Origin of the sequence: Paenibacillus sp. FA6 (assembly GCF_051550225.1) — a bacterium.
In the GTDB taxonomy this organism is placed as follows: domain Bacteria; phylum Bacillota; class Bacilli; order Paenibacillales; family Paenibacillaceae; genus Paenibacillus_AQ.
The window spans coordinates 807,398-865,068 of sequence record NZ_CP188820.1 but is presented as its reverse complement, the minus strand read 5'-3'; the positions used below and the strand labels follow the sequence as shown (position 1 = coordinate 865,068).

Below are 57,671 nucleotides of genomic sequence, written 5' to 3'. Positions count from 1 at the left end.
GCAATATCAGCCGATGCCAAATAAGACTCTCGAGCAATAAAACCAAATATTTTATCAAGAAATTCTAACGATTCCGGACTTCCATAACGAATATTCAGCTTAATCATCAGTTCTGCCAGCCCCATAGTACCGAGACCTACACGACGCTCGTTCTTCTGGTTCTTCTCATTCTCTTCGAAGTGATATGGTGTCTTGTTAATGACATTATCCAAGAAACGCACCGAATAACGAGTTGTTGTTGCTAGCTCGTCCCAATCCACATCATGCTTCTGCGCATCGTAGAACTTCGATAAATTAATCGCCGATAAATTACATACACCCCAAGCCGGTAATCCTTGCTCACCACAAGGGTTCGTACAAATAATCGGATTAAAGTACCAGCTGTTAGACATGTCATTATAACGTTCCATGAATACTATACCAGGTTCAGCAGATTTCCATGCCGCTTCCGTAATCGTATTCCAGATTTCACGTGCTTTCACCGTACGATAAGGGATCACTTTGCGTCCAGCTTGCTTCCACTTATCTAAATCGCCATCCCACACTTCATCATAATCAGGCATCGTTGTGTCTGGAAACACTAATTCCCAATCTAGATCTTCTTTCACGGCCTTCATGAACCCATTGCTTACACATACTGACAGGTTAGCATTCGTAACTTGACCCATCGTCTGCTTCACAGTTATGAAATCTAGTACATCAGGGTGCCAATCGTTCATCATCAACATGAGCGCTCCACGTCGGCTACCGCCTTGTTCAATTAGACCCGTTGTATAACTGAATAGACCTCCCCATGATACAGCACCACTTGATGAACCATTCACTCCTTTGACGATCGATCTATGCGGTCGAAGGGATGATAAGTTAATACCTACGCCACCACCGCGTGCCATGATCTCTGTCATCTCCGAAAGTGTATTCATAATACCGCCACGGCTATCTTTAGGTGAAGGAATAACATAACAGTTAAATAAGGTGAGTTCTTCACTTGCACCAGCACCTGCCGCAATCCGTCCCCCAGGAACAAGCTTCCAATCATCCAAAAGATAACGGAACTTCCCTTGCCATTCGGCTTGAAGCTCTGGCGTTTCCTCAACAGAGGACATCGCCTTCGCCAAGCGATCCCACATCTCTTCAGGTGTCTTCTCAATATTCAATGTAAGCTTCTCAACTTGAGACTCTACAAGTTCGCCACTACGCGTCTTCACCGTTACCGATCTACCCTCGCGCTTAACAATTTCGCCTACTTCCTTCGCAGGGAATTTAGGATCATCCTTCGTCAGGACCAGAACCACATCCCCTACCTTAGCGTTATTACTATCCGCATCTTTCCACGCGTATCTATCTAGAAATATCTTCTCACTTAAGCCTTCTAATCGGCTTGTATGCTGTAATTCGCTCAAAAAAACGACCTCCCATTAATGGTATTCATGTTTTGAAATCCAAGATCCCAGATCTACATTCCACAATATATTGTGTTTATAATATTATACTACACTACATATTGTAATTCTATGCCGAATTAGTGAAATTTAAGCCAAGAAAGCTCTTCCTTATTGGACATTCTTCATTTTCCTCCTATAATCTCTTTCTTTCATATTATATTTTTGAAAAACTTCTGGAATACACTCAAATCTATATAGCAAAAAAATCTATAGTTATGAACTCCACTACTTCAGTGCATACTACACCTTACAGTGAATTCCATTCATTCTAAAGGGAGGGTAATCATGGATACGCCAACCACTCATCCTCACATCATTACAACACAAGATCTACCCGTTCCACTAGTTATTGATAATCGTTGGCTTGAAGATTTAGAGAATCGCGTTGATAAAGGCGGTCCCTGGGGAGACTGGCGATTATTCCAATTGGCCGTGCAGGGTGAAGAATCCCGCTTGGTTACCAGTTTTGATGAATTACAATGTCTCAAATATCTACAGGGTCTAATCCCCCTTCCCCATCAAATAGATACAGCACGTAAAGTATTATTCAACATGTCTGGGAGAGCTATTTTGGCAGATGAAGTAGGACTGGGTAAGACGATTGAGGCTGGACTCATTCTAAAAGAATATATCATTCGCGGTCTGGTCTCAAAAGTACTTATTCTCGTACCAGCATCATTGGTTCTACAGTGGGTCCGTGAGTTGAATAGTAAATTTGGCATTCAAGCCGTCGCTCAGAAGAAAGCCTACTCTTGGAATTCAGATATCGTCGTAGCCTCTATGGATACAGCGAAGAGAGATCCTCACAAGGACATTCTATTAGATCAAGAATATGACATGCTCATTATTGATGAAGCACATAAACTCAAGAATAAGAAAACATCGAACTACCAATTCATTCAGAAACTCAGAAAGAAATATTGCCTGCTACTCACAGCAACTCCTGTTCAGAACGACCTTGGTGAGTTATTCAATCTGATCACACTGCTGAAGCCTGGTCAACTTGGTAAACAGGGTGAGTTCTCCACGAACTATGTAGTCGATAAGCGCATCGCTAAGAATGAAGGGCTATTGAAGGACGAACTTTCCAAGGTCATGATTCGTAATCGCCGGGGCGAGGGTCCTACTATTTTCACCAAAAGAACAGTTCGTAATGTCAATCTTCAACTATCTCCTGACGAACAAGCTTTATATGACGGTGTGACTTCTTATGTGAAAGATCAGTATGATGCAGCCGGAAGTAACCTCAGCAGTATGCTGTCCTTAGTGACCCTTCAACGCGAAGTATGCAGTAGCCGTGATGCTGTATTCGTTACGTTAGTAAATCTAACTAAGAAAATGCCAGAGGATTCCCCTCTTCGCACCAAAATATGGGATCTTGTCTATATGATCAAAGAAATTAAGTCCAACACCAAGGCCGAGAAAACGATGGAACTTATTCGCGATATGAATGAAAAGGTGATCGTATTTACAGAATACCGTGCAACTCAAGAGTATTTATTGCAGTATTTTCGTGCACATGGACTGAATTGCGTTCCTTATCGTGGAGGTATGAATCGTGGTAAGAAGGATTGGATGATGGATCTATTTCGTGGTCGAGCACAAGTGATGATTGCTACGGAAGCAGGTGGCGAAGGAATCAATCTACAATTTTGCCATCATATGATTAACTTCGATCTACCTTGGAACCCGATGCGTGTGGAGCAACGAATTGGTAGAATCCATCGATTAGGTCAACAGAATGATGTGAAGATATACAATTTATCTACAACGGGAACGATTGAAGAACATATTTTAAATTTGCTACATGAAAAGATTAATATGTTCGAGACCGTCATTGGTGGACTCGATGTCATACTAGAGCGTTTTGAGAAAAAGGAATCTTTAGAGAAGAGTCTCTATAAAATTGTATTGGAATCCCAATCTGATGAGGAATTAAGACAAAAGGTCAGTACACTTGGTCAAACTTTAGATGAAGTAAAGCGGCAAGTTGAAGATGAAGGCATCAGTAGTATAAGTGACTTAAGAGAGGAAGAAGCATGACATGAGTATGTCTTCTGATCAAGTACAACAACATATGATGATTTATTTAGAGGCCACCGACTGTCAAATCATCGAGAAATCTCCCTATCATATCACGGTGAAGCTATCGCCCCAAGCAGATAAACAACTAACGAATCGTCCCTATTACTGGGGATTTGTTGAGCGTACAGGAGTAGATCCCGAGACTTTGTGCTACACCTTTGTCTTTGATCCCGAACGTTATACTGTTCCCGATGTTAAGCCTGCTCCTGTAATGAATAGTGAGGGGATTCCGCAAGACAGTATACTATCACGCTATTTCGATGTAACACCTACAATGCCTCGCATGGGACCCGGTCGAATTCTACGTGAAGATGTGAACTATGGAAGTCAACGACTTCAACAAATATGGGATGCCGCTAGACGAGAGGGCTCCTCTGTCTATTTATTTGAAGAACCAGGAATCTTGCAGCGACGCGCTCTGTTTTCTGCCGCCTATGAACCTTGGTTAGCGGTCTGCTTCAAAGTAGAGATGACTTGTGATGTGAAGAAAGAACAACTACATTTCATGGGTATCTCTTTGTTAAGTGGCGTCATAACAGAGGATTTCCGTCAACAATTAGTAGGTCGAAGCTTAAGCCCTAGAATTCCAGAGAATGTTCATATTAACCCTGCGGAACTGTCTTTAGGCAAGGCTGCCGAACAGTTACAATCCAATCTAATTTCTTCACTCGGTCAGCTCGATTACCAATGGGCAGATCAGGCACAGGAACGTTTGAAGGATGAGCTCGTAATTATTGATGGTTATTATGAACATATGATGAATGACCCCGATGAAGAGAAGAACAACCACATTCGTGAGCAATACGATGCAAGACGTAGTGAAATGGCATGGCAATATGAGCCCAAAGTGAAGTTGTCCGCCATAACATGCGGTCTATTTCACCTAAGACCTATGCAATAGGGATAGTATGACTTCCATCGCTAAAAGAGGGCAAAATAAGACCCTCTATTTTCATTGACGTCATGACAGTTTGCAACACCCTTTTTAAAGCATGTCCTTTACACTGTAATAAGTTCCCATTAGTGCGTATTCAAAATGTCGACTTTTTGGACAACCTCTATTAGTGAAAGGTGGATTGTATGAACTCCTTGCCTTCAGTATCCAAGTTAATGATCGTCCTGCTCAGTATGCATTTGTTGATATCTACCACTCAGCCATCGACTTCTGTATCTGTTGCCAGTGCTACTGCAATATCTAAAGAGTCCTTTGTCGTGAAAAAGACTACAGTGCAATCTCCCAATGAGCCTTCGGATTGGGCTGTCACAACAGGTCAGAGTTCAATTCCTGCTCCTTCCGTCTTAAAGACTCTTACCGAGACTGTTGTCGAGCAACTTTCAGAACAAGCATCATTCGCTTCTTGGAAGAATTCCGAACTTGGGTACTTCCCGCTAGGACCTGGTACACATAGCTGGCTCGTTACCGTATCCATGAATCAACAAGAACTCGGCTATCTCATCTTCACAGCAGAAGACAGTGATACCCAAGCCTATATACTCAGCGAATACGGACGCAGTCCCTCGGTACCTTACGATCTAACTTCCCTGCATCAGACCTTGATGCAGTCAGACATCATTTCCTCATCATCTAAGTATGCGTACCCAACTAACATAGAGCCTCTCTATGCACCATTACTCCCTTTATGGAAAATATCATTTGGGAACTATGAGACCTTATACCTTAACGCACTAACCATGGACGTCCTTCCTTGGGACGAATCGCACTTAAAGAAGCTCAACCTACAAACTTCTATGCTAGATACCGCACACTTTACTGAACAAGATTACTCTTTTACATCCGCAGCTGCGGTAGCTCGACAAGGGGAAAGAGACCCACTAGCAAATCTCATGTGGATCACAACCCCACGTCTATCGCTGCTATCTGACGACGATATAGTCAACTATATCAATAATGATAACAACTTAATCTTCACGGCACCCTATCATAATGATGATGTGGGCGGACCCTTTGCAGTATCAGGTTTTCAGAAATGGACCTCTAGTAAAGCTACTCCGCAACAGACTATTTATGTAGGTACCGGTCTGAGCGGACAGCGATATCTTCCCTTATCTCTCTTACGCAGCAAAGGGGAATTCCGCGCTTTCCCTGAGTTGACAGAATGATCCTGTTATGTGGATGAAAAGGTTCAATCAAAAAATAAAAGTCAAATATAAAAGATCCTAAAACAAATAATTTAGAATAGTGTGGGTGTCAGGTGCATCCGCACTATTTATTTTATCAGTACCTTGCAATGGATAGTACCATGTGATATATTTTTTTCAGCAAGTACTTCACATGAATCGGTACTATACATTAATTAGTAGTGAGGGAGAAGTTGTTGGATGAATATTCAATTCAAAAAAGGTGTTTTGAATCTATGTGTTCTTGTCCTTCTCGACAAGCAAGATCGCTACGGATACGAACTTGTACAAAAGATTTCCAATCAGATTGCCATTTCGGAAGGTTCGGTTTATCCCCTCCTTCGCCGTTTGACAAAGGAGGGTTATTTCACGACCTATTTGCAGGAATCAACGGAAGGTCCTCCACGGAAATATTACAAGTTGACAGAGACAGGTCGCCAGTATCTTCATGAACAGTTGGCGGAATGGCGGAATTTCACGGATGGCGTGAATACATTGATCGAGGAAAGTTTACGGAATGAATGAAATTTAATTTTCCAACAGATAGTTGAAGCATTGTAATCCAATCAAGAATAGATCAGAAAATTTATTTGGAAGGAATGTTTACATGAATAAGGAAAAATTTCTAAAGGAACTAAAATCAACTCTAACACGACTTCCTATCAACGACCGGCAGGAAATATTACAGGACTATGAAGAGTATTTCACAAATGGACTGTTAGATGGGAAATCCGAAGAGCAAATTGCAACCTCCCTTGGTTCTCCAAAAAATATAGGCAAAGAGTTGTCCGCAACATACCATCTTGAAAAAGCGAAAACTACTGTAACAACGGGTAATATTATGCGTGCAATGTGGGCTCTTATTGGTTTAGGGTTCTTCAACCTTATTATTGTCCTTGGACCATTCATTGCAATACTCGCTGTAATTATTGCTGGCTGGGTGGCAGGCATTGGATTTATAGCAGCACCTCTCCTCGTTTTGCTAAATATTATTATTTACCCAAGTACATTTGAGTATTTCGATTTATTCAGTTCAGTAGCCTTGTGTGGACTCGGTTTCTTCATCGCAATTGGTATGCTATTCGCTACGAAGTCTTTGATGAACGGTTTTGTTTGCTATATGAAATTCAACATGAAACTTGTGAAAGGAGGTTTAAAACATGCTGAACATTAAAAAGCTATCGATTATTGCTTTACTCCTTTTACTAGTCGGTGTTGTCGGAAGTGTTTTGACCTATAATTTAACACAAAAATCCGAATGGGTTACGGAAGAAATCACAATTAAAGATGAGAATTTCACGAACATTAAGATATCAATCAATGATGCTCGGGTTGAACTGATTCCCACAAATGAAGCGGATGCGTTTATCGAAATTTCAGGACGTGGTAGTAGAAATAAGGTTTCGGCTACCGTTCAGGACTCCATTTTATCAATTGTCTATAAAGAAGCGAGTCCTAAACTTTATAATTTCGACATTGTTCCGAAATCAGAAACATTGAAAGTGTATGTACCGAAAAAACTGTATGACACCGTCCAGATTCAGAGCAGCAATGGTTCGATTTCAGCAGAAGATATGGAGGCAAGCGAAGTAAATGTTAAAGCGAATGACGGACGGATTGAATTAAGAGATATTTACGCTGATTCGATTATTATTGAATCCGATAACGGTCGAATAAAAGCGGAAAATATGATTGGCTCTACCATCAAAGCTAAAGCAAATGATGGGCGTATTGAGTTTAAACGCATTCAGGCAGATTTAGTCTCCGCCGTTGCTGATAACGGAAAGATCGGGCTGGAAGAGATCAAAGGCAAGCTCTCAGCAAATGCGAATGACGGGCAGATCGAATTGTTGACAGACTCACTTGATTACCCGATTGACTTCACTACAAATAATGGTCGCATTGATATTTTGACTGCTAGCGAGCCTACAAATGCGACGATTCATGCACAGGCTGATAACGGAAGCATTAAGATTTTCGGCGAAGAAAGATCTAACGTTACAATTGGATCGGGAGAAGTTAAAATCAATTTATCTTCGAAGGATGGAAAAATAACTGTGGAAAACCGATGATTGTCCGTACCACTAAAAGTAACAAAGGTTAATTCTCTTCCCCGTCAGTATCTTGCCATGATGCCTCGGATATGGGATGTCTATTCCGTCTCCACAGAGTCAGACCGATCGGTATCATACCGAACCATTTCGTGGACCAAGGCTCTTTCACAGCTCTACGACGCTCTTCGCGTGGTGTTTCCATGTATGTAACTACTTGTTCTGTAATATATTTCACCAATTTCAGTTCATCCCCCATAACTACTCATCCCCCTTGCTTATTGTTTACATTTAGAGTACTTATGACTAGGTTGTGCAATTAGCAGAGATTTTAAACCAAAAACCGCGTCCTCTCCGAAGTATCGGATAGAACGCGGTTCTTAATTATTACTTACCTAGCAAAATTTTTGCATAAGGTGAATCGATTGGCAACATGATGACTGGTTCGTTCTTAAGCGTCGTCACATAGCTCTCTAAGGTCCGGTAGAAGCTGTAGAATTGTGGATCCTTACCGTATGCCAAGTTATAGATCCTTGCCGCTTCTCCTTCGCCCTCCGCAATAATCTTCTTGGCATCAGCTTGCGCTTGGGCAAGAAGCTCCGTTGACGTACGATCTGCTTTAGACGTTATTTTGCGGGATTGTTCATCACCTTCGGATAAATAACGAGCTGCTATCGATTGACGGTCAGAAATCATTCGATTATATACGCTTTGTTTATTCTCCTCTGGTAAATCGGTACGTTTGATGCGTACATCAATAATCTCAATACCATAATCATCTCTCGTTAATGCTTCAATAACGTCTTTCGTTATCTCATCATTAATGTTACCGCGTTCTGTATTCTCACTAATAATATTCTCATAGTTTACTTCTGATAGCTTACGACGAACAGAGTTGTAGACAGCTTCATCTATTCGCTGAACACCACCGCTAACCGATTGAACAGTTCTTAGAAACTTCGAAGCGTTATTAATACGCCATACCGTGTAATTATCGACGACAATCGGCTTCTGATCCTTCGTTAATATAGTCGTTGGTGAGCTATCATAGGTCATCTGATATTTAGGAAGAGTTGAAAGATTCTCAATAAACGGTATTTTAAACTTTAGACCTGGTTCTGGAACCGCCCTTACTGCTTCACCGAATCTAAGAACGACTTTATACTCTCCCTCCTTGACAACATACATAGATCCCGATGCCAAAATAAGAATAAGTACGACCGATATAAGAGCTACCCAATTGTTCTTCTTCATTGTGCAGCACCTCCTTCTGGAGCAGTTGTAGCAGGTGGTTTGGTCGAAGTAGCTGAACTATTCGAACCACTTCGCATTAGCTCATTTAATGGTAAGTAATTCACTGTATCACTATTGGCATTCGTAATAAAGATTTGAGCATTAGGAAGAATTTTCTCTAAAGTTTCTAGGATCAAGCGGCTTTCAGTAACGTTTGGATTATTCTTATACTCCGTATAAATCGCATTAAATTGAGCCACGTCACCTTCTGCATTTAATATCCGTGACTTCTTCTCACCTTCGGCGTTCTCAAGAAGTGCTTGAGCTTCGCCTCGTGCTTTCGGAATGAGATCGTTCTCATATTTAGCTGCATTATTAATTTTTGTATTCTTCTCTTCGCGCGCATTCGTTACTTCACGAAATGCTTCTGTAACTTGGCCGCTTGGGGGTTCAATATCCTGGAATTTAATATCGATAATTTGGATACCTGTATTGTATTTGGTCTGTAGTTCTAGTAACTTCTCTCTAACTTTATCTTGAATAACCGTCTTACCATCTGTAATTGCATAATCTAATTTCTCTGAACCAATGACAGCACGGATCGAAGAACTTGCCGCATTACGAAGAAATTGCTCTGGATTATCGATATTGAATAAATAATCGCGAATATTACTTATTTTCCATTGAACGACAGCGTCCGCTGATACGATATTCTCGTCTCCCGTAATCATCATCGCTTCTTCTTCAACTTCAACAGATGTAGTCCCCTCTACACGGTAACCGATGTGGATCCGTTGTGTCAGTTCCGCAGGAACCGTTATGACCTGTTGAATCGGATAAGGCCATTTGAAATGTAATCCTGCCGAAGACTCATGCGAATACTTACCGAATGTAAGGATGGCAGCACGCTCTTGCTCTTGCACTGTATAGTACGAAGATGATCCTACAAACAAAATAATGATTGCTGAAGCAATACCGATAACTAATTTCTTTACTGTTCCCGGCTTAAAATCTGGCATCTTTGGACCACCATTACCGTGGTTCTGATCTTGATTACTGAAACTCAATAACATCTCTCCCCTTCTGAACAAATGATTCGCTATAGGGTAGTACGTAAGAACTAGACAATGGTTGCTTCTTTTTCAAAAAAGAATATCTCTATGAATTTTTCCCACATATTTGCACATTCTAACATTCAGTTACTTTGACGAAAATGGAGGGTACATATGACGGATCATCAAGCCAAACTCTGTCGTATTTAACCTAAATATCCACCATTAAATAAGGGAGGTACTGCGAAACAATGATCACTCTATCCAGGAAAAGTTGTCTAGTAGCTATTATTGTAGCTATCGTTTTACTTTGTAGTACATTACTCAACCCAAGCCGCATCATCGCTGCCCCTGAAGATCCAGCACAATCTGCCTTCAACAAAGAAATGATTCTAATTGATGCTGGTCATGGGGGAATCGACGGTGGAACATCTTTTCAGAATATTGTGGAGAAGGATATTAACCTTATTATCGCCAAAAAAGTATTCATGCTCCTGCGAAGTAAGGGCTATGACGCTGTGTTGAATCGTTCTGGAGATTACGCCCTCAGCGACGACAATCATTGGTTGAACAACTCTTCGCGTCACCTTCGTGATTTAGCCCAGCGTAAGGAGTTAAGTCGCTCCATTCCGACACAGATTGTAGTTAGCCTACATGTGAATTGGGGAAAGAGAGCCAATTCACGTGGCCCGCTCGTGTTGCATCAGAATGAAGGACGTAGCTTCCTTCTTGCCAATATCATTCAACAACATCTAAATCCTCTATATGCCACACACCAACAACCTGTATATGGTAAACCGTATTATATTCTCAACTATGTTCTAGACCCAGCCGTTATTGTAGAAATGGGTTTCCTAAGTAATGCTGAGGACCGGGCCATGCTTTGTAATCCACGTAAACAATTAGCCATAGCAGAGGCTATTGTAGCTGGTATCATTAGTTATTTGACGGTAGCATAGGGGCAGGATGCCAGCCCCATACTTCTCTCACAAGATCACTTATTCCAACGAATTCCACATTATCCTTCATATGTGGAATTTGTGCTTTAAGCGATTGGGCAGTTTTATCCCCTTTTGTACTGACGTGACCAATAGTGACACAATACTGATGGTCCTTGGCCCATAATTCTACCGCTTGTAATTGCCTATTAATATGACTGCTCGTGTGAACATCATCTAAGAAAATATGATTAGCTACAGGAGGCATGCCCATTTGGTTCGCAAGCTTACCAACGATCGAACGATAATTGGTACTGCTATCAATGTAGACCAATCCTCTTTCTAGACAGACCTGCATCACCACAGACATAATTCTTTCATCGCCTGTTATTAGGGAGCCCATATGATTGTTCATTCCAATCGCATATGGAATATCATCAATCGCATCTTCTACCCGCTTACGAATCTCTGTATCACTAAGTTCTGATGTTATAGCTCCAGGTCCAAGCCAGCTCGCTTTCCCATGCTTAGGCTCCATAGGTATATGAACAATGACATCATAGCCATTCTTATGGGCTAACTCAGCATCCCGATGACTTGTTGGCAGGAACGGCATAATGGCCACTGTTATTTTGACAGGCAATGTAAACATTTCTTCTGTTCCATTCTGTCCATTACCGAAATCATCAATGATCACTGCAACCTTTGGCTTGGCTTGAGAGGTTTCAGTACGCACTTCCGCTGCTTCCGCATTTCCAATGTTCCAAATCAAGCTAAACCCAAGACAGACAATTACCCATTTACGACATTGTACAAACCGACTACATATTGAACGCATAGAGATCACCCCTTCTTACTTCTGCTTTCATTGTTTGAGTAAGGAGGGGTATTTATGTATCAGAGCACTAAAAAAGGCGTACTTCCAAAATTCCCAAGCAACAATCTTTAGTGCTTTTGGCTTGTTTATTCAAATATGTGGCCGACAACAGATCATTCCTTTTTTGCCTGTCGTCTAAATCTCCAAATGATAAATGCCGCTGTTGCGATAAGTATCATATTAATGAAGATAATGATAATCCAAAACATCAGGTTATTAACATTCTCTGCTTGCCACTCGTAATGGTTTACATTCCCGTGGCTGTCCCGAACATCGATCTTAAGTGATTTGTTCACCCCATCGATCCGAAAATAACCATTGCTGTCAGGGGTATAGGAACGCCCCTCATACAATATTGTAGCATCCAGGTCTGTGAAGCCGCTGGCATAGCTACTCTCTAGCTTCTTATGGCTCGCTTGAGGCTGGATCATAGACAACATTGGTGGCGTATAATCGATCAGATATCGTCGCGAGTATGACTGCAACGCACCACCATCATCCTCCATGATTAGCTCTATAATATGATCTCCTTCCGCAATTGGGAAACTAATGATGACCCCCTTGTCCGCTAATCCTTTAACTACACGACCATCGTAGAGAATTCCCAATGCTCCATCAACTACTTGTACATGAGTATCTGTTTGAAGTAACAGTTCTACTTGAATCTGTTGGACATTGATCTTCTCTTCATCATATACCCATTTAACACTGTCAAGGCTCCAATCACGATGCTTCATCTCAAAGTCAGGAATGGGAACAACCTTAGTCATCGTTTCATTAGCAAAAGCTAACTGAAGTGTTCCACTGTAGACACCTTCGTCTTTAAGTCCAAGGTTTATTCGATAGATTTGAGATTCCTCTAAGACCGTCAATGGTTCCGGCTGCCTCTTGCCAGTCTCTTCGTACAGAATTTTCACATCTTCTTCAGATAATTCCGCCCATTCGTCTTTTTCTGCATCAATCTTTAGTGACTGGCCATCCGCTGATGATAATTCAATAAATGCTGACTCCCATCGTAAGCTGTTAGGTATTTCAACGAATAAATTAACTGAATCTCCTAGCGACTCCGTGTGAAGCAACTGAAGAGCATCATACGAAATTCCCCGATTAACCTGTATGATTACCTTTGGGTCTATCTCTTGTCCGTCAGGTGTTTTGTTATCTGCCTTGAGCAGTAGAGTATAACTTCCATCAGCGATTGATGTCGGTAGCCCTAGTTGATAGCCATTAGAATTCAAAGAAGTATACCCAACATGCATTCTTTGAGAGCTGCCTTCGGGCAATAAATACATATGCATCTCATCCGATTCATCGGCGTCTCCTGCCGTACTCCATACCAACTCTATCGTCTCGTCCCCCACTACCACAGTCGTATTCGTTGGTGATACCCATTGCGTTACAGGTAGTCGCTTCTCTTTCTTGATGCTGATCGTATAATCCGCTGCTTTTCCGTCAATGTGGAGCTTATATTTCCCAGCAGGCGCCTCATTTATGAGCCAACGCCTATCATTATCCGTACGTAAATAAAGCACTTTCTTACCATTGAAAAGATTTGGCTGATACTTGGTACCGTCTGGTAGCTCCAACTCCACCTCAAAATTATCGCCATCCGCTGGGGTTACAATCAACTGTACATTGTATTGTTTTTCTTCAAACTCTACATTTTTCACTAGAGTTGCTGCATCAGCCTGTCCAACAGCGATTACGTATACGCTGATTAGAATCATCAAGCTGAGAATCATTTTCCTCACTTCTTCATTCCTCCAGGTATTGAGTAAGCTACTTGTCCTTCCATTGAAGGAATGCGTTAGCCGCTTCAACGTTAAAGTATCGTAAAGTTATTTGTGTATTCCTCTTTATTTCTCCCAGTAGCGCTATGAATTGCCCATCAAATAGCCAGCTTCGTGGAATTTGTATTTGTGCTGATCGATTAAGGAGTTTATCCTTTGTGCCAAGTGTAAGCATAAATCGGTCCGTATATGTTTCTCGCACCTCTTCCCGAAAATCCGGACAACGGTCATGAATCTCGCGGAAAGTCTGTAACTTATTTTTCTCGGAATAATATACGTCTTCATTTGCGGAGAACGTGCGTGGATCACGGGTAAAATCAATGGTAACCTCACCGACACTTGACCATTTCCAGTAGGCAAGAACCTTTGGGTGTAGGTTCTTAACCGCATTGATGTAAATACCTTCTTTGTCTGTCAACAGATACGTAACCGTCCTACTACTAGCATCCACACCAGTATCTCCAACAGGTCTATGAATCGAGCGTAGCCAGAATGCTACAACTCCAATGAAACCTAGAACGATAGCCGCATTCTTCAACCAGCTGCTGGGTCCTTCCATTGATTCAGGCAAGAGGTCTCGAAGTAAGTAGTATTGGCCATAGCATCCTATTGAAATGATAGGAAACGCAAAGATTGACATGCAACCCATGCCCTTATTACCACCGTCCACGCCGTTCACTTCAGAGTGATACCTTGCGAATTCCCATTCAGCATCACTACATGTATAAATTCGCTTCACTCATCCATTCCTCCTTAATCGATCAGTTATCGGTACACTACTGGATCTGCTCCCAATTGAATATGAGGTGAGAACGTCCACGCTTCTGCCTTCACATCCAAATACGAATTCTCAAAGCGAACCATGTTCACGAAGGTTATAAACTTTCCATCAAGACCCATAATATCAATGGTTCCATTGACATTTAATGTTGTATCTCCTTTATAGTTGATATCTCGCCACAGAAGTCTGCTTGTTCCGTTCAGCTTAAGAGGCTCTATTTTAACAGATGAATTAATCTCATTCTTATCAAAATAGAGAGTCGAGTTACCCATCTCAAAACCGATGACCTTTTGCTTCAGCAAACCGTTAATGGACCAGCTATCTGTACCTAGGTTTAATGCACCAGCCTCGCCCTCCACACAAAGAAGACAAGCAGATTCGGGCAAGTTGACAAGTGGAATTTTGTTCACCCATTTGATCACTTCCTGTGTCGGACCGTCGGCAATGGTGCTGATCTCAGTCCCCAATGCACCGCCAAAGCCATTTCTGAAGTCCATACCTATCTTGAATCCACGAACAGCCAATCCTGATTGCCCCAAAGCTATTCCCTTACTTCTATTGATACTTACCTCTCCCGCTTTCGGAACAAGGCTTGCCTGCCATCCAAGCTTGACCCCAATTTTCGATAGCTTTAAATCACTTAAATCAAATGATAATAACTTGATTTTCCCCTGATCAGCAGAGCCGCCAATATCAACACCAAGATCCAGCTTGGCTAGACCATGTACATAACCAACCGATGCTTTAACAGAACTAATGTTTACTAATTTCTTTAGATCGACCTTAATCGCTGCCTCACCTTTCACAGCAATCGTCTCTGGGCTGTAGCCAACTTCCAACAAAGCATCTGTCGGGAGAAATTTAAAGGTTTCCACTAGCTTTTTAGTTAGCTTCATATGCAGTCCCTGAACATTGCCGAATCCTTTGATGCTCATTTTTGATTTCAGCGTCCCGCCTTTAGTCCCACCATATTTTGCTTCATAAGTGATTTTCGGATTAAGATACACTTCCAGCCCAAATTTAGCGAATGTTCCTTTATCCAGCACATCACGAACAGAATTGCTTCGAGTAATCGTAAATGTCTTGCCGTTGCTTCCTACCGTCATCTTTACATCATCAGGGAAGAATCGCTCTGTCAGATTTCCAGCATCGGTGCCTAGAGCAGGCAACAATCCAATTTTCGTTCTATCCACATCAACTTGAAGACCACTAAAGGATAGGACAGTACGATTATCCAATAGCATCTGTCCTCTCGTATCATAGAGGAAATAATCAACGGAAGTATTCCCAACGATGATTGACTGATTGTCTCTATCCTCAATGAAATCACCATAGACCCGGGAATCGCCGAACACGCGAAAATCCTGCTCTCCGGAGATCGCAACAGAAAGTTGATACGTGAGCTCTCGTTGGTCTTTTCCTATCAGCTTTATCGGATGGGCTCCAATAGATAGATTATTACTAACACGAATATCCAATCTACTGTCGCTAACGCGTTTAAATACAATATCTTTTTTATCAAAATTTACTTTACTGACTTGATCCAGGCCTTCGCCAAGTATTTGAACTTCCGTTGTACCCAGACGAGAGGCTGTTATACGGTTGGGAAGCGTACTTGTAATAGCAAAATTCATATCATCCGTGGAAGAATCCTCAATTCTTATAGTATCATCTGCCTCAGTAGCAGCATCCGTATCCAGTTCATTCCCACCAATATTATAGGTTTTGGTAGCATCCGTATTCTTAGGCCCTCGCAATGTTACTCGATGATGGCCTTTCTTCATTGGATCAAGTATATAAGATACCTTGTAGGAGCTTTCCAGAGTCTTACTGATCTCTGCAAAGTTGCTCATGAGATCTACCAAACCCGATGCAGATACGTATTTACCACCCGTTGCTTCCGCTACATCCCTCAGTGTCTCATACCCCGTATTGAATCCCACCGCAAATATCGTAATTCCTGCCGCATTCGCACGGTTAATTATTTCTGCACGTGTCCCCGCCTGAGAAAAGTTACTGTCCTCTCCATCGGATACCATAAAGAGCAATCGTTCTCCTCCTATCCCAGCAATGAGTTCGATCCCTGTTCCAAAGGCACCCGCAATATTCGTTCCCCCTCCCGCTTGCATACTTCCCACCGCTGCTGATACAGCTGTGTGGTTAGATGTAATTGGGCTAAGGACCGAGCTACCATCACTAAACGCAACAACACCGACCTCTTCTTTCCCACTTAATCCTGCAACAAAGTTTTGAATAGCAATGATAGAGGAGGAGAGAGGATCTCCTTCCATCGAACCACTCTGATCAATAATCATGACGATGTTGCGCTTGTAATGAACCGAGTCTCCAATTTTCTCAACCTTGAAATCCTTTACGATGTGTTCATTATCCTGAATCTTCATACTCGAAGGCGTTAATTGATCTAGATTATCGGCATTCACATACAGTTCAACGCTTCCATCTTCAGATGCATGAATAGAGGATATGCGAATTCGAGACTTATTCAGGTGAATCAATTCATTGCTGAGGTGAACAGCAAAGCTTCGTTCTTGGTCTGTAGGTACCACTTCCTTCAGTCGGTTTCCTCCCAAGGTTCTGAAACTCCGATACACGTCTGCCGTTAGCGCATTTCTCTCCTGTAACTCTGTGAGTGTCATCTCATTAGGCTCTGGCAGTATTTGAAGTGACTGTATGTAATATTGCTGTTGAAGCGTTAGCTGACTACTATCATCTGCAATGCTATGGATCAAATCAGCAGATTTATCAGCCTGATGGTTCTGATAATAATACATCGATAGTAGATAATCCTTTTGCTGACTCTGCACAGGTAAAGAATCGAGTATCACATATGCAACATGCTGTGCCAGCTCCTGGTTGGACTGAATATTGGCTTGTTGCTCATCTCCTACCTTCACTTCACTAGACCATTCATTGAATAATCGTTTCCATTCCCGATCAGCTCTCAGCTTCGCCTGCGAGTAATGCGGAAGTAGCTTTAGTTCCACATTCGGGATAGGATGCTGTGAATTCAGCAACAAAGATCCAAGGAGTAAAGATGGTTCAACTGCACTGGGATAATCTCGAACTAAATCCGTCAGCAGGTCTCTCGCTTGTTTCTCGTCCCCCATATAAATGGCTGTCTTTGCCATCTCAACTCGATACAATGGATCCGCAGGAGGATCTGCCATAACATCAAGGTACATTTGATTCACAATGGCAATTTTGTTCTCCCTGTCGAGAGTAACACCATCACTCACCTTATAGAGGTAGTTAAGCCGATCTGGGTCAAGCTCCGCCAGTATAATCATTTCCTTTTCTACGGAATCATTAACAGAACGCTTCAGTCGATCAAGAATCGATGTAACGCTCTCCTTAACCAAGGTTGTTAGCTCCTGACCGTCAGCCACAACGTTTACCTGATTTAGAAGCTGGTCAATTTCCGACTTTGGCATCAGTGTCTCACTAATCGAGACACTAGCAAGTTCCTGTAGGATCGGAAGTCCTCTTTCTTTTTGATCTGCACCTAAATAAGCAAGCCCGAGGGCAAGCTTGATATCGTTACTTGGCTGCGCTTCCCATAGTTTCTTCGCTGCAGACAGAGCATATTCTGGGTGATCATTATCCTGCCAGTACAATTGCTTGTACAACGCAAAGGGTTCCTTAGGATTGACCAATTCTTCTCTACCCATGTCTCTAAACATATCGACAGTTGCGAATCCCGTAATGATTACACCAACAGTAACAACGGATAGAATACCCGATACTGACCTCCCCGGCTTATACCACTTCAAGGAAACTACAATCATTACCATGCAAATGGCTCCAACAACCAAAGTGATGAGAAGTCCTATTATATAGATGTTACTCGCAATCATTTAGCTACCTCCTTTCTTCGCAGAATCAAGCGTTGAAATCCAAATGATAGAGCTAACAAGAACACTGTTGTGATGGTAAGCGCGAGTAATACCTGTAAGAAGGAAAACCCGATGATCCCCCTCGAGTAGGAGGTAAGCTTATATTCCACATTTAAAAATATAGCAAGCAAGGTTGTTGATAGTACGACTGAGATTACAGCAACTCCCCATGTCCACCAATTCTTCAACCGAATTCGACTCAATGCATAGAGATAAGTGATGAGAAACGCTCCATGATACCATTTAACCCGAATATCACTCTCTAGTGTAGACAACCATTCTGACACACCATTATCATCTTTAGTGATCGCTGTTTCTTGAAGGGATTGACTGCCTGTCAGCATACTCATCTTAAGTGGTTCACGGATGTCCAACATAGCTGCTGTGAGCGGTCCACTCACTTCCCAAGCACCTCCCAATGCATAAATCTGCTCTTGCAAAAGAACATTGGGCAGTATAGCGTATACAGCCGGGTCGTTTTGATACACTTTCCAAACATTGCCCATTGTAAGCACCTCTGTACTAGACAACTTGTTCGGTGTCGACAAAGACCAGCTTCCGATCATTAATCCGCCGATAAGAACATGAAAGCCCATAACCGTTAATGTAAAAGTACGAAGACTTCCCGCTAGCGTCATCCACTCAGGACGAGCATTCCATTTCCAACCGCCTAGTCCAGCTCCACCGGCTAGCAGAGCTAGAATAAATGAAGTTATTAAGATAGGCACAACAGACGCTGACACCGTTAGGGAATACTCAGATTCCCCCATAAAATAGGTACTTTTAGTTCGAAATATTAAAAGCAAAAGAGAAATAAGTATACTGTATACCCCACTGAAGTAGATTAGCCAGAGCAACCGCGAAATCGCTCTCCCTGTATATTTACGAAAGATAGGCCGAAGCAGGAACATGACAAGATAGATCAGAGAAGCTGTGAAGAGCAATGATACAAGGAGAGGTATGTTTATGTTAAATGAAAATAACCCCTCTTCAGCACCCACGCTCGCCCCCAGATATTCTCCTCGTATATAACCTCCATGCATCAGTACCATCTGTAACCAAAAGTCATGACTCATCCGCTCTGAAAAATAGGCAGCCTGCTCAGGTGAGAGACTTACTACCTGCTTCAATAGATGATAGATGAAATCCGTGAAAAATGTTCCCTTTCTAACTAACCAACCAAATAATATAGAGATGGCGACAACTAGAGCAACCGTTCCCGTCGCTGCTGCACTTAGACTAATCACAATCCTTTTCGATACAGATTGTTTACCATATGTATGCTTTGTTTCGTTTGCTGTTTCGTTTGTTGCTTCATTTGTTACTTCGTTTGTTGCTTCGTTCTTTACTTCCATAATAGATTCTGTATCTGTATCTGTACCGTTCTCCGTCTCCAATACAGCTATTTGGTCACATTCATCAACAGCACTCAACTCTTCTTCTGGAATAGTAGTTACATCGTCAAAAGATGTTATACCCGTCCGAGTCCCACACTTTGCACAAAAATTCCTTGTCACAGAAGCACCACATGATTTACACTTCATACCCAGCTTTCAGCTCCTATTTTTGTTGCGGACAGCAAACTTTTTTATTATCATCCAACAACCCACATTACAAGCGAGTATATACTAATAGACAAAATCAGACAATATCTTTATTTAGTTCAAATACCAACATTCACTCAATCCATGAAGGCACCTCGACATCAGACCCTCTACATGTTCGCTTAATCTTCTTCTTGTAAGGAACATACCAATCTCTACGATTAATTACGATAAAAAAGAAAAGAAGCCTTATAAATCAAGGCTTCTCCGGTTTAATTCCATAATGATGCGATCAAGAGGACTCGAACCTCCGTTGTATGTGTTGCGTTCGAGATACAGCAATTGTAACCATGTTAGAAAAGATTTCACTCACAATTTTATTTGGATCACTAAGTACTGACTAATTAATCAAGATCGCACGCTCATCATTGATGATTTGTACAATTCGCTCGCAAGCCTCCTGTGGACGCTCAATGTTCATCCACATTAATTGCATCTCATCACGCATCAGATCAAATTCACTCTTGGTCATCTTCAAGTCGAATAGTGTCCTAGCATATGGCATGATTTCCTTGAACACATTATAGTTTTTCGGATGAATTTCAGGATTAAGCAATGAATCATCTTCAGCCACCCGCTTTAATGCAGGAATCGTACAGCCCCGTTTCTTAATCAACGTTTGCGCTTCAGTCCCCACCATATAATCTACGAAGCTCTCTGTCAGCTTAAGACGACGACTGTTCTTATTGATTCCGAGCCCGCCTCCTAGTAGCAAGGTACCCTTCGACCGCTGTTCAGGTACTGAACAGACATTCCATTGCATCGTGCTTCCTCTAAATTCATTCATGAAATAATACGTACTGAGGATCATGGCTACACGTTCCTTAACAAACAATGATTCCGCCATAAATTCACTGCCATGTGAATAAATCGGTGAGACCTGTTCCTTATACATTAAATCCAGACAAAATTGCAGTGCCTCGATTGTATTCACATTATCTATATTACATTCATTATTATCGGAAATAAGTGTTCCTTCATTCTGAAGCATAAATACAGGCCATCTATGAGATGAAGACGAGAAGCAGAAACCGTAATGATCGATACGGTCATCGCCATCCATGTCCATGGTGCAGGACTTGGCAGTATCAATCAAGGCTTGCCAGTCACGAATCGGGTCTCGTTCCTGTATGCCAGCCTGCTTGAACAATCCTTCATTATAACAAATCACGACAGGCGAGAACAGAAACGGCGTAATCATCTGCTGACCAGCATATTCGAATAATTCATACAGCTTGGGATAGCTATCTGTCTGAGGATCCATACGACTTGAAAGGTAGGGATGCAACAGATGAGCTTTCTCGATATCTAGCAAATGTCGAAATTGACTGTCTGAAACCATGAATACATCAGGACCGTCATCACTCTCAATCAGTCCAACGATAGTCTCCATATAGCTTGATTCAGGAATAATAGTGAGTTCGACCTCAGCGAACGGCTGTGATTCCTTATATTTATCAATAATCTCATTCACGATATCTAGTTCATAAGAGGTCGAGAACCAGGCTAGCTTAATCTTTTCTCTGATCGCGAATCCGTCCTCGGGAACAACAACTTTATTCCCCTTACCAGTGATCTTCTCAATGAGCCCCTCTTCTACAAGCCCCGCTAGTACCTTGCGAACCGATACACGGCTAAGATTGTATTTCTGACTTAGTGTATTTTCAGGAAGTATATATTCGTTAGGTCTAATATTACCACTTAATATTTCACCACGGAGATCGTCTCTCAAAGTCTCATAACGAATCATGAAATCATTTCTTCTACTTAGCACAATCAACCCGCTCCTATTTGATGCAACTATTTTCTCTATTATAATCTATCTATACTCATAAACCAACGATCTATATATTGATAACTTAGTGTACGAATTGAACTTGGAAAGTCATGTCCATCATTACCCAGCAAAGAGACATAACAGTCCTGATATCCTAGCAATCGATATAGAGCATCAACATCCTTCGAAGCGAGCGCCGCCGCTTGCCAATTAGGAAAGATGGAATCGTTCTGAGTATACCAGTTGAATAATGGCCTCGGAGCCACGAGCGACATAATCTCGTGAAACTCGAATGGAACAGTGTCTTCATGTATGGCAGCCGTAAGCTGCGGAATATGCGAAAACCAATCACGCTGTCCCCACCTGTTAGGTGTAGGGTCTTGAGTAAAAGGACATAGACCACAACTTGAAACAACAATTTTAACCCTTGTATCAAGAGCTGCTAAGAAGTAAGCATTGTACGCACCAAGTGAGTGTCCGATTGCACCAATACGCTTTGAATCCACAAACCCAAGCGTCAATAAAAGTTCAATTCCTTGCTGATGATCGTGAATCATCTTACCAACAGCGGTCGAATTAGGGAATTCGGTATAGAAAGGAGCCGTTTGGAAAGCCTCTGCCCCTTCATAAATCCGCTCACCAGCCGTAATTGTATCTGGTGCCAGAACGACATAACCACGAGCAACAAGATCTAATGCATATCTCCGATTCTCCCGCCCTTCACTCGTCGCAATATCTGCCTTACCTTTAGCGTCCGTCGGGTGAAGCGCCAGCATCGCCGGATATAGCTTATCTTGTGGATGCTTCTCCTTACCGGGTATAAGTAAGTACGCATATACACGATCCCCAAAGCCAGTTTCATAAGAAAGATGCACACGTACATGATCTGACTGTTGCTGCTCGGAGTGAATAGTATAGACAGACGGGACAGCCTCAGGCATCCACCCAATCCAATGCTTCCATGTACGCATAATTCGTTCTCTTTTCTCTTCCCAATCACTTATATTCATAACTCCATCTAATAGATGGGGAAATTGCTCCACAGATAACTCTGATAATCGATAGCTCACCCTTGTCACCTCTTCTATATCGAATAGCTCCACAAATGCGTAGAGATACCGAAATAAAGTTCATTGTTCAGCTTAGCGAAGCCCGCAGTAATTTCTTCGTGGGGAACCGCAATACATTCTGGTTGCAGGCTGCTCAGAGTAATTCGAAAAACCGCATTTCCCATTACACCATAGATACACTGATCCTCCTCACATAGCTCCCAACCTTCTCTTACGACCTTCCCCCAAGCTGACAAATCTACTTCACGTACGAGAACTTCACGGTGCGGATCCCACACTACATACTTGGAACAGGAAGTTATCGAGTGAATCCATCCATTCGGATCTATCAGTAGCAAGGAATATTCTCGAATACCCTCGTGAATCATCAAGCGCTTCGTTACGGTTCTGCATGTCAAATCCAGTGTATAGAGATAGGCAGAGTGCGCCTTTGGCTCAGCTCCCCCAGGTGTCTCTATACTAGTACCGCCGATTAGAATTCCCTCCGCAGTCTCGGCAAGCGATACTGTACTTTGCTCCGCGATGATCTCTGTGTGTGGAATGAGCCATTCGGCTCCCGATGACAGATGATAGACACATAGACCGCCTCCAACCATGCCATAACCGGGAAACCCACCATACACGACATGTTCATGATCACGCAGCGCGACCGCACATCTCGGTCGATGAATCTCGATATGAGAGGTCACACAGACCGGATTACGCACATGCGTCTGGCCAGCCGATAGTAATGACATCTGCTCCACTGTCTCATCCAACTGAATCGGTCTAGTTACATCATATAGATGAAGTCGACCTTCGGGATAGGACGCTCCAACTAGCACATTCCCTTGTACAGCATAAGCCGCAATATTCCCACCGAATCCGTGTTGAATAACTTGAGGTCCCCAATTCGTAAGTTGCTGTTGATCATAACTATAGAAGTGCAAGGGATGCATCGATGTCCCATATATACACTTATCCGGTCCTGTCACAAATGTAGACAGCATAGCTCCGGTAGACTTATACGCCAATTGAATCACCTTTACTATCGCTGTCTCGGTATGTTTCAGAGCGAGCTCATGATTCGATAAACTGTGACTAAGTAGCTTCCACTCACCTTGAAGCTGACGATGAAATTTATCAAAGCTAGTTCCTGTGTAAAATGAATCAGGGATCTGGTTATCTAGCATCCGCTCGATAACTATTCCCTGTTCCACTCGTACCCATTGCTCTCCTATAAGCGCATATGCCTGATTATCTATAGCCTGTCTAACCTGTCCCAGACCGATGGTTCTCAACTCTTCCTTAAGCAAGGTCCGACGCTCTCCACTATGTGGATCAAAGGCAACAATATTCTTCTTAGTCGTACCTAGTCCGAGATAGACCCAACCATAGGCGTCCACAGCCATATGAGAAGGATACTTCTGCTCGGAATCCATACTTCCGTAGTCGACTAAATCTCGTTCAACAGGACGATAGCGATATAGATGGCTATCTGGGTATGAGGCCACATAGATATGTCCCTCATTGTTCTCCGCATAACTGAATCCGCAAAGTTCATCACGATTGCTAATCTGAATAGCATCCACATAGGTGAGGTGGAACGGATCAACTACATAGAACATGTTCCCCACTCCCATATAGAACATCCCATTACCACTACTGAAGCAATCATATGGATACTCGAAATGACCATTAGGGAAAGATAGTTGCGTACAGTGTTCTGTCTCTACATCAACTATCAAGAGGAATCCCCTTGCCGCAATCACGACTCGACTCTCGTTAGATGCATTCATACAAATTGTCGCCGTTCTAGATTCCACAGCATCTACCGGTATACCTCGTTCAGTGAAGCTCACCTACGAATTCTCCTCCCACAACACTATTTAGAATAATATAAAGTGATTTTACGAATCGCTTCAATTGTTTCCTCGATATCCTGATCTGTATAAAATTCATTGATTGGAACTTGAATGGCGGTTCGCAGAATCTCTTCCGAGACCGGACAATCGCCTAACTGATAGTTTATACCCGTCAAGTTAAATGGGTAATGGCTATCTAGATAAGCATGCTTATTCTGAAACATCGGCTGCATATAAACAACAGAAGGAATGTAACCTAAACGATTGTCTATTCCCTCCGCAGCAAGTGCCGCACCGAATTCAACCCGCGTACAGTTCAACTGACCGTCAACCAATCGGAACATATAGAACCAGTAGGTACAACGGTTATCCGGCTGTATCTTCATCGTCGTTAGCTGCGGAAGATCCTTCAGCCCGTCGTTTAGCTTATTTCCCAGTTCTGTCCTTCTCCCACACAGCCAATCTAGCTTTTTCAATTGAGCAATACCTACGGCACCTTGCAACTCAGTCATCCGATAATTCGGCGCTAGACTACTCGGGGTGCGATCCACACTTGCACCAATCCGCTTATAATTTTTATCTGCAAAAGCATGTGTCCGATGATAATCCTCTTCTTCACCAGAATTAATCGTCACCATCCCACCATCACCTGTTGAGATATGCTTGAAATCATTCGTGCTGAAACAACCATAATCGCCGATCGTTCCGACTAACCTTCCTTTATATTCCGTTAGATAGGCTTGTGCACAATCCTCGATGACTTTAATATTATACTTCCTAGCAATCGCCATAATCGGGTCCATATCACAGGGATTACCAGCCAAGTGAACAATGAGTATTGCCTTTGTTCTCGAAGTAATACGTGCTTCAATTGAAGCGGGATCCATATTGTAAGAGTGCGGATCTAGATCCGCAAAGACAGGGATCGCGTTCTGATACAGAATGCCAATGACCGTACCTTGGTCAGTAATCGGGCTCGTGATAACCTCATCCCCTACAGTGACTCCAGCTGCACCTAAAGCGACATGAATAGCAGCAGTTCCCGAGGATGTTGCCACACTGTATGGTACTTTATACATCTCGTTAAAATCAGCTAGAAATTTCTTAACTTTGTTCCCAAAGTGATAGAATAATGTATTCTGCTCCAGTGCTTCTAGTAATTCCTTCGCTTCTTCCAGCCCAAACCGCTTCCCAGTCCCAAATGGTGTTGTTTTCGTTTTCTCCCCACCATGAATAGCAAGTTTACTTGTGTGTGACAACTGGGTTCACCTCATTTATGTTAGTCAATATTTGTTTTGTACATCGGACCCCAAACTTTAATTGTGCATCTACAGAATCGAACTGTTCATCCACAAGAAGCGGTACCCAAACAACAGCATTGTTAACATCACTCGGATTGTTAAATTCAACTTGACCGTCTTCATCTATACGATGAATTGTAATCTGGCGCTTGGCTCTTACCCAATCATTGATTTGCTTACCCGTCCAGAATACAAATCCTTCCTTCTTCGCTTCTACTATAACCTCAGTTATCGCTTCTCGCACAGGTAATTGATTCAAAATATGAACCTGATGGAACAAGAAATGGGCAACACCGCGCACCTTCTTCACACCTTCTAGGAATGGACGAATCACACTGCTGTCAGCTAAAGTATTATGATTGAGATCTTGCGTTAGAAAGGCAATTTCTACAACATCGTAAATCCGATTATACTGATTAGACCAGGCTATTGGGAGATAAGGATGGCAGGTTCCAAATGTGAAGCCAATATTCCCTTTCTTACTAGGTCCTCTTGTTTGATCGGATGCAATCTGATGCTGTTCACACCAATTAAACAATTCTCCCCATCCCTCATAGCGGGTGTAGTGATTTTTATTTGAGATGGCATGGGACAAACCAGTTACTGATTTAAACCATTCATGTTGTCTGCTAAATTCATCTTGATCCCAGAATCCGTTATCTAGTGGCAACGCGTTATAATGTAAGGCTAACTCATGGCCATCATTCTTAATTTGATCATATAAGTGCTGAGAATATCCCGGTTCTATCATACACCAAGTACTCTGTACATCTTGTTCTTTCAATACTTGTAATGTGATTTCTGCTGATTCATCAATGTTATGATCACTATCATGAGAGATCATTGCAATCTGTTCAATACCTTCTGGCCAATAATCAATGAACGGTAACTTAAGCCCTTGTTCTGTCGTAACAGTTAATAAGTGTCCTGCAAAAGCTTCCTTCCATAAATCCGCGTACGGGTAGGCAAAGTAGTTCATTCCAGTCTCTGTCGTTACCCGATCATATTCCCAATCCTGTTGCAGATCATCATCTGCTTTCAGGATCCATTCATCCACAGCACCTGTTCCATCTGGCGCCGGCAAGCCATCCGTTACAATCGGCGCTTTACCTTGCTGTAATCTAACAATCGTTGTCGGAATATCCAATGCCCAACGTTCCAACCGACCTCCACCAATACGGAAGCTCTGCATGGCATCTCCATATACCTCCCCATCCGGGCCTCCCTGATGGAGTGAACCCAATCTTGTACTTACAATATCCGAATCTGTCGTCTTGGCTTTCTCCCAAGGACGCCAATCGAATCCGCGAAGCTTCACATCGTTATACCATGAAGCGTTCAACTCCGCATATCCTACTGGAATTTCTCTCATTGACTTATAACCTAATTTAGAGGATAGTGCCGTAAGCCCAGCAAAAGAAATCACAGTTCCACCTTGAATCATAAATCTCCATAATATATCCATGTCTGCTTGCTTCTCACTCGCTAATGCGATGATGACAACATCAACCGATTCACGGTTGATCTGATCCGCATAATCAAGCGTTGTATACGTAAAACCCGAATGGTCCATGATCTCGTGAATATAGTTTTGGAATACATTAACACCATATCGGTGTCTATATTCCATCGCTTCTCTATCTAGCCAGACTCCAATTCGAGCCATCTTCATCACTTTCACAACCTTCATTAGATGATGAGAATATGCTGAGTTTCATAATACAGCTCAGCATATTCTCTGTATCGCTATCGTTTATTTCCAAACATGATCTGAATAACCACGTGTCTTAATCTCTGCATTGTATTCATCAATGATCTTCGAACCGCCACGGCCCAAGTACTCTTGAACCATCGCGTCCCAATCAGCAATAGGACGATTACCTGTAATCATTTTGGTCTGCTCATTCATTAAGAATGTAGACAGTTCAGCTCCAAACTCTGTTTCCGAAGCAGAGATAATCCCTACATGAGGTGGATAATACAACTTATTAGCCTTGTTGATATCTACTAATTGCTGCGTAGCTTCTACTAATTTAGGCTCTGTATATGCCAGCGGGAATTCAGCATCGTCTTCAGCGGTCACCCAAGCCGTGCTATCAACGAAGTACAAGAATGGCTCAGTACCACTGCCTGCTTCAGTTAAGGCAACGCGAACACCGTTCTCATCCAACTTGTAGCCGGTACCTTCATTACCATAGTACCAATCGAAATCTTCATTAGCTGAAGTAACTGTGGAAGCTTGGTAATATTGACGTGAGAATCCATGGATCTCAAGCATCTTGCGAACCTTATCTGGGCTATCAGCTAGCTTAGCATTTAGCGACAAGAATCTGGAGTAACCCGTACCTGCTGTGAAGCCTTTCGAACCATCTGGTGCTGCGAACGGCTCAAGAACAACAAACTCAGCAGATGGATCAATGTTAAGCAGTGCAGTCATGTAATCCTGGGACATCCCACGAACCGCCATCAGGAACACGCCTGCTTTACCGGAATAGAATTCATTATTGGTATCCGCCCAGTTCACAACAGCAAAGTCACTAGTGAGCGCCTTTTCTTTATATAGATCGGCGAAGAATTGGATCAGATCCTTACGTCCTTCCGAAATCAGACCAGGAATGAAATTCCCACTCGCATCCTTGTGATACCACGTATCATTCTGCCAGTAAGGTCCCATAGAGAATGAAGGGTTAATATCTTGGCCAATAGCCAGACCGTAAGTATCATTCTTCGTATTACCATCAGGATCGTTCTTCGTGAATGCGATAGCTACTTCTTTCAGCTCTTCATAACTTGTAGGCACTGGCAGACCTAATTTATCCAACCAATCTTTACGCACCATGAACGATTGGGACTCTACTGGAGACCACGTTGGAATACCGTAGATCTTACCGTCAACTGTGAACGGTAGCCACAGTTCTTCAGGGATTTCCTTCAAGTAGTCGAATTCCTGGATATAATCATTAAGAGGCAGGAATGCTTGTTGCTTCGCCCAACGATTGAACAGTTCGATGTTCGCGGAACGGAAGCTGATTTGATCTGGCATATTACCGCCAGCGACCATCGCCGTAATTTTTTCAATGAAGTTTTCATTAGGGATCTTCTCTGCGAAATAATCCACATTGAACTTTTCGTTCAACATCTGTTGACCACGACCTTCTGATGGAGGTGGGTTACCAAAGATATACGTTGCACCAGTAATCTTAAAGGTTTCTTCCACTTTCTCTGCCTCTGGTGTTGCTGGTGTATCCGTATTAGCTGGCGTGTTCGTATTTGTTGCTTCTTTATTACCAGTATTGGATGAACAAGCAGTCATGAATACTAACAGTAATACAACTACCAACATGGTCAGTTTTGTATACCTCATTTCATTGATCCCCTCCGACATTTATTGTGATGCATCATTAACTTTAACCCTTTACCGAACCAATCATCACCCCCTTAGTGAAGTGCTTTTGCAAGAATGGATACAGCACTAGAATAGGCAATGTCGCTACTAGAATTGCGGCCATCTGTATCGTCACAGGAGGTGGTTGATTCTCTAGCTGCATCATGACATCTGCACCTAACATCGATGTCGTTTCATTCATGATGACCATTTGCCGTAAGACAACTTGGATTGGCCATTTCGCTGGATTATTTAAATACAGAATCCCCTCGAAGTACTTGTTCCAATGACCTACTGCGTAGAACAAAGCGAATGTGGCTAAAGCAGGCTTCGATAAGGGAAGTACAATCGACCAGAATGTTCTTATCTCATTCGCTCCATCGATCAAAGCGGCCTCACTAAGTTCAGTCGGGATACTAAGAAAGAATTGTCTGATGACAATCAGGTTGAATGAACTAATTGCACCTGGAATGACTAATGCCCAGAGCGTATTCATAAGCCCCGTCGATTTAACAACCAAGTACACTGGAATCATACCCGCATTAAATAGGATAGTGAATATAACCATAAGCAAGATTACTCGTTGCCCCATAGCATTGCGAGTTAATGCATAAGCCATCGACGTTGTTAGGACCAAGCTAATGATGCTACCTACCACCGTAATGTAGATCGTAACCCCGATGGAGTTAACAAATTGCTTCGATGAGAAGATCGCCGTATAGGAATCTATCGCCCAGTGTGTAGGCCATAGGATAAATTCCTTCTGTAACACATCCTCCAGCGAGGAGAAGGATACAGCAAAGATGTGTATGAATGGAAGTAGCATCATTCCAGCAATAATGGCTAAAACAATGACATTGATGTTATCCCATATTTTTTCCATATATGACCTTGAGTTCATAAATTCATTCGCCTTCTTCCTAGTCTGAAATCTGTTAAATCATCAATATAATCCATCTTCACCAAGTCGTTTCGCCAATTTGTCAGCGCTTATAACAAGAATAAGCCCGATAAGTCCCTTAAACATCCCCACTGACGTTGCAAAGCTGATATTCCCTTGTTGAATTCCCTTATAGTAGACAAAGGTATCTAATACGTTACCCACATCCATATTGAATGGATTGAGCATTAAGAAGATTTGCTCAAACCCGGAATCAAGAACACTGCCTAAACGTAGGATGAATAGAATGACGATAACACCGCGAATGGATGGTAGTGTCACATGCCATAGCTGTCGTAAGCGTGAAGCACCATCAATAACCGCCGCTTCATATAATGAAGGATTAACACCAGATAAAGCAGCTAGGAAGATGATTGTTCCCCAACCGGCTTCCTTCCAGATCGTTTGAAGAACAATAATAGGTTTGAAGAATCCTGGTTCGGTTAGGAATGGAATCGCTGAAATTCCCATTTCTGCTAAGATTGAGTTAATCAGCCCTTCTCCACGCATGAATACGACGAATATCCCAACGACAACAACCCAAGACAAGAAGTGAGGCAGATATACCATCGATTGAATTAGTTTCTTATACATTTCGTTACGCAATCCATTGAGCATTAACGCCAGTAGAATGGACACTGGGAATGCTACGAAAATTTGCAATACCGAGATTTCCAATGTATTGATGAGCACCTGGATCACTTCACGACTTTCAAACATACGCGCGAAATGCTTCAACCCTACCCATTCGCTCTTCCAGATTCCTACGAAGGGGTTATAGTCCTGAAAAGCAATAATTAACCCTGCCATCGGAAGATATCGATAGATAATGAAATATAAGAGTCCTGGTAGCAATAACAAATAAATAAAGCGCTCTCTTTTTATTCGATTAAAAACTTTAGTCAACATTACCCCTCCTCACACACCTGTATATAACCTGTATATTAAGTTAAACCAAAACAATAATTTCTGTCAATAACTTAATTTCAATCTGCGCCATATTTTTGAGAATATCACGCTTCTAAGTCCAGCAGTGAATTCATTATTGACGAGAGAGCCATTCAGATGTATACATGTAATATACACGTATACACATCAATTCTTCTGTAATGTGATAAATATGGGGGGGTCATATCTTAGCGAAATGAAGAGGATAGAACTTCATCATTATTTTAAAGAACAGTCAAAAAAAAGCAGGGGTGATCACAGTTATGGCTAAACAAACAACAGATATCATTGAACGATCCTTACAGAGCTTACTTGGAGAGAACAGTTTCTTACCTGAACTACAAGATGAAGCACGGACTAAAGCCTTTCGCTCACTGACAGCAATTCTATCCACACCGAATCATATTCATAAATCCTATCTAAGGATCGCTCGAGAGAATGGAGAGGTTGTACGTATTCCTGCCTTTCGTATGCAGCATAATGATACACTTGGGCCCTACAAAGGCGGTATTCGCTTTCATGAATCGGTGAATGAAGAAGAAATTATCAACCTTGCTGCTCTAATGACACTAAAGAATGCGCTTCATGAGGTGCCGTTCGGTGGTGGAAAAGGTGGGGTCGCCATCAATCCTCGGGAGTATTCGACCAGAGAGCTCTACCGGATCTGTGCGAAGTACGTCCAATACTTCACTGATATTTTGGGTCCAGACAAGGATATTCCTGCTCCTGATGTGGGAACGGGTTCTCGTGAGATGGATTGGATGATGAGTGAATATAAGAGTATTCACTATGGCAAACCGTATCTAGGAAGTTTTACAGGAAAGAGCGTACTTAATGGCGGTTCGCTCGGTCGTAAGGAGGCAACTGGCAAAGGAGTTTATTATACACTCCGATACTTGTTACACGATTATTTGATAGAGAATCAGCAAATATTAATCAGTTCCGAATGTCCATATGCAGCAACAGCTTTAACTTACTGGAATAGACCGTTAACTATGGCTGTACAGGGTTTCGGCAATGTGGGATCGGTACTTGCTACAGAGGCTTATCATTGTGAATATATAAACAATAAAGTGGTTGCTGTCAGTGACCGCAATGTTACGCTCTACAACTCGGCGGGATTAAATATTCCTGCCCTCGTCCAATACACAGCAACTAATTTAGGTGATCTTCCCTCTACCCTTGAACAGGTCAATGCTGCAGGGATTCAGGCTGAGATACTAGACCGTGAAGCCATTCTATATTTAGATGTTGATGTACTCGTATTAGCCGCGCTAGAGGATCAGATTAGACTGGATAATGTGGACCAGATTCGCTCTCGAATCATCGTTGAAGGAGCAAATGCTCCAATAACAGGTGAAGCTGATGAAATATTACTTGGGAAAGGCGCCGTTATCATTCCTGATATTCTAGCTAATGCTGGCGGGGTAATCGTCTCTTACTTTGAATGGCTACAAGGTCGTGAGACGCAATATTATAGCGAAGATGAAGTGATTAAGCAGTTGCTTAACAAGATGAAAGCAACCATGAATGCTGTTTATCCGTCCTATCTTGGAACAGGCAGATCACTCAGACAAACTTGTTATAATCACGCCATTATGAAGCTGTCAACTAATCTATATATACAAGGCAAGTTATTCTAACAAGTAGATACGGCTATGCCGTCCTTTTTCAAAAAGCTTATGCTTCCGATGCTAGCGATACATCGTATCACTTTAAGGGATCCGTTTCAGCGGAAATATAAGGGATATAGTATCAAGTGAAACTTATACTTTCTTATATTTTAATAAAAAGTGTTTGAGCAGTCATAATCTTCTGCTCAAACACTTTCAATAAAATTTAGTATTGACGATTCGGTTAACGTTGTGTATACATGTAATATACACGTATATGTATTGACCATTATTCATATCGTGATTAAAAGGAGGTATGCTCATTGTTAGTGAGATTGGGAAGAAAGGTTTTAATTGTTGCCCTTTGCTGTGTTTTGATAGCGCTTACTTTTCCTGGTGTTCCACTGGAACACGTACAGGCCGAAGCATCGCAAGCAACGACAATACCGGTTACAAATACTGGATTTGAAGATGCTGTTATTGACGGTGTGATTCCGGGTTGGACGCAAATCTTTAGTCCTGCAAAGGCTGGAACCGTTTCTGTAGATTCAACACAGTACAAAACCGACAATTATAGCTTAAAGATCTACGATAATGATTCAGCTAATTTCGGTGTTGAAAGCGATAAGATCCCGGTTGTGGTTGGGAACGAATATACCGTTTCTGCCGCTGTTTATATCGGCGTATCTGTGCAGTTGCAACTACGTTTCTACAACGAAACTAGTTCTTCAGCCATATCCACCATAACTCATAACCCCGATTTCCAAGCTGCCCCAAAGAACACTTGGGAGACCATTTCCATTGGTGCTGTAGCACCCGAAGGGGCTACCAAATTATCCGTCGTCTTGGCGACTGCCAAGAATGGCAAGGGAACTAGCTTCTGGGATGACATCCATGTCACTAGTGCACTTCTAGAAGAAGTACCGGAACGAAATCCTGAGCCAATACCTCCTGTCTATAACATCGCTAATGCCAGTTTTGAAGCCAATGTTGTTGACGGGATCATCCCTAACTGGACAATCAAATCTGGGACTCCAACTGTTAGCCTAGAGCATTCACTTGCGGGTAGCGGTAGCTTGAAGGCGCACCTAACCAAGGATCAAGGTCAAAGCGCTATCAACATTGAATCTAATCTAATCGATGTCGAAGAAAATACGACCTACCTTCTCTCCGCGCAAGTTTACCTAGAGGTAGGCTCTGTGCAAGGATTGTACGTCTATGTATATGATAAGGACGGTAATATCGTTAAAAGTGCTGAAGGGAATAATCACCATACTTATAAGGCCATCACTACCGGTCATGAAGCATGGAATTACCATGAACAAGCATTCACCGTTCAACCAGGTGGCGTGAAGCTCAAAGTTTCTTTGATTACTGGAGCCAAAAACTCCTTCAAATTCTATATTGATGAGGTTAGTGTAATGAAACAGATAACGAACGGAGATATGGAGAGTCCTGCAAATGGGGGCGTGATTCCAGGTTGGAACAAGACTAATCCTAACGATGCCGATTCATTCGAGATCTCCACTACTCGCAAGAATAATGGCGAGAGTAGTCTCCACCTTAAGAATACTCCTGGCAAATATCTCAACGTCATAAGTGATCTTCTCCCTGTCGAAGCAGGAGCGACCTACACTGCTATCGCTCATACATGGATTGAGAATGGTTCAGCTGACATGTATGTACGCTATTACGATGCGAATAGTACTTATATGGGTAAGCAGAATTGGAATATCACATCATCCCCGAATGATGTGTGGTTCGATCAGTATGTAACCGCCGTTGTTCCTGATGGTGCACAATATGCGGCGATATTATTCGCGGGTAGTAATTCCAAAAGTTACTCCTACTTCGTAGATGATATTAAGATGATTCGCGGCGATCATGCTGTTCCTGAAGTGCTACTTCCGGATAACTCCATCACTCTTGTAGGTCAAGACCTTGGCCCACAAATCCGCAAGGCTACCTTAATGCGCGGTGCTATTGGTCTAGATCACAATGATCGACAAGTCATCTATACCGTTGTAGCTGGGGCGCCATCGATCTTTACAATCATTGATATTGAAACTGAGCAAGTACTCAAGAGCCTTCCATTACCAGAAACTTCTGGTGCATGGTCGGTTACGACGTCTAGTGACGGCTCCGTCTATATGGGGGCATATAACCTTGGTTTATTATACCGATATATTCCATCAGCAGATCAACTCGTCAACTTAGGTCATCCGTTCACCACGAAGGATTCCGTCCTCTACCCCATGGCAGCTGGTAAGGATGGCATTATGTACGGTAGCACTTATCCGACTGCTAATCTGTATGCTTATAATCCAGATACGAATGCATTTACTGACTATGGAACGATGTCTACGAAGACTAGCGGCGAGCGCTGGACACGAGTTACCGTGTACGACGAAGAATCGCATAAGATCTATGCGGGCGTAGGTAACGTTCCACGCTTGCTAGAATACGATCTAGCCACTGGCGCGAAACGCGACCTACTACCTGATGGGTTCGACAACATTGTGTCCGTCTACGATTTGAACATCGCCGATGGCAGGCTGTTTGCTCGTAAAGAAGCGAATAACGCCAACGAAACCTTTGTTATCGATATAGGGAGTGGCGATCTAATCGAGGTTACGAATGCGGATACTGGTGTGAAGTCCACTACCTTCACCAACTTCTCTCGCGGAGTATCACCTGTATCGCCGATCGCGAATAAGCTTTATTTCGCTGCTACTGGTGGTGAATTGTACGAATACGATCTGGATACGAATAGCTATCGCACAACAGGCGCATCCATCGAAGGTGCAGCGATCGCCTATGAATTTATTCAGTTGAATGAAGCTGACTTCCCAGGCTATAGTCTTGTTGGATTGTCTGGTAACTCAGGTAAGATGTTCAAGTACAATCTAGAGACAGGTGCTATGAAGCTGACAGACGTTCAATTGCCTGCTGAGCCTGTCAACATCCATGAAATTACGAAGGGTCCAGATGGCAAGATCTACTCAGCTGGTTATCTACAAGGTAATCTTGGTGTTCACACCCCTTCAACCGGTGAGAGTATGTACTATGAAGGAGTCGCCCAAGGCGAAGGTATGATAGCCATTCATAATAAGCTATATCTAGGCATTTATCCTGGTGCTTCGATTTATGAGTATGATCTGTCAAAGCCATGGAATCGCACAAATTCTAATGAACTTAATCCGAATAAATTATTTCAGCTCGGTGATATCAATCAGGATCGACCATTCGGAATGGCTGGCGCCGAAGATCTGAATAAACTCTTCATTGGTACGGTACCCAAGAATGGAATGTTAGGCGGTGCATTGACCGTATATGACATCGAAACAGGCGGAGTGCCTGAGATTTATGCAAATCTGATTCCGGATCAAAGTATTCTCTCCCTAGCTTATAAGGATGGTCTTCTCTACGGCGGAACATCCATTCACGGCGGACAAGGTGGCACACCAACAGCAACTGAAGCTAAGTTGTTCATCTGGGATGTCGTGAATAAGAAGAAAATATTCGAAGTTGTTCCAGTAGCAGGTAAACAAGCGATTACCGCCATCCATATTGGACCGGACGGCAATATATGGGGACTTGCGAATGGAGCGTTATTCATCTTCGACATCGAAACTCAGAAAGTCATTTATAGCAATAATGCCTTCCCCAATTCAATTGGACGCTGGATTGATGGATCGATGGAAACGGGAACTGATGGCAACGTGTATGCCACTGTGGCGGGTAACTTCTTCAAGATAGATGCGGTGACGAAGGAGATTACTGTGCTAGCTTCAGGCGTTCGCAAGCTTACACAGGATGACTACGGTAACTTCTACATGTTCACCGATCCGGAGACACCAAATTTGTACAAACACTCAATTCCTGAGCTATTGCTAAAGCTTGTAGGTGTTGAATCTTCTGTAGCAACTTCTCAGCTACGAGTAGGTGATCAGACATCGCTTTCCTTGAAGGGCTTACTTGAAGGCGATCGTACAACTCACGATCTAGATGGCGCTATCAAAGTCTATTCAAGCAGCGCAACCTCTGTTGCCGAAGTAGACAGCAATGGCATAATTACAGCGACACAGCTAGGCAGAACCCAGATCAGTGTTATGGTTACGCTTGACGGAGTTACCGTCACATCCGTTCCGATCGAAGTGAACGTGACTCATACTACCGACATAACTCCAGAACCTGAAGAACCTAACCATCCTCAAGGACCTGGAACATCGGTAATACCAGCAGTACCTACCCCTGTAACTCGGGTTATGCCTGATGAGTCAACTACACCTGCTAAGCCTGGATCTTCGAAGGTAACTTTTTCAGATATCGCACGACATCCGGCACAATCGCAGATCACTAAAGCCGTGGAACACGGTTATATTAACGGATACGAAGATGGCTCATTCCGTCCAGACAACAAAGTAACTCGCGCTGAGTTTGCTGTCATGCTCGGTCGTGCGCTCAACCTTGAGGTTAGGGCGGAAGGAAAAGCGTTTGCCGATGACGATAGCATACCAGCCTGGGCAAAGCCATTTGTATTAAGCCTATCACAACAATCCTTAGTCAACGGGTACGAAGATAACACCTTCCGTCCAACAAGACAGATGACACGCGTAGAAGTTATCGTTATGCTGGTTCGCGGCTTGAAACTATCGATCAATCCAGATGTAAACCTATCATTCGAGGATGCAACAGATATTCCAGTTTGGGCTCAACCCTCCTTGGCGGCTGCCCTAAATGCGGGTCTCATTGATGCAGGTGAAGAGAACCTCTTCGATCCGAAGCATATCGTTACACGCGCAGAGTTGGTCACACTAATGAACAGAATGTTAGACTTCCTTGAGAAACAAAACAACGTTACCAAGTAAGTAAAACGATTATTACAAATTAGTAGAGTAAGAATACCGAGTAAAACACATATACGCCCCACAGAGTAAGAGCACTGACATGTACACTTTCGTCCATGTTATAGGCTCGCCGTGGGGCGTATACGCATTAACGTCTGGCAACGATCTTTCGCGGATATAACGACCATACGCTCGGTTCGTCTATCTCACCTATTTCACCCTGTAAGCTTCCGTCAAGCACTAATTTCGGATTGGATCTAAAAACACACTAAACTGTGTCTTAGTAAGAACAAAGTTTAGTGTGTTCATAGCACATTCGAGTGTTGTCATCCAACCATTAGATTAAATGACTATTCAAATGTCTCTATAAAGAGTGCGAGCAAAAGGATTCAAACCACTAACCATTTGGTATAGATTAGGCTGGTTCATTATATTTTTCATAAATAGATTCCATCCCTCTTACTTCAGAAGCATAGCAGCCATATTCATTCATAAGTATAATCGCACGTCTATTCTTTGACAGAACCGATAACCAATCCGGACACAAAATATTTCTGCAAGAACGGATAAACCAATAATACGGGAATAATCGAGACTACTATTTTAGCCGCATTCAGCGTTTTGTTCGAAACCGAAGCCAACGCCTTTAGCTGTGAGGGATCAGTGATTTTTGTAACGTCAACGGTCAATTGCTGAATATACGTTTGCAAAGGATAGTTAGAAGAACTGTTCATATAAAGCAAACCGCTGAAGTAATCATTCCAATGCCCTACCATGGAGAACAGACCGATCGTTGCCAGCGCTGGTAGGGATATAGGCAAGAAAATACCAAATAGAATCCTTATTTTTGACGCACCATCCACAACAGCGGCTTCTTCGAGCGCATCCGGAATACTTCTGAAAAAGTTCATCAACAAGATAACATTAAAGATCGGTACTGCTCCGGGTAAAATAAGTGACCAAATGGAATCAATCAGACCCATGCTTTTCACAACCATGAATATGGGAATCATCCCACCGGAAAAGAGCATCGCAAAAATCATAATGTTCATATAAATATTACGTGCGCCAAAGTCCTTCTTATTTTTGGACAATGGATAAGCCATCAGAACCGATAATAACAAGTTCAAAGCAGTTCCCAAAGCAACTCTTACCACAGAAATCATAAATGAGCGCCAAAACTGTGTATCATCCAATAACAATCGATAAGCATTCAAATTAAAATTAACGGGTAACAATCCAACCAGATTCGCTTGGGCCGCAGATTTGTCACTAAAAGAGATTGACACCATATTGAGCAATGGAAAAAAACATAACGCCGTTAACAGCAGTAAGACTGCCCAGATACATACATCGGCAAACCGACTTCCAAACGTTCTTGATCTCATCAAATACTCCCCTTTTAAAATATCCGCATCTTCACAAGTTTAATGGACAACTGGTTAGCTGATAAAAGCAGTGTAAGGGATACCACCGATTTCAGTAAACCAACTGCTGTTGCAAAGCTGTACTGTTGTCCGAGCAAACCAACACGGTACACATAAGTATCAATAACATCCCCGGTTTCATACACAATCGGGTTATATAAGGCAAAAATCTGGTCAAAACCAGCATTCAGAATATTACCCAGATTAAGTGCTGTAATCAACATAATTGTTGGTAAAATTCCGGGAAGGGTAATATGCAGTAATTGTTTAAAACGACTGGCACCGTCAATTGAAGAGGCTTCATATTGACCTGGGTCAATTCCTGTTAATGCTGCTAAATACACAATCGCGCCATATCCGAAGCCCTTCCATACATCTGTTCCGACAATAATCTGTCTAAACCAATCGTTGCTGGCCAAGAACAGAATTGGATCTTTCCCAAGCCACTGTAAGATTTGATTCACAGGCCCATTGTAGTCAAATATGTTAATGACTACAGCCGCCACGACCGCCCATGATAAGAAGTTAGGTAAATAAACAATCGTTTGAATAGATTTCTTTGCCCATTTCAATGTAATTTCATTTAACAATAGCGCAAAAATAATTGGTACTATAGTTCCCATGACAATCTTGCCAAGAGCGATAATGACTGTATTCCTTAAAATTTTCATACTATCCGGGATTTGGATCATGTATTTGAAATTATCCAAGCCGACCCAGTCTGAACCGAAAATACCTTTGGCCGGAATATAATCTTGGAATGCCATGAGGATCCCAAACATGGGTACAAAACTGAAAACAATCAAAAAAATGATACCCGGTGTCATCATTAAATGATATTCCAGTTGCCCCACCGCTTTTTTTCCTTTTTTCATTCTCACTCGCTACCCTCTTTCAAAAGAATTCTGAAATGGGTACAAAAATCATTTTGTACCCATTCAGTATTATTTTTCTTTAATGGCTTCCGCTATTTCATTGGTAATTTCACTACCCCCGGTTTTATTCCATGTATTAACGAAAGAATCGAAATAATCTAGAGATTCTTGACCCGTCACGATCTTCAAGAACGTTTCATCTTCCAGCTTAACTAGGTTGGTCCATTTCAGCTTCATACTTTTAGTTTGACCAAAGAATACGGGATTCACTTCATCAATTTTCGTCTCAGCCATCAATTTGGCGGCCACCATTCTGGAGGTATAACCACTCCATTGGTTAGCATCTGCTTTTGTCGGATCTTTTAAGTACTCTACAATATTGTTGTAAGATGTCCGATCATCAAGCGTTAATGTATCAACTTCTTTTTCACCATCAACAGTAGCTTTCAGATCCTTATACATTTGTGCCGTTGCATCGTTAAAGTTAATCATGATCCCTAATGGTTTCCCACCATCAAAGCCACCTTTGGTAAAATCAACAACTGGCTCATAATTAAGATCTTCACGAACTAGCTTGTCGTTCAGTGCACTAGCTATTTTAGGTAGTAATTCCGGATGTTCGAATCCCTTTCTTACCACGTAAAATTCACCAGCAGGGTTTTGTGTATAGGCTATTATCTTATCGCTACCATCTTTAGAGATAATGTAAGGCTGCCAATCGGCATTATTATTTTGACGTTTGGCATCGTTCAATGGATAATCGGATGACCACCAAGGACCAAAAAATGCACCGGCTTCACCACTTATAATCACTGCTTCAATACTATCGCGCACAGCAAGCTGTGGATCAATCAGGCCTTTTTTGTACCAATCTGCTAGTAAACCTAATCCTTGCTTGGTTTCATCAGTGATGGACCCATAAACTACCTTACCATCTTGTTCAATCCATTGACGTGGGAAAGAATTATAGGTTGCGAAGATATTATCACCCTGGAACAATGATCCATATAATCCGCCAACCGTTTTTGCAAGAGTCAAGCCGATCGTTTTCCCCTTACCGTTACCACCGGGATCTTTTTGGACAAATTCCGTTAAAATCTTCTCTACATCAGCAACGGTCTTAGGTTCAGCTAAGCCTAGCTTATCCGCCCAATCTTTACGCAACCAAAGCATGGTTGGGATATTTGCATTTGATGTCGATGGCATAGCCATTAACTTACCATCAAATATCGCTGCCTCCAGCGCCCGCCCATCGTAAGAATCATATTTTTCTTTCACATAATCAGAAGCACTTGATTCATAGACCTCTGTCAGATCTGCAATCATGTCATTATCAACCAATTCACGCAATGTTTCCGCATTTACGGACATAATGTCTGGTAAGTCACTTGATGCCAATGCCATAGAAATTTTCTGATCGTAGTTTTCCCCTGATTTTGCTTCAAACTTATTTTTATTTTGAACATTCAGCGTTTCATTTAGGTACCGTGTGTATGCATTATCTTCGTAAGTCTGACCTTGAGGTAATTTGGGAATACCAGGCGTAGATTTCCCAATGGTATAAGTAACGGTTTCAGCATACTTCCCATAAGGTTCCAACTCTTCAGTCGTTGCCACTGTCTTTGTTTCCGTAGAGTTGGAGCTCTTTGTACATCCTGCGAAAACACTTAAACACAACGTTAACCCAACAACTGTTAGCAAAAACTTTTTCATGAATATTGCCCTCCAAATATTAAATTATTATAAAAATCTCACTAAAGTTATACTTTTACAGCAAAAGCTTCATAAGGATTTAAAGTAAGTTGATTAAAGTTAACCGATGTTCTTTCATAGTTGCTGATGATCACATCGTCAATTTGTCCGAGATCCGGTAGTCGCAGAGTAGTCTCCTCTGCCCCAAAGTTTGCCACAACTGCCCAAGTGTCGTCTTCATATTTCCTTAAATACATAAAGACTTGCTCTGGTACATCCGACACTAACTCAAAGTCGCCCCATACTACAATTGGATTCTCCTTTCTTAACTCAATTAATCTCTGATAGCAAAAAAAGATAGAATTAGAATCTGCCAAATTCGCTTTTACATTGATTCCCCGATAATTAGGATTTACATGCAACCAAGGGCTTCCAGTTGTAAAACCAGCATTCTCTGTATTTTCCCATTGCATTGGTGTTCGGGCGTTATCACGTCCCTTCGCGTTAATAGAAGCGAGAATTTCCTTTTTCTCATAACCAATTGCCAAGCGTTCGTGGTACATATTTACACTTTCAATGTCATTAATTTCGCTAATGTCACTGACGGGGTAATTAGTCATTCCAATTTCTTCACCTTGATAGATGTAAGGCGTTCCTTTCATTAAGTGGAGCAAAATGGCAAACATTTTTGCACTTTCCGCATGATATGTTGAATCATTTCCCCAGCGGGATACAATTCTTGGAAGATCATGATTGTTCCAGAACAAACTATTCCAGCCCTCGTTGCCTAAAGCGGTTTGCCATTTGCTAAGGACCTGTTTTAACTCATTCACTTCTAATGCTTTTAGATCCCATTTCTCTTTACCATTTTCTTGGTCCAGACCAATATGTTCGAATTGGAAAACCATGGATAACTCATTGCGTTTTGGGTCGGAATACAGCTTGGCAATTTCCGGCGTTGCTCCCCAGGTCTCTCCTACCGTCAAAACGTCATACTTCCCAATGGTCTCCCGGTACATTTCCTGCAAATAATCATGCAATTTTGGACCATTTCCCGTTATTTCCTCATCTGGAATTTTACCAACCAAATCAATAACATCCATCCGAAACCCGCCAACACCTTTATGCAACCAAAAATTCATCATGTCCCATACTTCTTGTCTGACTTTTTCATTTTCCCAGTTTAAATCAGGCTGTCTTTTGCTAAAAAGATGTAAGAAATATTGACCACTCTCTTCGTCATAGTCCCAAGCAGAACCACTAAACGTCGATCTCATCGAATTAGGTTCTTCACCGTTTATAGGATCTCGCCAAACATAATAGTCACGATAAGGATTGTCCTTACTTTTACGAGATTCAACAAACCATTTGTGCTCATCTGAAGTGTGATTGACAACCAAATCCATGATAATCTTGATGTTTCGTTGGTCAGCCTGTTCAATCAGCTCATCCATATCATCCATCGTGCCAAATTCCGTCATAATCGCTTGATAATCGCTAATATCATAGCCATTATCATCATTCGGTGATTGAAATACTGGGCTAAGCCAAATAGCCGTAATTCCTAATTTCTCCAAATAATCTAATCGTTGAATAATACCTTTTAAATCACCAATACCATCGCCGTCGCTGTCTTGAAAACTGCGTGGGTAAACCTGATAAATCACCGCAGTTTGCCACCACTTCATCTTCACTAAATCAACTCCTTAATGTGATTTCCCAACTAAAGAGTAAACGTTTACTCTTTAGTTGGAATTAATCTTACTCATCTACGGTTGTTAAGAACGATAATTATTTGTTTTATGTAAAGACCCTCTTTCGATAAAGTAAACGTTTACTTCTTAATTTAGAAGCCAGCATTCTCACGACCTTATTATAATTTCATGTTGAGATGAAGAAGTTATTACTAATCCTTACGTCTTCTAAAGTTAGAGTAAACGTTTACTCTAACTTTAGAAAGAGATCCTTTCTCAAGGCTTTGGCTGAACTGTTTGTCTTTCCACGAGGTGATGACTCACAATACTGCTGGAAACTTCCTCCGTATTCTCGATTAAAGCAATCAATTTTTCCGAGGCAAGACGTCCCATTTGAGCAAGCGGTTGATGAATCGTCGTTAACGGAGGGAAGATCATTCTCGACAACCTCAAGTCATCATAACCGATAATGGATAAATCATCGGGAATCTTCAGCCCCTTCTCGAGGGCTACTCCCATCGCTCCGATAGCCATCTCGTCACTAGCAGCAAATATGGCTGTAAAGGGTAGAGCTTCTGTCAGCAGCTTCTCCATCGCTTCCCGTCCACTTTCTAAATGGAAATCGCCATAAGCGACTCTGGACTCGGAGAATTGAATGTTATTATCCTCAAGGGCCTGACGGTAACCCTCCAAACGTGGAATCCCTGCGACTGGGTCCCATGGAGTACCGCCGATCATGGCAATTTCGCGATGTCCATTCTGAATGAGATGGTCTGTTGCCTGATAGGCCGCTTGCCGGTCGTCAACCTTCACGTAGGGAATCATATGCTTGTGGGATTGAGTGTTTACAAGCACCACTGGCACTCCCATTTCTTTAAGCGCCTGATAGTATTCATCCTTGAGAACCTCACTTGTGAATACAACTCCGTCCACTTGTTTCTCCCGAAGCACCTGTAAATATTTCATTGTCCTTTTGCCATCTACGGCCGTATTGCAAACAATAACACTGAAACCTTTCTCATGGGCAATTTCCTCTATACCGTGCAAAATTTCCGATGAGAAGTTGCTGGAGACATCTGGGAAAAGAACGCCAATAGTTTGCGTCCGCTTATTAATAAGTCCCCTAGCAATGGCATTGGGGTGATATCCAAGATCTTCAACTGCTTGAAGTACCTTAAGCTTGGTTTTATTCGAGTAGCCCGAAAGATTATGAAGTACCCGGGATACTGTTGCCACAGATACATTAGCATTTTTTGCGACATCTTTGATTGTCGGAATATTCATAAATACCCTCATCATTCTATACGTTTAATAATTACGTAAACGATTAACTGAAGTATAATTACTTCATTCTAATTTGTCAACGGTTTCATGGACATCTTTTAGATGTTATTGTGATGATATTTCATACTTAATCTAATATCATTAACAGAAAGTAACTCCCTTCCATTTTCAGCCTTGTGACAGCTAATATATATTGCCCGTCACTATTTGCATATTTCGATGGATGAAATCCAGAATTTAAGATTACTGATGCATGGGGTATTATATGGACTTTTGAAATCCCTGAAGAATGCAACTCGGAGCCCTCCAAAAATTTATGATTTCTAATATCTCAAAGAAAAGAAGCCTTATACATCAAGGCTTCTCCACTTTAAATCTATCATGCGGCCAAGAGGACTCGAACCTCCACGAAAGATGTTATACCCGTCGGAGTCCCACACTTTGCACAGAAATTCCTTGTCACAGAAGCACCACATGATTTACACTTCATACCCAGCTTTCAGCTCCTATTTTTGTTGCGGACAGCAAACTTTTTTATTATCATCCAACAATCCACATTACAAGCGAGTATATACTAATAGACAAAATCAGACAATATCTTTATTTAGTTCAAATACCAACATTCACTCAATCCATGATCACCGGAATCATTACAGGCGTAACAATACTGATCTAGACACGCATACGCCCCGCGGAGCGCTAACATGTACACTTTCGTACACGTTATAGGCGACCTCTGTGGGGCGTATGTGCATTAGTGGCTATTGGTTTAACAATCGAATGACCGTCAATTCGGGTCTTACAAATAATCGTACAGGCAAACGGGTTGTCCCGATTCCTCGATTTACATAAAGCGTCAGAGGTCTAATCTTTCCTTCAAGTGAGTACAGCCCTTCAATATATTTATTTCCTAATGAAGTTGTAATCAGTGGTTTCAGGAAAGGAATACGAACTTGCCCGCCATGACTATGTCCAGAGAGTTGTAGGTCAACCGGATAATCCTTGAATCGATCCGCTACATCTGGTTGATGAACGAGGAGAAGATTGAAATCCTGGGGCCTGAACGATTGAAGCGTACGTTGAATCATTGGTTTGCCCAACAAGAAGTCGTCAAGCCCTGCTATATTCAACCTTTCGCCAGTAGCAGATATTATGGTGTGAACCTCATTCACGAGTACCATAAATCCCGCTTCCTCCATGTATTCCTTATATACTCGACTGCCTCCCCCTCCTCTATCATGATTACCATATACAGCATATTTACCGAGGGGAGCTTCTATCTTTGTTAATACCTTTTGGGCTAACTTTCTATTCTTAGAACCGTATTCCGCGTAATTATCGAATAGATCACCTGTAAATACCACCATATCCGGTTTCAGAAGATTCATCCGATCAACTAACGATTGAAGCTGATCAACTGTATAATCGGGACCTAAATGCGTGTCCGAGAATTGAATGATCGTCATGCCATCGAATGACTCCTGCACGTACTTATTCTCAATATCAATTCGAGTCACGGACAGCGCCTTGGGCTCAATTTCTGTTGCATAGAATGCGGTTCCTAAGATCAAGAGTATGTTCGTACACAACCCAATCAGTATCTTTCTGACAATCAATTCCCAAGGCCTTTCTTAATAGCATTCCAAATGGGGTTTTCCGTTGGTTCAGGAATGAAGACTTCCCCTTTTTCTCTTGCATCCCAGTATTGCCAACTCGGCTTCTCGCTCCCAAACTCATAATCCATCCCATCCCACGTATCTTCACGAAATGCGTAGAATGACCAGTGCCAGTTATATTCATTGAAAATAGAAATGAGATCCGTCATGTATTGATCTGTTCCCTTGACCATTCGGTTCGTTCCGAATTCTGACGCGATAATCCGATTGGCCGGAATATTATGTTCAGTTGCCCATTTCGCGACCGGTTCCATAAATTGTTTAAGAGCTTGCTTATCAAACTTCATTTCCTTCTCGTCATTTCCGACCTTGACTGTTCCTGGATAAGAATAGGTAAATCCCTTATTCTTGTTTTGACTAGTCAATTCATAAGGTTCATACATATGAAAAGCGTATAGAACGTTAGGATCTTCCATAGGTTTCAAATAATTGAATGCCCATGGCGTTGCATAAAGGCCCGAATCCAGAATAATCGGTGTTGTCGTATCAACTATCCTAATCGCTTTAATTACCCCGTCGTAAAGAACGTTTAAATCTGCTGCTGTATTCTCTACTTTGTTGTACCACTCCGTGTAATCCTGTGTCCAGAAGTCATTAAAACCTGTTGCTGTCTCCGGGTGTGGCTCATTAATAAGGTTGTAGCCAATAATAGCAGGATGGTTCTTCAGTCGGATGGCAAGATCCCTCCAGAAAAGGGCTGATTGACTATGATAGTCGCGTTCCTGCCATATACGATCATCATTTTTCAACCCGTTAAACTGCCTCCATCGATCTCCGGGTAAGCTAAGTACCGTCAGTATGACTTTCATTCCTTTAGCTTCAGCTGCATCCAGATCTGCTTTGAGTCTTGCAAAATCCTCTTCCACGATGCCCTCATAACGATCTGAACTACCAATCAGAAAATCCTCATTAGGTTTGGTATCCGGTTTATCGTTAAACAAGTGATCTCGATCTTTGCCCCATTTATCAGGCGCGAGCCGAATGAACTCGATTCCCTGTTCCTTAGCTGCTTGGTAATTGTCAGGCAACGATGTAGAGTTCATGAAATTGGAACCTCTTCGCTGTTCATTCCAAAAATCCATCTTCCATGCATTGATATCCAATTTTTCTACTTGGCTACTGTTCTGTCCTTTTTCTTCTAAAGGCACATACGCATTGGTGCTGCATCCTGCAATAAGCGCTAGAATGGTCGATATAAGTACACTATTTCTTATGATTGACCATCTATCTTTTTTTCTTAACTGGTTCATTGTTGAATCACCTCGAAAATAAGCATATTCTATCTATGTTACGCCAATATGACAAACAAAAAAGAAACGGCTACACCGTCCCTTAAGGGAGGGTATTCGTCTCTTCATTCATCTGAACCCATTGACAAGGAGAAATAGAATTCAATTTCTTGATTCTCTGCATGGATTCCATGGGGTGCCTCATGTTTGTCCAAGATGATTTGCACGATAGATAGTCCCAACCCTGAACCGCTAAGCTGTTTATTTCGTGAGTTATCTAATACAAAGAAAGGCTGCCATATTTGATTTACATCCTGTTCATCCAAGGTCCGAATACCGTTTCGAATGGTAAATACCAACCGCTCTCCTTCGTTCGTTAGTGATATGCCTATCCTTGGCTGACTCGAATATTTCAGAGCGTTGCTTATGAGATTATCCAGAACGATCCTGATCTTCTGTTGATCTCCTTGAACGATAGGTTGAAGAACTCGACTATCATCTACCTCAACCCTTTTCTGCTCTTTCTGTATCGCCACTTGGAAATTATCCAATACATCGTCTAGTAACGTTTTTAAATCAAAATTTTCCATTGAGTAGAGCTCATTCTGAAGTTTGGCTAAGTGCAGTAACTTGTCCACTAACTGGGACATCTCATCTGTTTTTTTATCTATCACATTCAGGAACGTGCCGTCGTCCAATTCATCCCGAATTCCTGAGGAATAAGCCTTTATTAATGCAATCGGTGTTTTTAACTCATGTGAAATATCCGAAATGAAGTTCCGTAAGTTTTGATTCTTCTCTTCCAGAGCTAGGTGTGCTTCCTCCAGTTTATGGCTCATCCGATTAATGCTTGCCGCAAGCAATTCGATTTCGTCACCTGTCTTAATGTTGGTTGTACGGAACTTTAGATTGGAGATATCTTCGGCATTATTTGCCAACTCTTTGATAGGACGAATGATTTGTCTAGCGATCACCCAGGCTAATCCAAGTGTTAAGAACATCGCACCTATCGCAATATACAAATTGAATTTATTAACGGCTCGAATCGATTGATCCGTATGTGCGATAGAGTCACCGATGACGAAGATCGTATTGTCCTTTCTGAAGATCGTGACAAGAAAGCTGGTATTAAGCTTCTTCTGACTGTACAAATTGTAGACCGTCTTCCCATGTTCAAGATCCTGAATACTCTCTTCTATAACCCAGAATTTCGCCAACGTAATACCTTTCCTATTCAGCTCTGTTCGAATAACATCATTCAAAACATTCGGATTTGTCACGAACTCTGTGCTTACGATCGTTACGTTGTACTGCTGTTCCAGTTCCCCCTCGGTTTGGATGAGAGACTCTACCGTTTCATTGCTCATAAAGTTCGTCAATTGTGCTAAATTCACCTTTTGCTGATATAGAATATATTTGGGCAGGAAAAACGTGTTCACCAAAAATGAGACCGTAAATACCAAACAAATCATGCAAGCAATACGCCAAAATAACTTACGACTCAGCTTACTCATGGGGAATTTCCAGACTATATCCACTGCCTCGATATGTCTTAATTAATCCTTCTCCCACTTTCTCCCTAAGTCTGCGAATATGCGTATCGACTGTTCTTTCTTCCCCGATATAATCGAATCCCCATACTTGATCCAACAACACTTTTCTGCTTAAAATATGCCCTTTGTGTTCAAGCAGGCACTTCATCAACTGGAATTCCTTATTCGTAACTTCAAGATCCACCCCATCCTTATAGATCTTTCCGCCTGGTATATTTACTCGCAAACCCCCGAACGTGATATCTTCCTCCATATGAAGTAGTTTCTTGGCTCGCACAATCAAGATACGAGGTTCAAAAGGTTTGCGTACGTAATCGTCAGCCCCTATTTCTAGCGCCATTAATTCTTCATCCTGTTCGCCTTTGGCGGTTAACATCAATACTTTAACGAATTGTTGCTTTTTTAATTGCCTGCATACTTCGATACCACTCACTTTGGGCATCATCCAATCGAGTATCGCCAAATCTATCTTGTGATTCATACAAATATCCAGTGCTTGTTCTCCATCTTGAGCCGTGAATATTTGAAAACCCTCTTTTTTAAAATATGCGACCACTATTCTGAGCATGTCCGGATCGTCATCTGCAATAAGTATGTTCATTCTGCACTCCTTAACAAAAGATTAGGGGACAGACTAATTGTTTTCAATTTGACCTGTCCCATATGATCATACCTTTATCTCTTCTGAACTTCAAAAGAAGTGGTTCTCATGATGTTCAGTCGCTATTCAGTATCATCATGATGTTAATATCTATACGTATGCCTTTTCTATTCCTCTTATTCAACGATCCAATATAGACAAAAAGAAAAGAAGCCTTATACATCAAGGCTTCTCCACTTTAAATCTATCATGCGGCCAAGAGGACTCGAACCTCCACGGTTGTTACACCACTGGCACCTGAAGCCAGCGCGTCTGCCAATTCCGCCATGACCGCATATGATGATCGACTGTGTTGAATTAACTCATAAGCACAGTAGCATCATGATTTTATCATACCTATTTATTACAGTCAATTACGTAATTATCCATCGAATATGGGTAGTAACCAACCTTCATTTATTCCAATGGATCAAGACGGGGTTCTTTGGCTAATTGGTAAATGTAATTACGATCCAGCTTGACCACATTCCGATTAGGCCGACGAACCAGCACCTGATCTGCATCCCATGCCACTACAATTCCTCTTATATCATTGCTCGCTATTGAATCACGAACGACTCGAACTTTCTCACCTTTAACACGAAAAGCATCCAATTCCTCATCACTAATCATCTCTCAAATTCAACTCCCTACATTTATAAAAAAAGACCTAAACAGTTACATTTAGGCCCTATCGTCAAATTTCTAATTTCAACATGTTGATCCGGATTTATCGTTGCGCGTGTTCTTTACTGTCGTTCTTCTCGAACCAGAAATCTAGCACTGTAGCAGACATCACTCGACTGTTCAGATACTCAACTTGTTGAGGTGTGAATATTTCCTTCCACGAGAAAGCTAGTTCCTCACACAAGCCCACAATGGTCAACAATTCAGACCAGGCGACATAACGTTTGTACCAAAAAAATTGAGGGTGTTCAAGCATATAGGGATATAAATTATCAAATTCTGTGTGTTTACAATCTACCGCACGTTCGAAATGAATCTTTGCAGCGGCCAACTTATCAACAAAGAATTGTTCTGTTACTGGTTCTTTCCCCATTGTGTTGCCTCCTCTCTCTTCCTTACACTTTATATTATAAGCTATTCGTATTCCACTTGAAAGGTATTGTGAATATTTGGGCTTATCTCATCCTGTTTATTTAAGTAGAAACGGCTTCGCCGTCCTTTTTCAAGGACGATGCCCGTTTCAGCGAAAATATAAGGAATAGAGTATCAAGTGAAACTTATACTTTCTTATATTTCGAGAAAAGTGATCGTTCCATCGGTCAATGATGCAATCTTCACAAGCGATTCAACTCTAAACCCTTGCTCCCGAATCGTGCGTGCTCCTGCTTGGAAAGATTTCTCGATCACAATGCCTAATCCAATTAATTCTGCCCCTGAACGTTCTATGATCTTAATCAACCCTTTGGCAGCATCGCCATTAGCGATAATATCATCAATGAATAGCACTCGATCTTCACTACTTAGATATCGTTTTGACAACATAATATCCGTCACTATTCCTTTGGTAAAAGAAGGTACACGCTCACAGTATGCATCTGGATCAGCAAGAAGTGTCTTTTTGCGACGTGCAAATACGAGTGGCACCCCAAGTTCATAGGCGGTTGCGAAACCAACTGCAATTCCTGAGGATTCAACTGTCACAACCCGCGTTATTCCTGACTCCCTGAACCTCGCTGCAAACTCTTTGCCCATTTCCATCGTTAATTGTGGGTCTACTTGATGATTCAATAATCCATCAAGATTCAACACCTGATCGGACAAAATTGTACCTTCTTCAATAATACGTTGTTTTAGTAATTCCATAGTGTTTACCCTCCCATGCCAATCCTTTGTCGTAAAAATACCATATATATAGCCCAAACATCAAGTACATTTGGACAAGTTACAGGGGTTGTTCAAAAAGTCACCTTTTTGAAGTCGCACTTATAGTCATGTCCAACTCTTTTTCAACATACCTTGTACTATTGCGAAGTATGTTCAAGGAGGTAACCATGAAAAACGTAGGTCGGATTTTACAAATTGCATTTACTTACATAGGTACCATTGTTGGCGCCGGATTTGCTACTGGACAGGAGATCCTCCAGTTCTTCACCCAATATGGCAAGTGGGCTACGTTGACTATCATCCTTTCGACCATCCTCTTTATTTGGTTGGGTACGAAGATGATGATCATTTCACGAACCATTCGTGCCAAATCCTATGAAGATCTAAACAAGTATTTGTTTGGACATAAATCAGGCGGCTACATCAGTATTATCATGCTATTCGTTCTCATTGGAGTAAACAGCATTATGCTTGCTGGCGCTGGTTCTGTATTTGTGGAACATCTAAATCTCCATTACCAGACGGGTCTAATTATAACACTTGTGGGTACCTATTTCTTACTCCGTCGAGGCATGCATTCCATTATGTACATGAACAGTATTGTTGTACCCATGATGCTGACCATCTCACTGCTCATCATCTCTAATACATTGCAAATGCCAAATGCAGATCGTTTCATAACCTTATCTACAGACACCAACCTAACGATGGCTTGGCTATCACCAGTGCTCTATACAGCATTCAATCTCGTTATGGCACAAGCAATACTCGTCCCCCTAGGAAGTCGTACTGAAAGCCTCACCGTCATTAAATGGGGAGGGATTATTGGAGGACTGGGCGTTGGATTTATGTTAATGGCCGCCCATTTCGCCCTGTCAGCACAAATGCCAGGCATTATGCAGTATGAGATTCCAATGGGCAACATCGCATTTCAATTAGGTGTAGCCGTACAATTGATTTACGTACTGCTCATATTTCTGGAAATATTCACAACCTTTGTTGCGGATATATACGGAGTCAGCTTACAACTTCAACAACATTTCCATTTTTCTCCTAAAGTGATCTCCGTGGCCATCATGCTGGCATGTTTTCTAGTCAGTCAATTGGGATTCAGTTATTTATTGTCCGTTTTATATCCGCTCTTCGGTTTTCTCAGTATGTTTTGGGTCGTCAAATTGATGGTTGCAAGGAAATGAAATGAGCTGTCGGCATTATATCCTGAATATGTTGTACGATATAGGGATGACAAGTCATCATGATAATCTGTCGAGTTGGGGAAATCTCGTGCAACAAAGACAACGCAGCCACCATTCTCTCCTGATCGAAATTAACTAGGATATCGTCAAAAACTAAAGGGATCGATACCTTTGATTTCATCGTACCTGCTAGAGCGAGTCGCATGGCCAAATACATCTGCTCGGCCGTGCCTCGACTAAGTTTCGCACTATCAATCAGTCCTTGGTCGCGGTGCTCAGCAAGCAGTTCTTTTCCTCCCATTTTCATAACAATGCGAGAATAAGAACCTTTTGTTAAACGTGCGAAATAGGTTGACGCCATCTTCAAAACTTCTGGTTGCTTCTCTTCTTCATAAATACGACGGGTTCTTGAGATCAATTCCGAGCATATAGACATCACAGCATAATCTGTTGTTAATTCTTTTAAAGATGCTTTCTGTTCCTCAAGTTTTTGGATCGCTGTATCATGCAAACATAACAATTCCAATTGGTCCCGCTCCTGCAACAACCTTCCATGTTTCTGTTGCAACTCATTCCAGCTGGCCTCAACCTCGTTCAATTCCATTTCATGATGTTGACATGCTAATTCTAATCCCGTCTCATCATGAGTGTTTAATACATTTAGAATGGCTTCTCTCCGTTGATCATCTGAGCCGCTAAACATCGATATTTCCCATTGAAGAATGCTGCCCTTTAATTCCAAACGATGCTTATAAATCCCCCCGCGTCGTAAGAAGTCCTCTCCACTATCTGCTTCTCCCTGCGTGATTAGGTCCTCCTTGAGAGAAGATACTCGTTGTAGCTCATCTGACAGAAGCTTCAACTCTTCTTCCGAAGTTTCTAATCTTGAGATCAACATTTCACGTTTACGAACCCGTTCTTGATACTCATCCCATTCCTTCTTCTTCAGTTCAATCCATGCACCAGGAGACAACTCTACTGGATCTACACCCTCTGGCAACAGACCTAACCATTCTGTTTCATAATCCAGACAGTCCTTGTCTAGCTGATCCACTTTACGATTGATCTTATTTAGCTGATCTATATTCTCTAATCCTTGTTCTGCCAACACATACATATCAAGTACAGCTTCTGGTGAGAGCTGGAGGTTAAGGTCTCGTTGTCGCAACCAGCCCTCCCATTGCTTCTCAAGCTCTTCAAAGGTGCCCTCTTCCTTCGATATACCTTCTTCAACCCTTGAGAGTTCATGCCTTAACGTACTCATACGGTCTTGATAGGCCTTGAGTTCTATCATCAACTTATCTATCTTTTGCTGCCAAGAAAGCCATTGATCCATCAATTTACGCAGTTCACGCACACCTGTCTCTATTTCCGCTGCATTGATCGGATGCCTCTCATAACCCTCACTTCCAATAGATTTGAAGGGGTTAGTTATAAGACTATACATTAACTTTGTAATCACTTCTATATCCTGTCTTTCATCCTCAACCAGCCTAGAATCTGCACGTTTGCCACGCTGAGGTGGAGACTTAAGAATTCCATTCCATAATAGAACGGCATCAACAAGCAATAAAATAGAAGCTGTGATTATAGCAGGCATAACGAATCCCATGCTCCATACAAGAAGCGGAACAATAAGTGTTAAGATACTACTTCCCCATAGAAATCCACGAGTCATTATCTTTAATCGCTGCCGTATGTCTCTATCACTCTCAGCTTGTCCCATAGATGCTAGCCTTACCATTCTATTCTCACGCCAACGATCTAGAGATTCTTGCAACTCATTCCAAAGCGCAGTTTTTTCTTGCGGACTACGAGGTACCAACATAGCAAAGCGGCTGTTCCCCGCATCCAATTCTTCCTTGTAAGCCTGCTGGGATCTACGGTAACCTACCTCCGTAGTATCCATTTGCTGCCGTAGCTGCTGTGTCTCCGCCGCTAGACTTTCTATTCTTCGATCATAACTGGAGAACCCGACTGAATAACGACGGACAGATTCACGCTCACCTACAGAAGTAGAGAAATTCTGAAGTTCTGTCTTTGTCCAACGTGAATCGATCTGCCGAACAATACGGGTTACCCGCATATCTAACGCAGATGCTTCAGCTCTAACTTCTAGTAAGTCCCTCTTTCTTGCATCATAAGAATCTCTTCGAGTACTCAAGCGTTCAATTAGAGCACCCTGTTCTTCAAGCTTCATATCATATGGCAATTGATCAAGTTGAGCTTGCAGCTCTGATTGACTACGGAGAAGTTGCGTTTGCCGAAGATAGGCTGTATCCGCTTCTACTTGAAGCGACTCCCATCTTCGTACCCCTCCTTCGGGGTAAATTGGAACTTCCGGGAGAGTAGACTCCTGAAGGGTTGCCTCCATCCAGTTTAGCCACATGGGTCTGATCTCCTGCGCCTTTCTTAGGAGTAGATGACGTTCAATAGAAATGTGACGAGCCTGCTCCTGTCTAGCTAATAACTCAACCGTCTCCATCTGTGTTGTAGCATTGTCGTTATACCGCTTCAGAAAGGAGCGACTTACAGATATCTCTTTCTCCAATTGCTCCATCGTTTGTAGCACTTTTGAAATATCTTGTACACGACCCTTTGGCTTGTATAGCTTCTCCATATCCTGAGTAAGTTTGCGTTCAGCCTGAATGATCTCACTTCCACCACCAATACCTGCATGAAATAGATAGCTGCTCATTTCATCGGATTGCAGTGAACGTATTTCCTGAAGCTCGCTCAACGATATCGCAAATAACTGATTGAACATTTCACGAGATAATCCTCCCAGAAGCTCACGTTCCAGTTCCTGTTGGGTTACCTCCTGAACTTGTCCATATTCATCACTTCTAACAATCGAGAGCTTCTCCGTTCGGTTAGCAGATCCACTTCCTCCATCTCCAGTTGTTGCGAACCGAGAAATGGTCCATCTTTTCCCCTCTGCATCTATTGCTGTAAGAATGCCTCCATGAACACCACCGGCCAGTGGCTCATATCTTTCCGTCGGATAAGTACGACTAGGGATTCCAAAGAGCATAGCACGTACAAATTGCTGAATCGTACTTTTACCCGCTTCATTAGGCCCAATAAATACCGTAGTTCCCGGATTTATCGTAATATCCTGTTCCTTCAAGCGTCCAAATCCACGAATCTGTAGCCTTTCAATTCTCATCACTTTCTGCCTCCGTCACTAGCCTTGTCAAGAAGCAACATAGCACCTAGCTCCCCAGCACGTTCTAGCCATTCCCGTCTTTCTTGTTCACTAGTCTCATTCAACATTCCTCTAATCACTCGATTGCTCATGAGGGGAGCCAATGCCTTATCGAGCAGTTCTTTTGTCAACTCATCGTGTTGATCCACTTTCTCTGCAAGACGAAGCATTTCACCTAGAAAATGGTCTTCACGCATAAGTTCAGAACGATCAATCTCTATACCCGAGTGAAGTGAGATACTTTCGCTCCATACCAATCCACCGAATTGTCCACTTTCTGCTCTGGCTATTTCTCTACGCCGTAATTCATCTTCTAGTTCGCGTGCAACATGTCCGCTTTCTAATGTACGATGAATAGAACTCCGACCTGTTATGATCCATCGTACGATGCTCATTTGATCTGGTCGGAGAATTCGAATGTTATCCACCTTTTCCTCAACTCGCATTCGCCATTCTTCTATATCATGGATACCATCTATCGACATTTCTTCTCGAACATAGCGTACATGATCCAATTCATGAAAAGTTAACTGAAGAGAGGCGTCCTCGGATACTTCAACAACATAGCATCCTTTAGGCCCAGTCTCTTTCACACTTCTTCCTTGAATATTTCCAGCATATACGATATGCGGATACTCCTGAATCACTCTCCGTTGATGAATATGTCCGAGTGCCCAATAATCATACCCAGATGATTCCAATTCTTTGCGCGTGCAAGGTGAATATGTCTCATGAACGGGATCTCCATCCACATTCGCATGCAGTATAGCAATATGAAACAGCGTTGACTCATCTTCTCTGCGAAATTTCAGAGCTGTATTCTCCGTTACTTTGGATGTTGGATAAGAAATACCACTGACAACCGCAACCTCCCGTTGGTCCGTGCGTCGTCTAGCTCTATAACTCTCCACTTCAGGGCCGAATACATGTACATGATCTGCATCCTTTATTTGAAGTCTAGGGCCATCTAATGGATCATGATTACCATGGATAACATAAATATGTATTCCGTGACTACCAAGCTCCTCAAATGCCGCTTGCAAAGATAAATGAGCTCTCAATGAGCTATCTGCTGCATCGTATACATCGCCACTAATCACAATGAAATCTACTTGTTCAACAATTGCGACTTCTATTAAATGACGCAATGCAATAAAGGTCGATTCCCTTAAATGCTGTCGTATAATATCCGACAAGCCCTTCATCCCAGCAAACTTACTGTCTAAGTGTAAATCAGCGGCATGAATGAATCGAAATGGAATCATTCATATTCACTCTTTTCCATGTCGTATTGTAAGTACATTTTCTTCAGAACGTTGACCACATGCGTAAGAGAATATTCGCTCTTCGCTTTCTCCCAAGCAGAACGGGCCAGTTCATAGCGATATGATGGATCACGAATGACCTTCTCAAGTGCATCACTAAGCGCAACAACATCTCCAACAGGCACAAGCAATCCATTCACACCATCTTGAATTTGTTCAGGTATTCCACCAACGTCACTTCCAACGAGAGCAAGGCAGCTTAGAGCTGCTTCAGCAAAGACTGAGCCGAAAGACTCCGCTCTAGATGGCAATACGAATATGTCAAAGAAAGGAATAAACTCTTCTGGATGTAATGTATATCCATAGAATATCGTTTCATTATATATCCCGAGTTCACTAGCCAATTCCTCAAGATCCTGACGAAAGGGCCCATCACCGATGATA

The 57,671-nt window shown here is 42.1% G+C and carries 42 protein-coding genes and 1 tRNA gene (2 of these 43 running past the window's edge); 10 read left to right on the top strand and 33 right to left on the bottom strand.

What is annotated here, in order from left to right:
- Positions 1 to 1,403: the 5' portion of an adenosylcobalamin-dependent ribonucleoside-diphosphate reductase gene (locus tag ACP8HI_RS03900; protein WP_438349824.1), read on the bottom strand. Its footprint begins 1,234 nt before the window's first position; only the first 1,403 of its 2,637 coding nucleotides appear in the window; it begins with the start codon at positions 1,401 to 1,403; the stop codon falls past the left edge of the window.
- 327 nt (positions 1,404 to 1,730) lie between these two features.
- On the opposite strand from ACP8HI_RS03900, the gene ACP8HI_RS03895 reads away from it, so the two are divergent.
- The 6 genes from ACP8HI_RS03895 to ACP8HI_RS03870 all read left to right on the top strand — a co-directional run bounded on the left by ACP8HI_RS03895 (position 1,731) and on the right by ACP8HI_RS03870 (position 7,741).
- Positions 1,731 to 3,488, top strand: a complete 1,758-nt coding sequence (locus tag ACP8HI_RS03895; RefSeq protein WP_438349823.1) for a DEAD/DEAH box helicase — start codon at positions 1,731 to 1,733, stop codon at positions 3,486 to 3,488.
- 1 nt (position 3,489) lies between these two features.
- Positions 3,490 to 4,431, top strand: coding sequence for a YqhG family protein (locus ACP8HI_RS03890; protein WP_438349822.1), 942 nt, complete (start codon positions 3,490 to 3,492; stop codon positions 4,429 to 4,431).
- Positions 4,432 to 4,610: 179 nt separating this feature from the next.
- Positions 4,611 to 5,651: a hypothetical protein gene (locus ACP8HI_RS03885; RefSeq protein WP_438349821.1), complete on the top strand. Its 1,041-nt coding sequence runs from the start codon at positions 4,611 to 4,613 to the stop codon at positions 5,649 to 5,651.
- Positions 5,652 to 5,870: 219 nt separating this feature from the next.
- Positions 5,871 to 6,194 carry a PadR family transcriptional regulator gene (locus ACP8HI_RS03880; protein ID WP_438349820.1) on the top strand — a complete coding sequence of 108 codons (324 nt, stop codon included), beginning with the start codon at positions 5,871 to 5,873 and terminating at the stop codon, positions 6,192 to 6,194.
- Between the two features lie 82 nt (positions 6,195 to 6,276).
- On the top strand, positions 6,277 to 6,843 hold the full coding sequence (locus tag ACP8HI_RS03875; RefSeq protein ID WP_438349819.1) for an HAAS signaling domain-containing protein: 567 nt from the start codon (positions 6,277 to 6,279) through the stop codon (positions 6,841 to 6,843).
- On the top strand, positions 6,830 to 7,741 hold the full coding sequence (locus ACP8HI_RS03870) for a DUF4097 family beta strand repeat-containing protein (RefSeq protein ID WP_438349818.1): 912 nt from the start codon (positions 6,830 to 6,832) through the stop codon (positions 7,739 to 7,741). Before ACP8HI_RS03875 ends, ACP8HI_RS03870 begins: the two co-directional genes overlap by 14 nt.
- 28 nt (positions 7,742 to 7,769) lie before the next feature.
- Here ACP8HI_RS03870 and ACP8HI_RS03865 read toward each other — a convergent pair whose 3' ends face one another.
- The 3 genes from ACP8HI_RS03865 to hflK all read right to left on the bottom strand — a co-directional run bounded on the left by ACP8HI_RS03865 (position 7,770) and on the right by hflK (position 10,020).
- Positions 7,770 to 7,979 (bottom strand): YqzE family protein, encoded by a 210-nt coding sequence (locus tag ACP8HI_RS03865; RefSeq protein WP_438349817.1) that lies wholly within the window; start codon positions 7,977 to 7,979, stop codon positions 7,770 to 7,772.
- Between the two features lie 128 nt (positions 7,980 to 8,107).
- Positions 8,108 to 8,974 (bottom strand): protease modulator HflC, encoded by an 867-nt coding sequence (gene hflC / locus ACP8HI_RS03860; RefSeq protein WP_438349816.1) that lies wholly within the window; start codon positions 8,972 to 8,974, stop codon positions 8,108 to 8,110.
- On the bottom strand, positions 8,971 to 10,020 hold the full coding sequence (gene hflK, locus ACP8HI_RS03855; RefSeq protein ID WP_438349815.1) for an FtsH protease activity modulator HflK: 1,050 nt from the start codon (positions 10,018 to 10,020) through the stop codon (positions 8,971 to 8,973). Before hflK ends, hflC begins: the two co-directional genes overlap by 4 nt.
- A 236-nt stretch (positions 10,021 to 10,256) precedes the next feature.
- Between hflK and ACP8HI_RS03850 the strand changes: the two genes are divergently transcribed.
- Positions 10,257 to 10,964 (top strand): N-acetylmuramoyl-L-alanine amidase family protein, encoded by a 708-nt coding sequence (locus ACP8HI_RS03850; RefSeq protein ID WP_438349814.1) that lies wholly within the window; start codon positions 10,257 to 10,259, stop codon positions 10,962 to 10,964.
- On the opposite strand, the gene ACP8HI_RS03845 is transcribed toward ACP8HI_RS03850, so the two are convergent.
- The 13 genes from ACP8HI_RS03845 to ACP8HI_RS03785 form a co-directional block, all read right to left on the bottom strand.
- Positions 10,942 to 11,781 (bottom strand): divergent polysaccharide deacetylase family protein, encoded by an 840-nt coding sequence (locus ACP8HI_RS03845; protein WP_438349813.1) that lies wholly within the window; start codon positions 11,779 to 11,781, stop codon positions 10,942 to 10,944. The genes ACP8HI_RS03850 and ACP8HI_RS03845 overlap by 23 nt on opposite strands.
- Positions 11,782 to 11,933: 152 nt before the next feature.
- A complete protein-coding gene (locus ACP8HI_RS03840; RefSeq protein WP_438349812.1) occupies positions 11,934 to 13,571 on the bottom strand; it encodes a hypothetical protein in 1,638 nt (545 codons plus the stop codon).
- A 28-nt stretch (positions 13,572 to 13,599) separates the two neighbouring features.
- A complete protein-coding gene (locus tag ACP8HI_RS03835) occupies positions 13,600 to 14,349 on the bottom strand; it encodes a hypothetical protein (protein ID WP_438349811.1) in 750 nt (249 codons plus the stop codon).
- A 26-nt stretch (positions 14,350 to 14,375) separates the two neighbouring features.
- Complete coding sequence (locus ACP8HI_RS03830; protein ID WP_438349810.1) at positions 14,376 to 18,266, bottom strand: vWA domain-containing protein; 3,891 nt, start codon at positions 18,264 to 18,266, stop codon at positions 14,376 to 14,378.
- Entirely contained in the window at positions 18,263 to 19,849 is a 1,587-nt protein-coding gene (locus tag ACP8HI_RS03825; RefSeq protein ID WP_438349809.1) for a hypothetical protein, read from the bottom strand. The genes ACP8HI_RS03830 and ACP8HI_RS03825 overlap by 4 nt, the downstream gene beginning before the upstream one ends.
- Before the next feature lie 400 nt (positions 19,850 to 20,249).
- Positions 20,250 to 21,683 carry an extracellular solute-binding protein gene (locus ACP8HI_RS03820; RefSeq protein ID WP_438349808.1) on the bottom strand — a complete coding sequence of 478 codons (1,434 nt, stop codon included), beginning with the start codon at positions 21,681 to 21,683 and terminating at the stop codon, positions 20,250 to 20,252.
- Positions 21,684 to 21,721: 38 nt separating this feature from the next.
- Entirely contained in the window at positions 21,722 to 22,756 is a 1,035-nt protein-coding gene (locus ACP8HI_RS03815; RefSeq protein ID WP_438349807.1) for a dienelactone hydrolase family protein, read from the bottom strand.
- A 14-nt stretch (positions 22,757 to 22,770) separates the two neighbouring features.
- Entirely contained in the window at positions 22,771 to 24,597 is a 1,827-nt protein-coding gene (locus tag ACP8HI_RS03810; protein ID WP_438349806.1) for a hypothetical protein, read from the bottom strand.
- A 23-nt stretch (positions 24,598 to 24,620) separates the two neighbouring features.
- Positions 24,621 to 25,859, bottom strand: a complete 1,239-nt coding sequence (locus tag ACP8HI_RS03805) for a DegT/DnrJ/EryC1/StrS family aminotransferase (RefSeq protein WP_438349805.1) — start codon at positions 25,857 to 25,859, stop codon at positions 24,621 to 24,623.
- Positions 25,843 to 27,573: a hypothetical protein gene (locus ACP8HI_RS03800; RefSeq protein ID WP_438351700.1), complete on the bottom strand. Its 1,731-nt coding sequence runs from the start codon at positions 27,571 to 27,573 to the stop codon at positions 25,843 to 25,845. The genes ACP8HI_RS03805 and ACP8HI_RS03800 overlap by 17 nt, the downstream gene beginning before the upstream one ends.
- Positions 27,574 to 27,654: 81 nt before the next feature.
- Entirely contained in the window at positions 27,655 to 29,265 is a 1,611-nt protein-coding gene (locus tag ACP8HI_RS03795; RefSeq protein WP_438349804.1) for an extracellular solute-binding protein, read from the bottom strand.
- A gap of 43 nt (positions 29,266 to 29,308) precedes the next feature.
- Positions 29,309 to 30,187, bottom strand: a complete 879-nt coding sequence (locus ACP8HI_RS03790; protein ID WP_438349803.1) for a carbohydrate ABC transporter permease — start codon at positions 30,185 to 30,187, stop codon at positions 29,309 to 29,311.
- A gap of 42 nt (positions 30,188 to 30,229) precedes the next feature.
- On the bottom strand, positions 30,230 to 31,135 hold the full coding sequence (locus ACP8HI_RS03785; RefSeq protein WP_438349802.1) for an ABC transporter permease: 906 nt from the start codon (positions 31,133 to 31,135) through the stop codon (positions 30,230 to 30,232).
- A gap of 302 nt (positions 31,136 to 31,437) precedes the next feature.
- Here ACP8HI_RS03785 and ACP8HI_RS03780 point away from each other — a divergent pair, with 302 nt between their 5' ends.
- Positions 31,438 to 32,817: a Glu/Leu/Phe/Val family dehydrogenase gene (locus ACP8HI_RS03780; protein ID WP_438349801.1), complete on the top strand. Its 1,380-nt coding sequence runs from the start codon at positions 31,438 to 31,440 to the stop codon at positions 32,815 to 32,817.
- Between the two features lie 299 nt (positions 32,818 to 33,116).
- Complete coding sequence (locus tag ACP8HI_RS03775) at positions 33,117 to 37,658, top strand: S-layer homology domain-containing protein (protein ID WP_438351699.1); 4,542 nt, start codon at positions 33,117 to 33,119, stop codon at positions 37,656 to 37,658.
- Between the two features lie 488 nt (positions 37,659 to 38,146).
- Here ACP8HI_RS03775 and ACP8HI_RS03770 read toward each other — a convergent pair whose 3' ends face one another.
- From ACP8HI_RS03770 to ACP8HI_RS03710, 13 genes are all read right to left on the bottom strand, one after another.
- Positions 38,147 to 39,028 (bottom strand): carbohydrate ABC transporter permease, encoded by an 882-nt coding sequence (locus ACP8HI_RS03770; RefSeq protein WP_438349800.1) that lies wholly within the window; start codon positions 39,026 to 39,028, stop codon positions 38,147 to 38,149.
- A gap of 11 nt (positions 39,029 to 39,039) precedes the next feature.
- A complete protein-coding gene (locus ACP8HI_RS03765; protein ID WP_438351698.1) occupies positions 39,040 to 39,939 on the bottom strand; it encodes an ABC transporter permease in 900 nt (299 codons plus the stop codon).
- Between the two features lie 69 nt (positions 39,940 to 40,008).
- Positions 40,009 to 41,652, bottom strand: a complete 1,644-nt coding sequence (locus ACP8HI_RS03760) for an ABC transporter substrate-binding protein (RefSeq protein WP_438349799.1) — start codon at positions 41,650 to 41,652, stop codon at positions 40,009 to 40,011.
- Positions 41,653 to 41,699: 47 nt separating this feature from the next.
- Positions 41,700 to 43,319 carry a glycoside hydrolase family 13 protein gene (locus ACP8HI_RS03755; protein ID WP_438351697.1) on the bottom strand — a complete coding sequence of 540 codons (1,620 nt, stop codon included), beginning with the start codon at positions 43,317 to 43,319 and terminating at the stop codon, positions 41,700 to 41,702.
- A 282-nt stretch (positions 43,320 to 43,601) separates the two neighbouring features.
- A complete protein-coding gene (locus ACP8HI_RS03750; RefSeq protein ID WP_438349798.1) occupies positions 43,602 to 44,609 on the bottom strand; it encodes a LacI family DNA-binding transcriptional regulator in 1,008 nt (335 codons plus the stop codon).
- 761 nt (positions 44,610 to 45,370) lie between these two features.
- On the bottom strand, positions 45,371 to 46,180 hold the full coding sequence (locus ACP8HI_RS03745) for a metallophosphoesterase (RefSeq protein ID WP_438349797.1): 810 nt from the start codon (positions 46,178 to 46,180) through the stop codon (positions 45,371 to 45,373).
- A gap of 41 nt (positions 46,181 to 46,221) precedes the next feature.
- Complete coding sequence (locus tag ACP8HI_RS03740) at positions 46,222 to 47,367, bottom strand: glycoside hydrolase family 5 protein (protein ID WP_438351696.1); 1,146 nt, start codon at positions 47,365 to 47,367, stop codon at positions 46,222 to 46,224.
- Between the two features lie 272 nt (positions 47,368 to 47,639).
- Positions 47,640 to 49,028, bottom strand: coding sequence for a sensor histidine kinase (locus tag ACP8HI_RS03735; RefSeq protein ID WP_438349796.1), 1,389 nt, complete (start codon positions 49,026 to 49,028; stop codon positions 47,640 to 47,642).
- Positions 49,021 to 49,668, bottom strand: coding sequence for a response regulator transcription factor (locus tag ACP8HI_RS03730; protein WP_438349795.1), 648 nt, complete (start codon positions 49,666 to 49,668; stop codon positions 49,021 to 49,023). Before ACP8HI_RS03730 ends, ACP8HI_RS03735 begins: the two co-directional genes overlap by 8 nt.
- Positions 49,669 to 49,918: 250 nt before the next feature.
- A tRNA-Leu gene (locus ACP8HI_RS03725) sits at positions 49,919 to 50,002 on the bottom strand.
- Between the two features lie 122 nt (positions 50,003 to 50,124).
- Positions 50,125 to 50,340 carry a hypothetical protein gene (locus ACP8HI_RS03720; RefSeq protein WP_438349794.1) on the bottom strand — a complete coding sequence of 72 codons (216 nt, stop codon included), beginning with the start codon at positions 50,338 to 50,340 and terminating at the stop codon, positions 50,125 to 50,127.
- A 97-nt stretch (positions 50,341 to 50,437) separates the two neighbouring features.
- Entirely contained in the window at positions 50,438 to 50,767 is a 330-nt protein-coding gene (locus ACP8HI_RS03715) for a hypothetical protein (protein WP_438349793.1), read from the bottom strand.
- Positions 50,768 to 50,961: 194 nt separating this feature from the next.
- Entirely contained in the window at positions 50,962 to 51,537 is a 576-nt protein-coding gene (locus ACP8HI_RS03710; RefSeq protein ID WP_438349792.1) for a xanthine phosphoribosyltransferase, read from the bottom strand.
- Between the two features lie 188 nt (positions 51,538 to 51,725).
- Here ACP8HI_RS03710 and ACP8HI_RS03705 point away from each other — a divergent pair, with 188 nt between their 5' ends.
- Positions 51,726 to 52,754 carry a YkvI family membrane protein gene (locus tag ACP8HI_RS03705; protein WP_438349791.1) on the top strand — a complete coding sequence of 343 codons (1,029 nt, stop codon included), beginning with the start codon at positions 51,726 to 51,728 and terminating at the stop codon, positions 52,752 to 52,754.
- Here the strand turns inward: ACP8HI_RS03705 and ACP8HI_RS03700 are convergent.
- The 3 genes in view from ACP8HI_RS03700 to ACP8HI_RS03690 are tightly spaced (each overlapping or abutting the next) and all read right to left on the bottom strand, a layout consistent with a single transcriptional unit that may run on beyond the window.
- The gene (locus ACP8HI_RS03700) at positions 52,729 to 55,923 is read right to left on the bottom strand and encodes an AAA family ATPase (RefSeq protein ID WP_438349790.1); all 3,195 of its coding nucleotides are present in this window, start codon (positions 55,921 to 55,923) and stop codon (positions 52,729 to 52,731) included. The genes ACP8HI_RS03705 and ACP8HI_RS03700 overlap by 26 nt on opposite strands.
- Positions 55,923 to 57,227: a metallophosphoesterase family protein gene (locus ACP8HI_RS03695; RefSeq protein WP_438349789.1), complete on the bottom strand. Its 1,305-nt coding sequence runs from the start codon at positions 57,225 to 57,227 to the stop codon at positions 55,923 to 55,925. The genes ACP8HI_RS03700 and ACP8HI_RS03695 overlap by 1 nt, the downstream gene beginning before the upstream one ends.
- Positions 57,224 to 57,671 carry the 3' end of a glycosyltransferase family 4 protein gene (locus ACP8HI_RS03690; protein WP_438349788.1) on the bottom strand. It continues 695 nt past the right edge of the window, so 448 of the gene's 1,143 nt are visible here — the last part of the coding sequence; its start codon lies off the right edge, out of view; it ends in the stop codon at positions 57,224 to 57,226. The genes ACP8HI_RS03695 and ACP8HI_RS03690 overlap by 4 nt, the downstream gene beginning before the upstream one ends.

Coding starts and splice junctions, on each gene's coding strand:
- ACP8HI_RS03755 (WP_438351697.1), bottom strand. CDS start 43,319: ATGAAGTGGTGGCAAACTGCGGTGATTTATCAGGTTTACCCACGCAGT.
- ACP8HI_RS03790 (WP_438349803.1), bottom strand. CDS start 30,187: ATGAACTCAAGGTCATATATGGAAAAAATATGGGATAACATCAATGTC.
- ACP8HI_RS03885 (WP_438349821.1), top strand. CDS start 4,611: ATGAACTCCTTGCCTTCAGTATCCAAGTTAATGATCGTCCTGCTCAGT.
- ACP8HI_RS03785 (WP_438349802.1), bottom strand. CDS start 31,135: ATGTTGACTAAAGTTTTTAATCGAATAAAAAGAGAGCGCTTTATTTAT.
- ACP8HI_RS03700 (WP_438349790.1), bottom strand. CDS start 55,923: ATGAGAATTGAAAGGCTACAGATTCGTGGATTTGGACGCTTGAAGGAA.
- hflC (WP_438349816.1), bottom strand. CDS start 8,974: ATGAAGAAGAACAATTGGGTAGCTCTTATATCGGTCGTACTTATTCTT.
- ACP8HI_RS03865 (WP_438349817.1), bottom strand. CDS start 7,979: ATGGGGGATGAACTGAAATTGGTGAAATATATTACAGAACAAGTAGTT.
- ACP8HI_RS03875 (WP_438349819.1), top strand. CDS start 6,277: ATGAATAAGGAAAAATTTCTAAAGGAACTAAAATCAACTCTAACACGA.
- ACP8HI_RS03710 (WP_438349792.1), bottom strand. CDS start 51,537: ATGGAATTACTAAAACAACGTATTATTGAAGAAGGTACAATTTTGTCC.
- ACP8HI_RS03845 (WP_438349813.1), bottom strand. CDS start 11,781: ATGCGTTCAATATGTAGTCGGTTTGTACAATGTCGTAAATGGGTAATT.
- ACP8HI_RS03730 (WP_438349795.1), bottom strand. CDS start 49,668: ATGAACATACTTATTGCAGATGACGATCCGGACATGCTCAGAATAGTG.
- ACP8HI_RS03825 (WP_438349809.1), bottom strand. CDS start 19,849: ATGAAGTGTAAATCATGTGGTGCTTCTGTGACAAGGAATTTTTGTGCA.
- ACP8HI_RS03870 (WP_438349818.1), top strand. CDS start 6,830: ATGCTGAACATTAAAAAGCTATCGATTATTGCTTTACTCCTTTTACTA.
- ACP8HI_RS03895 (WP_438349823.1), top strand. CDS start 1,731: ATGGATACGCCAACCACTCATCCTCACATCATTACAACACAAGATCTA.
- ACP8HI_RS03705 (WP_438349791.1), top strand. CDS start 51,726: ATGAAAAACGTAGGTCGGATTTTACAAATTGCATTTACTTACATAGGT.
- ACP8HI_RS03735 (WP_438349796.1), bottom strand. CDS start 49,028: ATGAGTAAGCTGAGTCGTAAGTTATTTTGGCGTATTGCTTGCATGATT.
- ACP8HI_RS03695 (WP_438349789.1), bottom strand. CDS start 57,227: ATGATTCCATTTCGATTCATTCATGCCGCTGATTTACACTTAGACAGT.
- ACP8HI_RS03715 (WP_438349793.1), bottom strand. CDS start 50,767: ATGGGGAAAGAACCAGTAACAGAACAATTCTTTGTTGATAAGTTGGCC.
- ACP8HI_RS03760 (WP_438349799.1), bottom strand. CDS start 41,652: ATGAAAAAGTTTTTGCTAACAGTTGTTGGGTTAACGTTGTGTTTAAGT.
- ACP8HI_RS03800 (WP_438351700.1), bottom strand. CDS start 27,573: ATGAAGATGGCTCGAATTGGAGTCTGGCTAGATAGAGAAGCGATGGAA.
- ACP8HI_RS03880 (WP_438349820.1), top strand. CDS start 5,871: ATGAATATTCAATTCAAAAAAGGTGTTTTGAATCTATGTGTTCTTGTC.
- ACP8HI_RS03740 (WP_438351696.1), bottom strand. CDS start 47,367: ATGGATTTTTGGAATGAACAGCGAAGAGGTTCCAATTTCATGAACTCT.
- ACP8HI_RS03890 (WP_438349822.1), top strand. CDS start 3,490: ATGAGTATGTCTTCTGATCAAGTACAACAACATATGATGATTTATTTA.
- ACP8HI_RS03750 (WP_438349798.1), bottom strand. CDS start 44,609: ATGAATATTCCGACAATCAAAGATGTCGCAAAAAATGCTAATGTATCT.
- ACP8HI_RS03850 (WP_438349814.1), top strand. CDS start 10,257: ATGATCACTCTATCCAGGAAAAGTTGTCTAGTAGCTATTATTGTAGCT.
- ACP8HI_RS03795 (WP_438349804.1), bottom strand. CDS start 29,265: ATGAGGTATACAAAACTGACCATGTTGGTAGTTGTATTACTGTTAGTA.
- ACP8HI_RS03830 (WP_438349810.1), bottom strand. CDS start 18,266: ATGATTGCGAGTAACATCTATATAATAGGACTTCTCATCACTTTGGTT.
- ACP8HI_RS03720 (WP_438349794.1), bottom strand. CDS start 50,340: ATGATTAGTGATGAGGAATTGGATGCTTTTCGTGTTAAAGGTGAGAAA.
- ACP8HI_RS03765 (WP_438351698.1), bottom strand. CDS start 39,939: ATGAAAAAAGGAAAAAAAGCGGTGGGGCAACTGGAATATCATTTAATG.
- ACP8HI_RS03780 (WP_438349801.1), top strand. CDS start 31,438: ATGGCTAAACAAACAACAGATATCATTGAACGATCCTTACAGAGCTTA.